General features: G+C 63.7%; 51 protein-coding genes (2 of these 51 running past the window's edge). 17 read left to right on the top strand and 34 right to left on the bottom strand.

From position 1 onward, the window contains the following. The 17 genes from JL474_RS11740 to JL474_RS11660 all read right to left on the bottom strand — a co-directional run. Positions 1-1,624: the 5' portion of a type VI secretion system Vgr family protein gene (locus tag JL474_RS11740; protein WP_203142195.1), read on the bottom strand. Its footprint begins 488 nt before the window's first position; 1,624 of the gene's 2,112 nt are visible here — the first part of the coding sequence; the start codon lies at positions 1,622-1,624; its stop codon lies beyond the left edge, outside the window. A gap of 89 nt (positions 1,625-1,713) precedes the next feature. Further along, complete coding sequence (locus tag JL474_RS11735; protein WP_123636571.1) at positions 1,714-2,001, bottom strand: type VI secretion system PAAR protein; 288 nt, start codon at positions 1,999-2,001, stop codon at positions 1,714-1,716. Positions 2,002-2,108: 107 nt separating this feature from the next. Further along, positions 2,109-5,705 carry a type VI secretion system membrane subunit TssM gene (gene tssM / locus JL474_RS11730; protein ID WP_203142194.1) on the bottom strand — a complete coding sequence of 1,199 codons (3,597 nt, stop codon included), beginning with the start codon at positions 5,703-5,705 and terminating at the stop codon, positions 2,109-2,111. 81 nt (positions 5,706-5,786) lie between these two features. Beyond that, the gene (gene tssA, locus JL474_RS11725; RefSeq protein ID WP_203142193.1) at positions 5,787-7,220 is read right to left on the bottom strand and encodes a type VI secretion system protein TssA; all 1,434 of its coding nucleotides are present in this window, start codon (positions 7,218-7,220) and stop codon (positions 5,787-5,789) included. A 32-nt stretch (positions 7,221-7,252) separates the two neighbouring features. Further along, the gene (gene vasI / locus JL474_RS11720) at positions 7,253-7,897 is read right to left on the bottom strand and encodes a type VI secretion system-associated protein VasI (RefSeq protein ID WP_203142192.1); all 645 of its coding nucleotides are present in this window, start codon (positions 7,895-7,897) and stop codon (positions 7,253-7,255) included. Between the two features lie 2 nt (positions 7,898-7,899). Beyond that, positions 7,900-9,480, bottom strand: a complete 1,581-nt coding sequence (locus JL474_RS11715) for a sigma-54 interaction domain-containing protein (protein ID WP_236012199.1) — start codon at positions 9,478-9,480, stop codon at positions 7,900-7,902. Positions 9,481-9,489: 9 nt separating this feature from the next. Further along, positions 9,490-12,141 carry a type VI secretion system ATPase TssH gene (tssH, locus tag JL474_RS11710; protein ID WP_203142191.1) on the bottom strand — a complete coding sequence of 884 codons (2,652 nt, stop codon included), beginning with the start codon at positions 12,139-12,141 and terminating at the stop codon, positions 9,490-9,492. 14 nt (positions 12,142-12,155) lie between these two features. Beyond that, positions 12,156-12,950: a type IVB secretion system protein IcmH/DotU gene (gene icmH, locus JL474_RS11705; RefSeq protein ID WP_123636576.1), complete on the bottom strand. Its 795-nt coding sequence runs from the start codon at positions 12,948-12,950 to the stop codon at positions 12,156-12,158. A gap of 3 nt (positions 12,951-12,953) precedes the next feature. Then, entirely contained in the window at positions 12,954-14,288 is a 1,335-nt protein-coding gene (tssK, locus tag JL474_RS11700) for a type VI secretion system baseplate subunit TssK (protein WP_123636577.1), read from the bottom strand. 2 nt (positions 14,289-14,290) lie between these two features. Then, the gene (gene tssJ / locus JL474_RS11695) at positions 14,291-14,821 is read right to left on the bottom strand and encodes a type VI secretion system lipoprotein TssJ (RefSeq protein WP_123636578.1); all 531 of its coding nucleotides are present in this window, start codon (positions 14,819-14,821) and stop codon (positions 14,291-14,293) included. Next, a complete protein-coding gene (tagH, locus tag JL474_RS11690; protein WP_203142190.1) occupies positions 14,818-16,131 on the bottom strand; it encodes a type VI secretion system-associated FHA domain protein TagH in 1,314 nt (437 codons plus the stop codon). Before tagH ends, tssJ begins: the two co-directional genes overlap by 4 nt. A 3-nt stretch (positions 16,132-16,134) precedes the next feature. Then, the gene (gene tssG / locus JL474_RS11685) at positions 16,135-17,151 is read right to left on the bottom strand and encodes a type VI secretion system baseplate subunit TssG (RefSeq protein ID WP_123636580.1); all 1,017 of its coding nucleotides are present in this window, start codon (positions 17,149-17,151) and stop codon (positions 16,135-16,137) included. Beyond that, a complete protein-coding gene (tssF, locus tag JL474_RS11680) occupies positions 17,115-18,893 on the bottom strand; it encodes a type VI secretion system baseplate subunit TssF (RefSeq protein WP_123636581.1) in 1,779 nt (592 codons plus the stop codon). The genes tssG and tssF overlap by 37 nt, the downstream gene beginning before the upstream one ends. Positions 18,894-18,897: 4 nt before the next feature. Continuing rightward, complete coding sequence (tssE, locus tag JL474_RS11675; RefSeq protein WP_123636582.1) at positions 18,898-19,338, bottom strand: type VI secretion system baseplate subunit TssE; 441 nt, start codon at positions 19,336-19,338, stop codon at positions 18,898-18,900. Between the two features lie 3 nt (positions 19,339-19,341). Beyond that, on the bottom strand, positions 19,342-20,820 hold the full coding sequence (gene tssC / locus JL474_RS11670; protein ID WP_123636583.1) for a type VI secretion system contractile sheath large subunit: 1,479 nt from the start codon (positions 20,818-20,820) through the stop codon (positions 19,342-19,344). Between the two features lie 120 nt (positions 20,821-20,940). Then, entirely contained in the window at positions 20,941-21,447 is a 507-nt protein-coding gene (gene tssB / locus JL474_RS11665; RefSeq protein ID WP_123636584.1) for a type VI secretion system contractile sheath small subunit, read from the bottom strand. 231 nt (positions 21,448-21,678) lie between these two features. Further along, positions 21,679-22,173 carry a DUF4442 domain-containing protein gene (locus JL474_RS11660; RefSeq protein WP_203142189.1) on the bottom strand — a complete coding sequence of 165 codons (495 nt, stop codon included), beginning with the start codon at positions 22,171-22,173 and terminating at the stop codon, positions 21,679-21,681. Between the two features lie 205 nt (positions 22,174-22,378). Between JL474_RS11660 and JL474_RS11655 the strand changes: the two genes are divergently transcribed. Together JL474_RS11655 and JL474_RS11650 are read left to right on the top strand one after the other, a co-directional pair. Further along, entirely contained in the window at positions 22,379-22,645 is a 267-nt protein-coding gene (locus JL474_RS11655) for an acyl-CoA-binding protein (RefSeq protein WP_123636586.1), read from the top strand. A 146-nt stretch (positions 22,646-22,791) separates the two neighbouring features. Further along, positions 22,792-23,100, top strand: a complete 309-nt coding sequence (locus JL474_RS11650; protein ID WP_203142188.1) for a site-specific integrase — start codon at positions 22,792-22,794, stop codon at positions 23,098-23,100. A gap of 12 nt (positions 23,101-23,112) precedes the next feature. On the opposite strand, the gene JL474_RS11645 is transcribed toward JL474_RS11650, so the two are convergent. Then, entirely contained in the window at positions 23,113-23,565 is a 453-nt protein-coding gene (locus tag JL474_RS11645) for a hypothetical protein (protein ID WP_223808053.1), read from the bottom strand. Positions 23,566-23,803: 238 nt separating this feature from the next. Between JL474_RS11645 and JL474_RS11640 the strand changes: the two genes are divergently transcribed. The 7 genes from JL474_RS11640 to JL474_RS11610 all read left to right on the top strand — a co-directional run bounded on the left by JL474_RS11640 (position 23,804) and on the right by JL474_RS11610 (position 33,050). Then, a complete protein-coding gene (locus JL474_RS11640) occupies positions 23,804-25,165 on the top strand; it encodes a TolC family protein (RefSeq protein ID WP_328797816.1) in 1,362 nt (453 codons plus the stop codon). Beyond that, positions 25,162-26,334 carry an efflux RND transporter periplasmic adaptor subunit gene (locus tag JL474_RS11635; RefSeq protein ID WP_203142187.1) on the top strand — a complete coding sequence of 391 codons (1,173 nt, stop codon included), beginning with the start codon at positions 25,162-25,164 and terminating at the stop codon, positions 26,332-26,334. The genes JL474_RS11640 and JL474_RS11635 overlap by 4 nt, the downstream gene beginning before the upstream one ends. Further along, positions 26,327-29,473 carry an efflux RND transporter permease subunit gene (locus JL474_RS11630; protein ID WP_203142186.1) on the top strand — a complete coding sequence of 1,049 codons (3,147 nt, stop codon included), beginning with the start codon at positions 26,327-26,329 and terminating at the stop codon, positions 29,471-29,473. The genes JL474_RS11635 and JL474_RS11630 overlap by 8 nt, the downstream gene beginning before the upstream one ends. Continuing rightward, complete coding sequence (locus JL474_RS11625) at positions 29,473-30,165, top strand: response regulator transcription factor (protein WP_236012198.1); 693 nt, start codon at positions 29,473-29,475, stop codon at positions 30,163-30,165. Before JL474_RS11630 ends, JL474_RS11625 begins: the two co-directional genes overlap by 1 nt. Then, positions 30,143-31,429: a sensor histidine kinase gene (locus JL474_RS11620; RefSeq protein ID WP_203142185.1), complete on the top strand. Its 1,287-nt coding sequence runs from the start codon at positions 30,143-30,145 to the stop codon at positions 31,427-31,429. Before JL474_RS11625 ends, JL474_RS11620 begins: the two co-directional genes overlap by 23 nt. 47 nt (positions 31,430-31,476) lie before the next feature. Continuing rightward, positions 31,477-31,959, top strand: a complete 483-nt coding sequence (gene greB / locus JL474_RS11615) for a transcription elongation factor GreB (RefSeq protein ID WP_123636592.1) — start codon at positions 31,477-31,479, stop codon at positions 31,957-31,959. An 857-nt stretch (positions 31,960-32,816) separates the two neighbouring features. Continuing rightward, a complete protein-coding gene (locus tag JL474_RS11610) occupies positions 32,817-33,050 on the top strand; it encodes a hypothetical protein (protein ID WP_203142184.1) in 234 nt (77 codons plus the stop codon). A gap of 24 nt (positions 33,051-33,074) precedes the next feature. Here the strand turns inward: JL474_RS11610 and JL474_RS11605 are convergent, their stop codons facing one another. From JL474_RS11605 to ftsY, 8 genes are all read right to left on the bottom strand, one after another. After that, positions 33,075-34,568, bottom strand: a complete 1,494-nt coding sequence (locus JL474_RS11605; RefSeq protein ID WP_203142183.1) for a HAMP domain-containing sensor histidine kinase — start codon at positions 34,566-34,568, stop codon at positions 33,075-33,077. Next, positions 34,555-35,235, bottom strand: coding sequence for a winged helix-turn-helix domain-containing protein (locus JL474_RS11600; protein WP_123633755.1), 681 nt, complete (start codon positions 35,233-35,235; stop codon positions 34,555-34,557). The genes JL474_RS11605 and JL474_RS11600 overlap by 14 nt, the downstream gene beginning before the upstream one ends. A gap of 110 nt (positions 35,236-35,345) precedes the next feature. Further along, on the bottom strand, positions 35,346-36,125 hold the full coding sequence (gene hyi / locus JL474_RS11595; protein ID WP_203142182.1) for a hydroxypyruvate isomerase: 780 nt from the start codon (positions 36,123-36,125) through the stop codon (positions 35,346-35,348). Between the two features lie 3 nt (positions 36,126-36,128). Further along, entirely contained in the window at positions 36,129-37,049 is a 921-nt protein-coding gene (locus JL474_RS11590) for an NAD(P)-dependent oxidoreductase (RefSeq protein ID WP_203142181.1), read from the bottom strand. A gap of 145 nt (positions 37,050-37,194) precedes the next feature. Next, on the bottom strand, positions 37,195-38,061 hold the full coding sequence (rpoH, locus tag JL474_RS11585) for an RNA polymerase sigma factor RpoH (RefSeq protein WP_123633758.1): 867 nt from the start codon (positions 38,059-38,061) through the stop codon (positions 37,195-37,197). Positions 38,062-38,290: 229 nt separating this feature from the next. Further along, a complete protein-coding gene (ftsX, locus tag JL474_RS11580; RefSeq protein WP_123633759.1) occupies positions 38,291-39,292 on the bottom strand; it encodes a permease-like cell division protein FtsX in 1,002 nt (333 codons plus the stop codon). Continuing rightward, entirely contained in the window at positions 39,282-39,974 is a 693-nt protein-coding gene (gene ftsE, locus JL474_RS11575; RefSeq protein WP_203142180.1) for a cell division ATP-binding protein FtsE, read from the bottom strand. Before ftsE ends, ftsX begins: the two co-directional genes overlap by 11 nt. Before the next feature lie 74 nt (positions 39,975-40,048). Then, positions 40,049-41,239, bottom strand: coding sequence for a signal recognition particle-docking protein FtsY (ftsY, locus tag JL474_RS11570; protein WP_203142179.1), 1,191 nt, complete (start codon positions 41,237-41,239; stop codon positions 40,049-40,051). A 180-nt stretch (positions 41,240-41,419) separates the two neighbouring features. Here ftsY and rsmD point away from each other — a divergent pair, with 180 nt between their 5' ends. After that, the gene (gene rsmD, locus JL474_RS11565; RefSeq protein WP_203142178.1) at positions 41,420-42,049 is read left to right on the top strand and encodes a 16S rRNA (guanine(966)-N(2))-methyltransferase RsmD; all 630 of its coding nucleotides are present in this window, start codon (positions 41,420-41,422) and stop codon (positions 42,047-42,049) included. Between the two features lie 47 nt (positions 42,050-42,096). On the opposite strand, the gene JL474_RS11560 is transcribed toward rsmD, so the two are convergent. Then, positions 42,097-43,275: a DesA family fatty acid desaturase gene (locus JL474_RS11560; RefSeq protein ID WP_123633763.1), complete on the bottom strand. Its 1,179-nt coding sequence runs from the start codon at positions 43,273-43,275 to the stop codon at positions 42,097-42,099. 371 nt (positions 43,276-43,646) lie between these two features. On the opposite strand from JL474_RS11560, the gene mutM reads away from it, so the two are divergent. The 6 genes from mutM (at position 43,647) to JL474_RS11530 (ending at position 48,871) form a co-directional block, all read left to right on the top strand. Further along, positions 43,647-44,462 (top strand): bifunctional DNA-formamidopyrimidine glycosylase/DNA-(apurinic or apyrimidinic site) lyase, encoded by an 816-nt coding sequence (mutM, locus tag JL474_RS11555; protein ID WP_203142177.1) that lies wholly within the window; start codon positions 43,647-43,649, stop codon positions 44,460-44,462. Positions 44,463-44,610: 148 nt separating this feature from the next. After that, positions 44,611-44,937 (top strand): hypothetical protein, encoded by a 327-nt coding sequence (locus JL474_RS11550; protein WP_203142176.1) that lies wholly within the window; start codon positions 44,611-44,613, stop codon positions 44,935-44,937. Between the two features lie 79 nt (positions 44,938-45,016). Then, positions 45,017-45,697, top strand: a complete 681-nt coding sequence (yrfG, locus tag JL474_RS11545; RefSeq protein ID WP_203142175.1) for a GMP/IMP nucleotidase — start codon at positions 45,017-45,019, stop codon at positions 45,695-45,697. A gap of 69 nt (positions 45,698-45,766) precedes the next feature. After that, positions 45,767-46,171, top strand: coding sequence for a ribosome-associated heat shock protein Hsp15 (gene hslR / locus JL474_RS11540; protein WP_123633767.1), 405 nt, complete (start codon positions 45,767-45,769; stop codon positions 46,169-46,171). A 52-nt stretch (positions 46,172-46,223) separates the two neighbouring features. Continuing rightward, a complete protein-coding gene (hslO, locus tag JL474_RS11535) occupies positions 46,224-47,075 on the top strand; it encodes an Hsp33 family molecular chaperone HslO (protein WP_203142174.1) in 852 nt (283 codons plus the stop codon). A gap of 263 nt (positions 47,076-47,338) precedes the next feature. Beyond that, positions 47,339-48,871, top strand: a complete 1,533-nt coding sequence (locus JL474_RS11530; protein WP_203142173.1) for a phosphoenolpyruvate carboxykinase — start codon at positions 47,339-47,341, stop codon at positions 48,869-48,871. Between the two features lie 556 nt (positions 48,872-49,427). Here JL474_RS11530 and JL474_RS11525 read toward each other — a convergent pair. From JL474_RS11525 to JL474_RS11515, 3 genes are all read right to left on the bottom strand, one after another. Further along, entirely contained in the window at positions 49,428-51,509 is a 2,082-nt protein-coding gene (locus tag JL474_RS11525; protein ID WP_236012197.1) for a TRAP transporter large permease subunit, read from the bottom strand. A 37-nt stretch (positions 51,510-51,546) separates the two neighbouring features. Continuing rightward, a complete protein-coding gene (locus JL474_RS11520) occupies positions 51,547-52,566 on the bottom strand; it encodes a putative solute-binding protein (RefSeq protein ID WP_203142172.1) in 1,020 nt (339 codons plus the stop codon). Positions 52,567-52,726: 160 nt separating this feature from the next. After that, the gene (locus tag JL474_RS11515) at positions 52,727-53,797 is read right to left on the bottom strand and encodes a hypothetical protein (RefSeq protein ID WP_328797815.1); all 1,071 of its coding nucleotides are present in this window, start codon (positions 53,795-53,797) and stop codon (positions 52,727-52,729) included. A 389-nt stretch (positions 53,798-54,186) separates the two neighbouring features. Here JL474_RS11515 and JL474_RS11510 point away from each other — a divergent pair, with 389 nt between their 5' ends. Further along, positions 54,187-54,462 carry an HU family DNA-binding protein gene (locus JL474_RS11510; protein ID WP_123633771.1) on the top strand — a complete coding sequence of 92 codons (276 nt, stop codon included), beginning with the start codon at positions 54,187-54,189 and terminating at the stop codon, positions 54,460-54,462. Positions 54,463-54,506: 44 nt separating this feature from the next. Here the strand turns inward: JL474_RS11510 and JL474_RS11505 are convergent, their stop codons facing one another. The 4 genes from JL474_RS11505 to JL474_RS11490 form a co-directional block, all read right to left on the bottom strand. Next, the gene (locus JL474_RS11505) at positions 54,507-55,475 is read right to left on the bottom strand and encodes a putative solute-binding protein (RefSeq protein ID WP_223807832.1); all 969 of its coding nucleotides are present in this window, start codon (positions 55,473-55,475) and stop codon (positions 54,507-54,509) included. A 262-nt stretch (positions 55,476-55,737) separates the two neighbouring features. Next, complete coding sequence (locus tag JL474_RS11500) at positions 55,738-56,025, bottom strand: hypothetical protein (protein ID WP_123633773.1); 288 nt, start codon at positions 56,023-56,025, stop codon at positions 55,738-55,740. A 115-nt stretch (positions 56,026-56,140) separates the two neighbouring features. Beyond that, positions 56,141-57,433: a dihydroorotase gene (locus JL474_RS11495; RefSeq protein WP_203142171.1), complete on the bottom strand. Its 1,293-nt coding sequence runs from the start codon at positions 57,431-57,433 to the stop codon at positions 56,141-56,143. Further along, a protein-coding gene (locus JL474_RS11490; RefSeq protein WP_203142170.1) for an aspartate carbamoyltransferase catalytic subunit crosses the window boundary here: on the bottom strand, positions 57,430-57,671 show its end. The gene runs 766 nt beyond the window's last position; the window shows 242 of its 1,008 coding nt (coding positions 767-1,008); its start codon lies off the right edge, out of view; its stop codon occupies positions 57,430-57,432. Before JL474_RS11490 ends, JL474_RS11495 begins: the two co-directional genes overlap by 4 nt.

Below are 57,671 nucleotides of genomic sequence, written 5' to 3'. Positions count from 1 at the left end.
TCTCCCCATCGATGGTGCTGTGGTCGTTGGCCTGGATGTGGGCGTAGCGGTCGTTGTCGACGGTCAGGTGGCTGTTGTTGTGGACCACCTCGGTGCGGTCGTTCTCGGTCAGCAGGTCCAGGTCCTTCTGGGCGTGGACGTAGATCTGTTCCTTGTCCGCCTCGTCCTCGAAGCGCAGTTCGTTGCTGCCCTCGCCCTTGTGGGTCTGGGTCTTTAAGGTCGTGCGGGTCTTGTGCTCCGGCAGCGCATACGGCGGCGTGTTGGTGGCGTGGTAGGTGCGCCCGGTGATGATCGGCTGGTCCGGATCGCCATCGAGGAAGGAGACGATGACCTCGTGGCCGATGCGGGGTAACGCCATGAAGCCGTAGCTGCCCCCGGCCCAGCCCTGGCTGACCCGCAGCCAGGCGCTGCTGTGTTCGTCGTTCTGGCTGTAACGGTCCCAGGGGAACCGGACCTTGACCCGGCCGTGCTCGTCGCAGTGGATTTCTTCACCTTGGGGTCCGGTGACGATGGCGATCTGCGGGCCGTCCATGATCGGTCTGGCGGGCGGCTCCGGCCGCCAGGCGGTATCCCCCGGCACACTCTTGAAGGTGTTGCTGTAGGTGGTGGGCTCGGAACCGCCTTCCTCTTCCAGCGCCTGGGGCTGCTTGCCGGTGTGTTTGACGGTGGTGATCAGCCAGTCCCGGTTGAGGCTGTCGGTGCTGTGGCCGGAGAGGGTGACCTTGGCCCCGGCGCTGAAGTCCGGGCGGTTGCTCTCGCCACTTCCGAGGCTGGCGTCCTTGCGCAGGCTGTCCAGTCTCGCTTCGGTGTAGGGCTGGCCGGAGGCATCGCCCTTGAAGCGGCCCGGGTAGTCGTAGTGTTCGTAGTCGCTGCGCTGGCTGTCCAGGTCGGCCGCATTGGCTTCGTGCATCAACGCGTAGGCGGGGTTCTTGAAGGTGTAGTCCTTCAGGGCCACGCCGGCGACGGAGACGGTCTCGGTGTAGCTGAATTTAAAGACGCAGGGGGTCTTGTGGGAACCGCCTGAGGTGGCGTTGTAGCCCACTTCCGGCAGCTGCGGGGCGTCCCGATGATGATCCGCAATGACAATGGGCTGACCCGCCGTCGCCTGATCGAACCGGTAGTGCCAGCCTTCCTCGGCGGCGATCCGGGACAGGAACGCCAGATCCGTTTCCCGGTGCTGGACGCAGTATTCCCGTTCCTGGGGCGTGCGCTTGAGATCAAAGGTCTTGTCCACCAGCCCCCGCTCGTCCAGCAGGGTGCCGAGAATCACATCCGGGGTCTGCTGCTGGAAGATGCGGCTGTTGTGCATCAGCCCCAGGCGCCACAGGGCGGGTCGCACTTCCACTTCGTAGCGGGTGCGACGATGGCCGCTGTCGCCCCGGCTGAAGGCGGTGACGATCCCCTGGACGTTGCGCAGGGCCTGGCCGTCCTGCCAGACCACCAGCTCCATGCCTTTGTCCAGCACATCGCTGGCGGCAATGTCCGCAAAGGCGCTGGCCAGCTTCAGGGTCAGGGTAAAGGGCCGGGACAGGTGCTCTTCGAGTTCAAACTCGACCACCGCAAAGGTGTCGTCCGGCAGGGTGCCGAGGCGGGCCGTGAACTGAAGGCCGGTTGGCTGAGACATGTGATTCGTCCTTGATCAGTACTGCGTTGCTTCCTGCAACCCGGCGCGGTCCTACGCCGGGCGACTACCCAAACACGAGCGCGACGGCGTTATCCGCCGGAACCGGACCCACTGCCAATCACGATACCGCCGCAGGTGACCGCATCGCCGGTCAGGGCAATGGGCTTGCCTTCCACCAGCACGGTCGGATTGCCGCCGGCAATGGCGCGGGGATGGGTGCCGCTGTTGGGCTTGGTGTGGGGTGCCAGTGGATCGCCCTGGCGGGCCACCGGCTTGCCGTCCATCAGTACGGTGCTGCTCGCAGCGATCACCGGCGTGGGCGGGTAGCCTTCATGATCGGTGCCGATATCGCCCAGCAGTACAACTTTCTTACCCATGTTGTCTCTCCCTGATGCGGCATTCCACACGGAATGCCGGTTCCTTCGTGCAGTGTGGCCCGGTCACGCCGGGCCCACAATACGACCTGTTGCCAAGCGCCCGCGCCTCAGTAGAGGCTGCGCGGGATCTGGTAACCCGCCAGAAGCTGCTGGGTGAACGGGTTGACGTTGCCGGCGGCGTGCAGCCGGTACTGGACGCTGCCGTCATCGATGCGGAATTTCACGTCGATGGCGCTGGGGCTGACACCGGTGATGTCGGCCTTGTCCAGCAGCCGGAAGAACGCCCAGGGTCCGCGCGCAATGCGGCTGCGGGGTGAGCGGTTCACTTCCACCGGCACCAGGGTCACTTCGCTCTCGACGGTGTCGCGCAGCGTGTTCGGCCAGATCAGCGGAATACTCTGCCGCGGCCCGTGGCTGAATTCAACCAGTTGGCCATCGATGTTCATGACACTGCGCCGTTTGTTGGCGGACAGGTTCACCGGCTCCAGCGCGAACTCCACGTCCAGGCTGCCGTTGCGGGTGAAGAACGCCTGCCGGATCTGTTTGGCCTGGTCCAGCGCGGTCATGACGTCGCGACGAATCAGCGTGGCCCGTTTGCTGAGGGCGATGTGCTCCGGATGATCTTCCAGGAACAGCTTCAGCTTGTTCTTGTAGAAGGTATCCAGGATGCCGTCCGGCGCGAAGAAGCGCTCGAAGTCCTGCAGGGCCGCGTCACGACCGGCGTTGCTGTTGAACGGGTAGTTGCGCGCCAGGCTCTGCTGGAACGGCTGGTAGACCTCGTCGTACCACTGCCGCTCGAGCTGGGCGATGGCCTTGTCCAGCACCACGCGCCAGCTTTCCGCGGCGACCTTGTTGAGCATGCGGTCGACCGGCGTCGGCATGGTGCGGGCCATACGCTGCAGGGTGAAGATCGGGTCGGCGCCTTCCAGGGTCAGCCGGTCGCGGGCTGCGGCCAGGGCCGCCTTGCCGCTGTCCGGGGATTCCTGGATGCCGCGCAGGTAGTCGTGCAGCGAGCGCAACACCGTCTGGATCTCCTCGATCTGCGAGGGCGTGTCGCCTTCCTTCTGGAACAGGCCGTTGATGCCGCCGAACTGCTGCTCGATGTCCTGAGCCATACGATACGCCGGCGATTTTTCCAACGCCTCGCGGGCCTCTTCCGGCTGGTCGGCCTGGGAGGGATACAGCTGGGTGTTGGCCTTGACCGATTCCAGCAGTTCCACCAGCGGCTCGCGGGTGCCGGTCAGGCTTTCCAGCACGCGGACGCCGTCGTTGAGGTCCTGGAAGTCGCGGATCGCCAGATGGTTCAGGGCACCGCGCCAGGTCTTCGCGTAATCCTCGGCGTAGTGGCTGCGCAGCTCGGATTGCAGGCGCTGTTCGTCCGCCTTGCTGAAGTCCACGTCATTGCGGCGACCAAGGACCCAGGCGTCCACCAGGGCCAGTTCGGTGACCTGCTCGGACTCCCGTACGAAGTAGTGCTTCATGCCGTCGCTGGTCAGCATGCGCGGGATCTGCAGCGGATCGTCATCGGCGTTCATGACGTTATCCACCGGCTTGTCGTGGTCGTCGATTTCAGTGAACACCAGCTGGAACGCGGGACCACCCTTGCCTTTCAGGTCCAGCGGCGCCGCCAGGTCACGCCGGCCACGATGACGCAGCTGGTCGTACACGCGATCCGGCGTGGCCATCTGGCCCAGTTCCTTCTGCGCCCACTTCACGCTGTTCTGGAACGGCGCCAACGCGGTATCGGCGGCGATGTCGCCCCGGGCCTGACGGTCCGCCAGGTCGGTGTAGTTCATGGCGTATTCCAGGTGCTGCAGCAGGCGCTCCTGCACGGCACGCTGGCCGGGATACTGGGACTGCCAGTAGCGGGACATGTAATCCATGACGATGTCGTTGCGACGGCCGCTGGCGTCGTACAGCATGCGCAGCACCCGCAGGTGGGCGAGGCGATCGGCACTGCCTTCGGGCAGTTGGTTCATCTCGTCCATGACGCCTTCCATCAGTGCCGGCAGGAACTGGTAGGAGAGCATGTCGAGATAGGACTTATCGACTTCCGGGCCCACCTTGTCACCCTGGTAGAGCCCCATGTCGCTGACCGCCGGCCACTTGTTGCGGTAGTCGCCGAACGCCAACGTGGCGTCCCGCAGCTGGTTCAGCGGCGCCAGCAGGTTACGGCCGGTGGGATCCAGGGTCTGGCCGATGCCGGTGGGCTGCCAGTCGTCCAGGAAGCCGTGCACCCGGTTCTCTACCTGCTGGGCGGCGGTGGCGTTCTTGATGAAGTAATGGTGCCAGCCAGCGGTCATGCCCAGACCGGCAGCAACCGCAAGCACGGCCGCGGTGGCCATGGCGCGACGGCGCTGTTTGGTGACGCGCACGTTGTCCCCTGCCAGCCCGGCTTCCGGATAGATGATTTCCGGGAACAGCCGCTCGCTGAAGAAGGTCATGGACTGGCCGCTGCGCTGGGCCGGCTGGATGGCGTCCGCCAGCCCGTAGTGGCGAGCGGTCGCGGAGATGAACGCGTCTTCCGGCACCCCTTCCTGATAGACGGAGGTGAAGTAGACCCCGCGCACCAGGGCCGGTGTGGAGAAGGCGTCCGCCGCCAGCATTTCCGTCAGGAACTGCTGGGTGACCGGCATCAGGCCCGCCACCTGGCGGCTGAAGGAATAGATCGCAGCCCGCTCTTCCGGATCACGGCTCTCGGACAACAGCTGCGGGACCCGCACATTGATCTGGTCCACCAGCTTGTGGAACGCCGCCTCGAACTGGTCCAGCCACTGATCCGGGTCCTGCAGGGATTCCAGCTCGAAGGTGAAGCCCAGCGGCTGTTCCCGCTCGGCCTTGTTCAGCTTGCGGAAGAACGCGGTGAAGCCGTGCAGCAGGTCCATTTTGGTGAAGCTGACATACACCGGCAGGCGCGAGCCGATCTGCTCCATCAGCTCCCGCAGGCGAGTGCGCAGCAGCACCGCCTGGGTCCGGCGTTCGGCCTCGCCCAGCGAGCTCAGGTAGGCCAGGTCGATGGTCAGGATCACGCCGTTCAGCGGCCGGCGCGGGCGGTGCTCTTCGAGCCAGGCGATGAAGTGCTTCCACAGGCGTTCCTGCAGGCTGGCGCCGTTGGCGGAACCGCTGTCCTGACTGAGCAGCTCACCGTCCGGGTCGATCACGACGGCGTCGTCGCTGATCCACCACTCGAAGCCCAGCGGGTTGCGCTCGGTCTGGCGGTTGCGGGTAACGTTGGTCAGGGTAAAGGTCTGGCCGGAGCGCTGTACCAGGCTGGTCTTGCCGGCGCCTTCCAGGCCCATGGCCAGGTACCAGGGTAGCCGGTAAATGCCGTTGCGCCCGCGGATGTTGTTGCGCAGGGACGACAGGTTGCGGTTAAGCAGCCGGGTCTGGCGCCGCTCGTAGACCAGGATCGGGTCTTCCTCCTCCTGGCGCGCCTCGGCCTGGGCCTTGTCTACTTTCTTCAGGCGACGGGACAGGATCCAGCCCCAGAATACGGCCACCAGCAGGACGAGCCCCAGGGTCACCATGGCACGGGTCTGCCAGTTGGCCAGCGGCACCTCGCCGCGCCATTCCCAGGTCGGCCCCAGCCACCATATGGCGGCCACCAGCAAACCAAACCCCAGGGCGAGCACAATGGGGCCACCGGTACGGATAAACGGCCAGAGCTTCTTGCCGATCTTGATTAGCGTGCTTCGGATTTCCATGCCTTTACTTCCTGCTTTCCCTGAAGGGTGGCGTTGCGATGCCCCCGGTTAAAACGGTGTCCAGCTTGCGTGTCGGTGCCGTCACGACAGGCGCTCCAAATGCGCCACCAGCGACGGTTCCCAGTCTTCCAGCGTGCGGCCGACGGTCTGGTCCCGCAGGTCGCCCACCTGTTGTTTGGCGAGGGTTTTCAGACCGCTGTCCCGCAACAGCTCGGCGCTCATCAGGCGCCAGTAGAACTGGGCCCGTGGTTCCTTGGCCTTGGCCAGGCCGTCTTCCAGCAATTTCATCGCCGGCGCCAGACCGTCCTGTTTGAGGACGTCCTGGGCGGTTTCGTAGGCCTTCTGCCAATCGGCACCCCGTGCCTGCTTGCCCGCGCCACCGGGGCTGCTGGTGAGCAACCACTCACGTACCGGCTTGGGCAGGAACGGCGAGCCGTCCGAGAAGGTCATGTCGGCCAGGGCCGGAAGCCGTTCGACGAAATCCTTGAGGGCCGTGCGGATCGCCTCGGCGCACTTGGGATGACCGGTCTGCTCCGCCGCCTGGGCGCTTAAATAATGGCCTTCCAGCCAAAACGGGCTGACCGACAGGCTTTGTTCGATGCGGCCCCAGAGCGTCATATCCGCGCCCCGGCCCAGACTCTCGCGGTAATCGGACACCCGGTCCGAACTGACCGCCGCCAGATCGCTACGCCCGCCCTTGCGGGCCGGCGGCGTGGTGGTGATGCTGTGCCAGATGGCGAAGCGACGGATCTGGTAGCCCAGCGGCGAGCCGGGATCCAGATCGGTCAGCAGATCGGCGACCCGCAGCAGGCTCTGGCGGGTGGCGCGTTCGTCCTTGGGGTCCAGGGTCAGGTGACCCAGGCCGCCCGACGAGGCGCTGCTGGACGTGGTCGTCGTCGACCGCTGCGCGGGCACTTCGGCCGACTTGGCCGCCGGGGCCGATTCCTCGCGCACCTGCCCCACTTCCGGCAGGTTATTAACCGCGTGGCGCAGGTCCGTAACGGCCTCGGTGGGCAGCGACTCATCCTCGGCCAGGGCCAGCAGGCGGTCCAGCTGGTCCAGGCAGAACTGACGGCCGTCGCCGAGGCCGCTGTCAAAACTGAGCCGGGTGACTTCGGCGCCGGCGCGCTGCATCATCTGGCCGAACAGCATACGGCGCGGGCGGGCGCCCTTGGATCCCGGGTAGGGCCAGGCGTCCTGCCACCAGCCCTGCATCACCTCGCACAGCAGGTGGATCGACAGGGCAAAGCGTTCGCCGCTGCCGCCGCGCTGCAGCGCCAGCAGCAGGAAACCCAGCACCTTGAGGTCCTTGGTGATGTCCGCCAGCAGGCGCAGGGCCTCCTGCTCCACCTTGCCCCAATCGATGTCGCCATGGGCCAGCGAGCCCATTTTCATGATTTCGTTGTCGAGGAATTCCAGCGTCGGATCTTCCTCCAGCTTGCTGCCCTGGGGCGATTCACCCGCCAGTGGCGAGAGCACCTGTTCAACGTATGGATGTTGTTCGACTGCCTGCATGCTCGCCTACGTCCTGTGTCGTCCTTGATCGATTACCAGCCGCACTCGTCGCGCAGCGGTTCCAGCGCCTTGCGGAAGCCGCTGAGGTCAAACATCAGCCCGTCCAGGGCGCCTTCATCCGCCTGCAGACTCAGCTGGTTCGCATTGACCAGTCCGCGCAGGGTGCGGATGGCTGGCAGGCCGCGCCCGCCGCTCACCACATAACCGTCGTCCCGCACGCGCCAGGTCTGGGACTGGGTGCGGCCGTCGGTATCGAGCTGAAGGGCCACCCGCTCGGCGGAGGTGGCCTTCGGCAGCATCACGGCGAACCGGGTGATGTCGTTGTCACAGCGCACGGTCAGCAGCGGCCGGGGCGGCACCGCCCCCAGCGCGGGCACGGTCACCAGGTAACCGGCATCCCCCTGCCCTTCCAGCGCACCGTCTTCCGGGGTACGCCGGGCTTCCTGTTCGTAGGCCGCCTGCCAGGCCAGCGGCTTGGCCGCCGGTTCCGCGGCGGCCTGTTCTGCCAGGGTGCGGACCGGCGTACCGAAGACCGCATCGAAGCAGGCCAGGCGCTCCAGACGGGCCACTTTCTGGGTGCAGGCTTCCGCTGCCGCCAGCGTCTCTCCGCTATTGGCGTGAACCTGTGCAGACCACGCGACCAGCGCGATTACGGCCCATGAAAAACGCTGACGCATGATTATCCTGTCTCCGTTACATTGAACTTCTGGCACTTGTGCGCCAGCGTGCGCTTGGGCAGGCCCAGGCTTTCGGCGGCCTGGGCCCGGTTGCCGCCGTATTGGCGCAGTCGCGCACTGATCACCGCGGCTTCGAACGCCTGGGCCGCCGCGCGCAGGTCGTCGATGTCGTTCAACACCGGCACGCCCGGCTGCGGGACAGCCGCCTCGTCAGCCTCGTCCACCGGGGCTTCCTCCCAACTGGCCAGGGTGTCCAGCCGCAGGTCCTCGGCCTGGATGTCTTCCTGCTCCGGAGTCTGCACGCAGGCGAACTCGATGACATTGCGGAGTTCGCGCACGTTGCCCGGAAAGGCGTACTGCTTGAGGTATTCCAGCGCGTGGCTGCTGATCCCCAGCGGGCCCCGGCCCTCGCGTTCGCGGTAACCCTGGATGAAATGGCGGCAAAGCTGTTCCAGGTCCTCGGTGCGCTCCCGCAGCGGCGTGACCCGCACCGGGAACTGGCTGAGGCGGTAGAACAGGTCGCGCCGGAAGTCGCCATCCTTGATGCGGGTCTGCAGCGGCTGGTGCGTGGCGGCGACCAGCCGGAAATCCGAATGCACCTCATCTCGAGCGCCGAGCGGACGGAACTGGCGGGTCTCCAGCACGCGCAGCAGTTTGGACTGCAACGCCATGGGCATGTCGCCGATTTCGTCCAGGAACAGGGTGCCACCGTCCGCCTGGGCCAGGAGTCCCTGCTTGGCGGCATCCGCGCCGGAAAACGCGCCCTTGGTGTGACCGAACAGCTCGTTTTCCAGCAGGCTGTCGGGAATGGCAGCGCAGTTGACCACGATGAAAGGCCCGTCGCTGCGTGCCGAGAAATCGTGGATGCCGCGGGCCACCAGGTCCTTGCCGCAGCCGGTCTCGCCCTGCACCAGAACCGACAGTTGGCTGCCGGCGGCACGGATCACCTGGGCGCGCAGGTCGGCCATGGGTCGGGACTGGCCGACCAGACTCCGGGCCAGCAGATCGCTTTTCTGGCGTTCGGTCTCGGTGTCGCGCAGGGAGCTTAGAGAGCGGCTCAGCAGGCGCTGCTGCCAGAGCCGGTCGTCCCGATCCCGATGCGCTGCCCACTGCAGGCCGATCAAGGACAGCAAGCCGTCGTACAGCGGCTGGCCGACGATGTCGTCCCAGGCGGGATCCGCGCCGCACAACACCAGCATGCCGAGGGTCCGTTTGTTGTCCGCCTTCAGCGGCTGGATCCAGATGGAATCCGCGCCCCGGCTGGCATCGAACAGGCGGCTCAGGCCGGCGTGATCGAGCCGGGCGCAGGCCACGGACGACAGCGCGCGGGCCTTGCCCTCGCGCAGGACGTGGGCGAACGGGTGCGAGAAGTCATCGCACTCGAAACGCAGGTCCGCGTCCAGCGCCGGGCAGATCAGCGTGCGGCCGCTGGCGTCCAGTTCCAGTACCCAGCTCCGGCTCAGGCCAAACGCCCGTTCCAGCTGGGCGGTGGCGCAACCCAGCAGCGCCGCCCGATCCGGCTGACGCATCAGCTCCACCGCCAGGTCGATCCCGGTGTGCAGTTCCATCTGCATCCGTCCCATAGTGCGTCCTTAGCTTACGGTGCCGGTGAAGCGGCCGTCGGCGATGCCCAGCCGCACCTCGCTGACCGTTTCCCGGGCCGCGAGTTTTTCCAGCAGCGCCAGTGAGACCGGCGGCAGCAGCTCGCCCTCGATGATCGATTCCAGCATGCGCGCGCCGTTCTCGCTGCGGGTGGCGCGGCTGCGGATGGCGGCCACCAGGCCGTCTTCCAGCACCACCTCGGTGCGGTAGCGATCGCGGATCTGGTCCGCCAGACGCGCCAGCTTGTCGCCGACGATGCGGTCCAGCGTGCCCTCGCCCAGCGGCAGGTAGGGCACCACTTCCATGCGGGCCAACAGCGCGGGCTTGAAGAAGTCCGCCAGCACCGGGTAGAGGTCGTCGTCCAGGGCCGAGGCGTCAAACTCGCCGTCACGTTCGGCGTGTTGGACGATGGTCTCGTAGCCCAGGTTGGAGGTGAGGAAGAACACCACGTTCTGGCAATTGATCAGCCGGCCTTCGCCGTCCGCCAGCTCGCCTTTGTCGAACGCCTGGTAGAACAGGTTGAGCACTTCCGGATGGGCTTTTTCCACCTCGTCCAGCAGCACCACCGAATAGGGCTTCTGGCGGATCGCCTCGGTCAGGATGCCACCCTCGCCGAAGCCCACGTAGCCCGGCGGTGAACCGATCAGGCGCGAAACGGTGTGCTTCTCCTGGTATTCGGACATGTTGATGGTGGTCAGGAACTGACGACCGCCGTAGAGCAGATCGGCCAGTTGCACCACGGTCTCGGTCTTGCCCACGCCGGACGGGCCCACCAGCAGGAAGGCGCCCATCGGCCGGCCCGGACGGCGCAGGTCGGCCCGCGCGGTCAGCAGGTGCTGGTGCAGCGCGGCAATCGCCGGATCCTGGCCCTTGATGTGAGCTTCCAGGTGCTGCGGCAGATGAGTGATCTTCTGCAGCTCATCAGCGGTCATGCGGTTGACGGGAATGCCCGTCCAGTCGGCGATGACTTCCGCAATCTGGCGAGTGTCCACCAGGGCGTGTACCAGCGGCTCGTCCGCCTGGAGCTGGTCCAGTTCCTGTTGCAGGGCCGCGGCTTCCTGGCGCAGCGTGTCCGCATCCACCGTTTTGGTTTCAGCCTCTTCTGCCGTCTCGCCTTCTGATTTCGGCGCTTCCGGGGTCAGCAAACGCTCACGCACGTCGATCAGCTGGGCGACCAGCGCGCGCTGGTTTTCCCAGCGTTCCTGCAGTTCGGCGGCTTCCGCTTCCAGCGCGGCCACCTGTGTGGTGACGTCGCTCGTGCGTTCGGCATCGGTGTCCTGCCCCAGGTGAGTCTGGCGCTCGAGCAGTTCGTGTTCCATCTGCAGCTGGTGCAGTTCGCTACGCACGTGGCTGAGCCGGCGCGGCGGGGTGCTCAGGTTGAGACTGACGCGGGCCGCGGCGGTGTCCAGCACGTCGATCGCCTTGTCCGGCAGCTGGCGTCCGGCCAGGTAGCGGGCGGACAGGGACGCGGCGGCGGTCAGCGCGGAATCGTCGATCAGCACCTGATGGGCTTTCTCGTAGACCGGCCGCAGGCCCCGCAGGATGTGCACCGCCTGTTCGGTGGTCGGTTCGCCCAGCGCCACCGGCTGGAAGCGCCGGCTCAGGGCCGGATCCTTCTCGAAATACTTCTTGTACTCGCGCCAGGTGGTGGCGGCGACGGTGCAGAGCTCGCCGCGGGCCAGTGCCGGCTTGAGCAGGTTGGCGGCGTCGGAACCGCCTTCGCTGTTGCCCGCCCCGATCAGGGTGTGGGCCTCGTCGATGAACAGGATGATGGGCGTCGGTGAGGCTTTCACCGCTTCGATCACGCCTTTCAGCCGCTTCTCGAATTCACCCTTTACCGAGGCACCGGCCTGCATGGCGCCCAGGTCCAGCGCCCACAGCGCCACGTCTTTCAGACGATCCGGCACTTCCCCGGCCACGATGCGCAGAGCCAGGCCTTCCACCACGGCGCTTTTGCCCACGCCGGCGTCACCCACCACGATCGGGTTGTTCTTGCGACGACGGCAGAGGATGTCGATCATCTGGTCGATTTCGGCGTCCCGGCACAGCACCGGATCCAGCTCGTCGTTGCGGGCCCGCTCGGTGAAGTCCGACGCGTAGCGGCTGAGCATGGACTCGTCGGCCGCCACCGCAGCTGGCTTGCCGCCGTCACTCTCCGCGACAGGCTCTTCGATGGAGCCGCGGGTGATGGTGGCGAACTGGCGTTTGAGGTGTTCCCGGTTGAGGCCATCCAGCTCCCGGGCCACGCGCGGCATCAGGTAGCGGTCGGCGTTGAGCAGCAGCGCCAGGAAGATCGCGCCGGAGCGCAGCTGGCCGTGCTCCAGTTCCGTGGAGGCCAGCAGCCAGGCGTCCTGGATCAGCTCGATCAGCAGCGGCGAGAACGACGGATAGGCGTCGGCGGTCTGCGGGCCGCCTTCCAGGCTCTCGCCCACCAGCGGCTGCAGGACCATGTGATCGATTCCGGCCTGGTCAAGCATCAGGCGGATGTCGGAATACGGGGTTTCCAGCAGCTTGAACAGCAGGTGCGCCGGCATGATCTCGGCGCCCTGACGGGCAATGCACAGGGCCGCGGAGGCTTCCAGGCCTTCACGGCAAATCTCGTTAAGGCGCCCGATCAGCGCCGGTAATTCAACCCGAAGCATGTGCTCTCCTTGTCCTAATTCGGGAGTTGCGCCAGCACACTGAGCACGTCCTTGATGCGCTTATCCAGTGCGATGTCGTAGAGGGTGTAGACGGTGACCATGGCAGCCACGAACACGCCGAAGATGCTCCACAGCGGCAGGCCGGTGCGGAAGCGGTTGCGCGACGGCGTAACGTGCTCGAGCGCGTTACCCAGGGTTTCCGGGGTTTCCTCGTCGTGCAGGTCGGCAATCTGGCGATGCAGGCCGGCTATGATGCGCTCGTATTCGTCGCGACCGTTTTCCATCACCTTGTAGCGGCCCTCGAAGCCGAGGCACAGCGCCACATAGATGAACTCGAGCATGTCCCGGTAGCGGTCCGGCTCCTGCTCCATCCGCGAGAGGATGGCGAAGACCTTTTCCCCGCCCCAGGTCTCGTTATGGAACCGGGACAGGAGCGACTGCTGAGACCAGGCGCTGTGGGCGCCCCAGTCCGTGCCCAACACCGCCTCGTCGATGAAGGCGCAGAGCACGTAGCGGTAGGCCACCACCGTCGGGCGTTCGTAGCCCTGCTCGATCAGCTCCCGATCGATGTCGGTGATTTCGTCCACCACCTGCTGGTAGAGCTGGGGCACGCGATTGAAATCCGCCAGCCGGCGCACCCGGATCACCAGGCCCAGCAGCGGGATGGCGGCGTCCACCAGGCGATTGTTCTCGTAGCCCCGCAGGCGGAAGGTCTCGTCGGCGGTGACTTCGCTGTTGGGGTTGTCGTCAAACAGCAGCTTGCCGAAGGAATCCTCCTGCGGGGCTGCCACTGCGCTGGAATCGTCCATGATCTAGCTCCTGATGGCCCAGAACTGCATCTCGATGCCGGGGAAATCGCCCGCCACGTGGAAGGCGAAGCCGCTGGCGTTGTCCAGCATCTGCCACGCCTGACTGCGGGCATCGAGCTGGAAGTAGGTAAAGCCGGCGTGGTACGGCAGCTGGCGCGGTGCCACCGGCAGCGGGACCAGCGGCACACCCGGCAATTGCAGACTGATGAGGTCGCGGATCTTCTCCACCGAACCCACCTTGCACTGCTGGATGAACTGCTTGCGCAGGTCGTCGGTGGGCATGTCCGCGCGCACCGCCAGGATGAATTCCGCCTGGCCCATGAGCTGGCTGTCCTGGATCGGCGCCACGGTCAGACCGTACTGGCGCTGCTGCAGCTGGATCGCCATGGCGCGCGGCTCAAGCACCGTGCTCAGGGACTGGCGCAGCACCTGCATCAGCGGCGCAAACGAGGCCTCCGGCAGGTCGTGATCGTAGGGCGTGTACTCGCTGGGCAGCCGGTTTTCGTCGGTGAAGGTCACCAGTTCGCCGCACAGCTCCAGCAGGGCCTCATAGAGCCGCTCGGGATGCAGCTGACGCACCCGCGCCAGGTGCATGAAGCGGGGATGGGCCCGGTTGAGCATCTGCAGCAGCATGAAATCGGACACGTCGGCGACGCCGCCCTGGTTGGGCGACCCCACCCGTTCGGCGATGTTCTTGGCGCGTTCGCGCATCAGGCCGGCCATTTCGCCGACGAAGCGCTGCAGCTTGGGCGCCGCCCGCACGCTCAGCATGGTCGGCATGAAGCTGGCGTCCATCACCAGGCTGCCGTCCGGGCGCTTTTCCAGGATGCGGCCGATGGCGAGCGCGGCGTAGGCGCTACGGTCATCGCGCTCCAGCATCAGGCAGGGCTTCACCTTGGCCATGTCGATCGAGTGCTGGTCGCCGTCGATGGAGTGCAGGTCGCGAATGTCCTGGGTGGCCGCCAGGAAGCGTGCCGACACGCCGGATTCCGGCCACTCGATTTCCGGCAGGCTGTCCGAGCCCAGTGGCAGAGCCAGGTACACCACCTGGTTGGCCACCGAGGAGTCGGTGATTTCCAGCGGCTCGGGCATGGCGTCTTCCATCGGCAGGTTAAAGCTGGTGCCGTCCGGGAAAATGCCGTTGGCCCGCACCAGGCCGATGCGGCCGAAGCTCAGGTATTCGTCATTGAGCTGCAGGTCGCCGAACCCATAGAGGTAGTCGGACACGGCGAACGCCCGCTCGTTGATCTGCTGCTCGAGGTACCGTTGTTGCTGCTGGAAGTGCTGCGGCTTGATGAACAGCCCGTCACTCCAGACCACGCGATTTTGTCCCGACATACTTACTTGTCCGCCTTCTGCATCATGACTTCGCGTTCCCGCAGGTTCACCAGGATGTGGTACTGGCCGCCCTCGGGCTCCACCTTGACCACCTTTTTCCACTGGGACTCGTTGGGAAAGGCGTAGAACGCCACCACGCCGATGTACCGGGTGTCCGAATCAATCTCGAACGGTTCGATGTACTTGAACTGGCCTGGCACCATCGAATAGTCGCTGTGGTCGATGTAGTTGGCGCCCAGCGCGTCTTCGAGATCTTCGGTGATCTGGTCGAAATCCGCGGCCAACATCATGGAACTGTCTTCCATCTGGATGATCTGGAAGTTCATGGGGGCCGGCTGCATGGCGTCGTTCGGGTTCATGTCCGGCTCGGCCAGCATCGCCAGGTCCACCGTCGAGGGCCGGTCCTCCGGTTCACCGACCGGGATGTCCGGATCCCAGACCACCTGGGCGGTCTTGGACACGGCCTTGAACGGGCCGCTGCAGCCGGTCAGGCCGATCAGGGCCAGTAACAGGAGTGAGTGGGCGATTTTCACAGGGTGGCCTCCCGCTGCAGTTTTCTCAGGTGGTGGTCGTAGGCCTGCTCGAACACTTCAGCGAACAGACGCTCAAAGCCGCGCTGACGGCTGGAGCTCAGCTCCTCGTAATAGTGGGTGTACATTTCCCAGGCCCAGGCCGGCTCGCTCTCGCCGGGTTTCAGGGACCGGCGATAGCCGTGGAAGCGCTTCAGCAGGTTGTCCGGCGAGAAAGCATGCAGGATGGCGTCCAGCGCTTCGCTGATGGCCGCCTGGGTGGCCAGCTGGTGATGACGCAGGCCGGTCAGGCTCTCGGTGACCGCGGCCGGGGCCGACAGATGCACGGGGCTGCGTTCGCCCGCGAACAGGGTATCCATCACCTGCCCGTAGTCCTGGCCCAGCCGCAGCGGGTTGTCCTCGATCGGCTGCAGGCGGGTGCGCAGCGCCTGGTGGCGACTGTCTTCCCGCTGGTGCAGTTCCAGCAGCCCCTGGATCGTGGCCTTGATGGTGCGGCCGGCTTCTTCCAGGAAGCCCTGCATGGCGTCGCTGTTGTCGAAGCGGATGTCGCTGTCGAGTCCGCGCATCAGCGGCGCGCCACTGATGTGCTGTCGGCTCTGCTCCGTGGCGTCGCCACGGCTGATATCGGTGCGGTCGTCGTCCATGCGCCGCTGTCCTCCGTTAATGACGGGCAGGCGCAGGGCCCGCTCCCGTTCGTCCATGTAGGGGTCGCTGGCTTCCGGGGGTGTTCCGTACCACTCCGGATCGTCGTCGAGCAGCTTGCGTTCCTGCTCGGCGGCCAGGTCCCGGTCCTGATAGCGGAAGCCGTCCATCGGATCGCGCTGTTCCCGCTCGGTCGGAGTCGGGTCCAGGTGATCCAGAGGGTTGGCCCGCTGGGGTTTTTCCGGCTCGTATTCCGCCAGTTCGCCTTCCGGCGCGTTCACCAGGGTGGGATCGTCCGCCGCCTGGTCGAGGGGAATCGAGGTAGGCTCGTCGCCTTCGATCAGATCCACCAGCAGCAGGTAGTTGCCCACCCGCAGCCGGTCGCCGTCCATCAGCCTTGCCCGGCGCCCGCGTCCCACCGGCATGCTGCCGCTGTTGACGTAGGTGCGGCCGGAGCGGTCAATGACGCAGTAGTGGCCGTCGATCCAGCGGATTTCGGTGTGGCCGGGCAACACGCCGGTACGGTGCGGCGACAAGCGCCAGGTGTCGCTGTCGGCCGAGCCGATGGAACCGCCGCGTTCGCCGAAGTCGCAGCCCAGGTCAGAGCTGACGCCGACGTCCGCGGGGTTGGAAATGCTCAGTCTGAGGCGTGTCTTGGTTGCTGTGTCCATAATTCACCGCCGGATCTGGAGACGGACGGCCTGCTGTGGCACGCCCGGCGTTGGGTTAACGAAAGTGGTCCAACCCAGCCGGACATCCTTGCCCAGTTGCATGGGTTCGACGTCGTCGGACCGGATTTCCAGTTCAAGGTCGAAGGCCAGCTGCTCGCGCATGCTGAACTCGACCAGCTTGACCAGGCTCTGGTGGTCCTGGCCGTTGGGCAGGAAGTCCATGAAACGCTCGCGGCTCAGGCTCTTGAGTCGCAGGATGAACTTGCCGCTGCGGTCACGGATGCGGTCGCCCACCAGGGTCTCCTGCCCCAGGCAGCCGTTGGCCCGGCCCAGTTGGGTCTGCTGGTCGGCGGGGATGGCGACTTTGCGCAGCACCCAGGGCTCGATCTCCACATCCGGCAGATCGAAGCAGTGCGCCACGATGCCGCTGACGACCTCCGGCGAACGACTGCGCCCGGCCATCAGGCCGGCGTAGGAGAGCATCTTCGACCAGTTGATCGGGGTATCGCCGCGCAGGTCGCTGTCGCCCAGGCCCACCAGCGAGAACACGTGCTCGGAGAAGGCGTCGCTGGCGCCCGGCTGGAAGCGCACGTAGTAGCGGTACTTGCGCCAGACCCGGTGGAACAGGGTCACCAGCCGGTGGTTGAAGAAATCCAGGAAGTAACGCCGCAGTCCCGACTGCTGACCGTATTCCCAGGCCAGCTCTTCCAGGTAGTAGCCCGGCAGCGGCGACTGGGAGCCATGCAGGCCCAGGAAGCTGACTTCCATCTGGTACGGCGCGTACTCGTGCTCCGGCAGCCCGGCCGACAGCACGTCGCTGGCCGGGAAACCCAGGCCGGCGGCCGACGAGAAGCGGATCCGCTCATGCTGCGGCGCGTCGTCGGTGGCCCGCTCCAGATCGTCGCCGTGCAGGCGATGGATCAGGTCGACCAGTTGAAAGAAGTTGTAGCGGCGCGCGTTCCCCAGGACGGGCTGCAGGCCGGCTACATCAGGGGCTGCTGCCCGGTCCGTAACGTCCATGTGTACCGCTCCCGGTTTTCGGAATTCACCACATCCAGTAGGTGAAACGCATTAATACTCGCGTAAAGCGCAAAGAAATGGCTGAGAACTGTGCCGAACAGGTAAAGATCGCCTTCCGAGGCGAAAGACTGCTGGTCCAGCGTCAGGGTCGACTGAATACCCCGCACCGGCAGGCCGCGATACATGCGATCCACCGGCTGGGTGTCGATCTTCTGGATGCCCGCCAACCGCTGCTGCGACACCCGCTCCGCCTGGCGATCCACCAGGGCGCGGAAGTCATAGACCCGCAGCACCGAACGCAGGGCGTCCACGTCCAGCAGCGACAGGTAGTTCAGCGACAGGTTGGACACCAGGGTCCACAGCAGGCTGCCATCCAGCGTCGGCCGCAGCGTCGCCGTCGGCCGGGTGATGTTGCGGAAAGTGGCGAACGCCGGCGTGCTCTGGGTCGCCTCGCAGATATCCCCGATCGCCAGCTGGTTCGGCAGCTGACGGTTGGTGCAGGTGACGGTCACCGAAATGGCCTCGTGTTGATTGAGGCACAGTTGTTCGTCACCGCGCACGAATGAGATGTAGTGATCGAAGCCGTCACCGCGCACGCTCTCGCGCACACGGACCCGGTAATACAGGGCCGTCCGGTTGCGATCGCGCTCGATCTGGTGCTGAAAACTCTCGAACGCACTGTAAATGCGCGGCTCACCCCGCTCCCGCCCGACCGGATTGTCGAGCCAGCCTTCCACCTGGTCCACACTGAAAATCTCGTAGTGGGACACGAAGCGGCTGGACGGCTGCATGCGGTATTCGGTCTGCCGGCCGTTGAGGTCGATGGGCTCGGCCTCGTGGCTGAACAGGTTGATCGCCGGAGTGCAGTAGAGCTGGAAGTTCTCGGCTCGGACCTTGGCGTCCGGCGGCAGCGTCCGGTTGAAATGGAAACGCAGCTTGAACTCATCCGCCTGGATCGCCGGCAGGTACTTCTGCAGTCCGACCAGATCCATGAAATGGAAGGATTCGGGAAAACTCAGGTACTCCTGCAGGATGCGATAGCCCGGGTACGCGTTCTTCGGATAGGGCAGCATCGCGTCCTCGGCCGCGAACCCGACCTGGCGCAGGCTGTCCTTGGGCAGGCGGATCACCTTGCCATCCACCTCCATCTCAACGGCCTCGAGACAGTGGTTCATCCACAGGTAAAGCGTCTGCGCGGTAAACGTATCGCCGCCCAGGTAGAAACGCAGGCTGTCCATACCCAGCTCCGACAGGGGCTGGTCGGTGTGCATCGCCAGGCTCAGCTCCACCGCCGACACCTCACGTGACAGCTCGGCATGGGCGTCCGCCAGGGTCATCGGGTACATGGCAATGTCCCGGCAGGTGCGGAAGCGGCACTGGGTCTGGCCCCGCCGATCACCCACCATGCCACTGCGCACTTCCGTGTGGCTGGGAATCGTCTGCTTCTCGCTGATGGCGTGCAGCAGCGGATCGAAGCGCATGATGGTGGCACTGGGGACCGGGCGCAGGTAGTTCGGCCAGAGCATGTTCAGCAGCGAGTGCGTCAGCTCCGGGAACTCGTCCTCCACCTTTTCCCGCAGTTTCCCGGTCAGGAATGCGAAGCCTTCCAGCAGGCGCTCCACATCCGGATCGGTACTCTGTTCCGACAGGAAGCGGGTCAGCTGAGGATGGGCCTCGGCAAACTCGCGCCCCTGCAGGCGCAGGAAATTCAGTTCATCCCGATAGAATCTGTTTAACTTCACGACGTTACACCACGCGGTAATAGCGTTTGTCGTCCAACAGAAGATCGATCGTGGCTCGCTCTTCGACGTCATCCACGCGCAGGTGGACGGTGACCTGGAAGCGTAGTTGCAACGGGTCCGAGTCGTCCGGCAAAGTCGCCACATCGACGCGCTTCACGCGCGGTTCGTAGTGCTCGATACAATGCCGGATCGCGCTGCGGATCCGGATGTTCAGGTCCTGGGTGCCGAGGGTGGCATCGTTGAAGTCCACCAGCCCGAGGGCCGGTGCACTGGCGCTGTTGCCCGGATGGGCGTTGAGCAGCCGAACCAGATGCCGTTTGATGGAGTCCACCACACCGGTGGATTCGCCCATTGCAGTCCCTGCGGGCTGGGCAGCCTGATCAAGTCGTTCGAACAGGCTGCCCCGAGAGGCCTGAACACCGTGGTCACCGGTGTCCCAGCTCACGACTTACTCCTTGTCGAGGCGTCCCACCAGAGACAGCTCGAAGTTGGCACCCATGTACTTGAAGTGCGGACGGACCGCCAGGGAAACCTGGTACCAGCCCGGATCGCCTTCGACGTCGGCCACGGTCACCTGGGCGGCGCGCAGCGGACGGCGGCTGCGAACTTCCGCCGGCGGGTTTTCCTGGTCGGCCACGTACTGCTTGATCCAGGTGTTCAGCTCGCGCTCGAGATCCTGACGTTCTTTCCAGGAACCGATCTGCTCGCGCTGCAGCACCTTGATGTAGTGGGCCAGGCGATTGATGATGAACATGTACGGCAGCTGGGTGCCCAGCTTGTAGTTGGTCTCGGCTTCCTTGCCTTCCTTGGTGTTGGGGAACACCTTCGGTTTCTGCACGGAGTTGGCCGAGAAGAAGGCCGCGTTGTCACTGCCTTTGCGCATGGTCAGGGCGATGAAACCTTCGTCCGCCAGTTCGTATTCACGACGGTCGGTGATCAGCACCTCGGTCGGGATCTTGGCTTCCAGCTGGCCGAAGGACTCGTACAGGTGCACCGGCAGGTCTTCCACCGCACCACCGCTCTGCGGGCCGATGATGTTCGGGCACCAGCGGTACTTGGCGAAGCTGTCGGTCAGACGGGTCGCCAGCAGGTAGGCGGTGTTGCCCCACAGGTAATGCTCGTGGTCGCCGCTGACGTCTTCGGTGTAGTTGAAGCTGCGGATCGGGTTCTCTTCCGGGTCGTACGGCGTGCGCAGCAGGAAGCGCGGCGCGGTCAGACCCAGGTAGCGGGCGTCTTCGGACTCACGCAGGGAACGCCACTTGGCGTAGCGCGGACCTTCGAAGACGTCGGCCAGCTCCTTGATCGCCGGCAGTTCCTGGAAGCTGTCCACACCGAAGAAGGTCGGTGCCACGGACGACAGGAACGGGGCGTGCGCCATGGCGCCGACGGAGGAGACAAACTGCAGCAGTTTCATGTCCGGTGAGGACGGGGTGAAGGCATAGTTGCCCACCACGGCGCCGACCGGCTCACCGCCGAACTGGCCGTAGCCGTTGGCGTAGATGTGCTTGTAGAAACCGGTCTGGGTGACGTCCGGCGCGAACTCGAAGTCTTCCAGCAGTTCCGCCTTGGTGGCGTGCAGGATATCGACCTTGATGTTCTCGCGGAAATCGGTGCGGTCGACCATCAGCTTCAGGCCGCGCCAGGAGGATTCCAGCTCCTGCAGCTCCGGGGCGTGCAGGACTTCGTCCATCTGCGCGCTGATCTTGCGGTCGAGTTCGACGACCATCTGGTCTACCAGCGCCTTGTTGACCGGCTGGCCTTTCTCATCGCTTTTCAGCAGGTTGGCAATAAACGTCGCGACGCCTCGGCGCGCCACATCGTACCCTTCATCCGCCGGTTGCATCCGGCTGTTGGCCATGACCTGATCGAGGAGGGAACCCTCGGCGGCTTCGGTCGCGGCGGACTGCTGTACAGCTGTATCAGACATACCACATCCCTTCAGTACGTATTGGGTCTTCGGATAAAGGCGAGCCGGCCTGCCCGCATCCTGCGGTCAGCGATTGGGGGATTCAGTCCGGTCGCCGGTTCAGTGAGACGTCGGCTCGAATCAGCCGGCTTCCGGCTCGCTTTCGCCCGTGGCCAGCTCCAGCTCGGCCAGCAGCTTCTCGCGGGCTTCATCGTTGTCGAGCAGTTCCTGCAGCTTGGTGCGGAACGCCGGCACGTTACCCAGCGGGCCTTTCAGCGCCATCAGCGCTTCACGCAGCTCGATCAGCTTGCGCAGCTCAGGCACCTGGCGGGCGATGCTGTCGGGGGAAAAATCGGAAAGACTGCCGATTTCGAGGTTGACCGGCAGGTCGTCGGCGTCGTCTTCGAGGCGATTGGATACCGTCGTGGACAGCTTCAGACCGGCTTCTTTCATCACGGACTGGAAGTTGTTCTTGTCGACGGAAATGCTCTGACGTTCTTCGAGCGAGGTTTCTTCGGGGTGTCCCTTGAAGTCACCGACCACAAACATTTTCAGCGGTAATTCCATTTCCGCCTGTTGGTCGCCAGTTGCAGGGATATACTTGATGTTGATGCGCTCTTTTGGCGCAACGGAACCTTCCTTAGCCATGAGGACTCCTAACTCCGTTTAGCGTTGTACACTCCATGTGCGTACCGTCCCGGCACGCTGTACGGTCGGAACTCTACACACCAACCCAGCCCCTCTCAAGCAAAAATTCGCCATTTTTTGGTTAATTTATGTACGGCGGGCAACTTGTTGCCAGAGAGGGACATGAAAAAAACGTAAGAATCAGTGCGTTGGCGACATGTAAGTAGTTGCCGCATGCGCCAAAAGTGGGACTTACTTCCGTCTCTTAGGGGTCCAGGCCCAGATCATCTCGATGGTGATGGGCTCCTTGCCCTCCGCATCGTGGATGGCGACCTGAATCGGCGCCTCGCCCTTGTCGTCCTCGCGCATTCGCTGTTGCTGCTCCGGCGACACGCTGGCCTCCACCCGCATGTCGCCACTGGCGCGCTTGGTGTAGTCGGCACGGACGGTCTTGATGACCGGCACCTTGTCGTCCGGCACGTTAAGTCCGACCAGGAAGCCGGTCGCCGACTCCGCCAACAGCAGAGACGCCACGGCATGGACACCGCCAATGTGATTCTGCACCCGACGCTTGTTGGCCAGGCTGATCACGCAGCGGTTTTCATCCAGGGTTTCGATGCGGATGCCGACGGTGCCGGTAAACGGGACCGCCTTGCCGAAAAACAGCGACAGGGCGCGGGATCGGGCGAACCCCGGCAGCTGGTTGATACGATTGACGATGCCGTGCAATCGGTTGCTTGCTTTCATGGGTGGATCTCCAGTGTCTGAAAACGCCTCTGTGGGCGTTTGTTTTCGGGCTCTTCACGGAGCCTCTGTGTGGTAGGTTTGAAAACCAGATGCGACATTAGCCCATCCGGCGTTGGAGGGGAACAAAACGGCCATAGAACGGGCCGATTCGGGGCGGTTATACTCGTTCTTCAACGGTATGCCATTTGAAAACCAAGGGACAAGCATGAGTGATCTGAAGACACAATTCGACGAAGCCGTGAACTACATCCAGACCGCCGAGGGCGACTTCAAGCCGTCCAACGAGCTTAAACTGGAGTTCTACGCACTCTACAAGCAGGCCACCGAAGGTGACGTGAGCGGCAAGAAGCCCGGCATGCTGGACGTGGTAGGTCGCGCCAAGTACAACGCCTGGGAAGAGGTGAAGGGCATGTCCAGCGAACAGGCCATGCAAAAATATATTGATCGTCTGGAATCCCTGAAAAACGGCTGATTCCAGTCACATAGCCAGCGTCACAGAGCCTTGAGGCGCTGGCTCCCCGCATTTTGGCCTTTCCGCACGTGAATCTTTCAAACGCCTGTCATAGAATGCGCGCACTCTAACAACAAGAACACACGTCGTACTGCGAGTAATCTTTCATGAGCATGACTGAAGCGCTGGACCAGAGTCAGTCCGGCCTGCTGTCGCGCGTTCGTCGCGCCATCCAGACCCACAAACTCAACCTCCGCACCGAGCAGACCTACCTGCACTGGATCACCCGGTACATGATGTTCCACGATCTGCGCGATCCCGCCGAACTGGGCGAGAGTGAACAACAGCTTTTCCTGGGGTATCTGCAGGAGCGCATGCGCGTGTCCCAGGCCCGCCTCAACCAGGCTCGCCAGGCACTGGCGTTCTTCTACGAGGAAGTGGTGGGACAGAATGCCGTCAGTGCCGCCGCCAGCTGACCCGGCGTTGCATTACCGCCCCTGAACGTTGGTGTTGAAGCTGTCGTAGGTGCGGTTTTCCGGCGGGCGGATCACGTAGTTGTTACCGAACGTTTGCCCGGGGACTTCCTTGGGCGCACTGAAGCGGATTTCGGCAGGAATTTCGTGGCGCCCCAGATCCGTGCGGTCGTCGCGCGGTTGCAGCGCCAGGGGATCCAGGTAGTAATCGTCGTCCGGACTGCTGACCGGCCGGGCCGGAACACCGGCGGCGGGGGCCGCCAGACCGCCCTCGATGGCGGTGTTGGACAGGGTCTCGGAATCCAGCGATTCAAACGGGATGGTCTTGACCGTGGACCGCTCCTCATAGCCAAAATCCTCGCGGGCCTGCTGGTCGGCGCCTTCCTGCTGCGCATGGGCCAAGCCCGTCACAAGAAGCGACAGCATGAAGGCGCGGGCAAGCAATTTGTGACAGCGGGCGGATAACATGGCCAAATCCCTGGAACCGATGTTGACTGGGGGTCGCGTGGCGACTGTCTCCTATGGCGTCACGACGACAATAATTGGACAGTTTATCGCCAATTAAAGCAACAGTTTTAATTATTCGCCCATTTTGTGACGGTTATCACCGATGCCGATCACCCCCCGCCTTAACCCGGCGTTAACCCCCGCTTCGATACGCTCACCCTATCCGAAACCGCCCGATAGCCCGAGGAGTCCCGTTACCGTGGCGCACCCCACACACCCTTGCCTGATGGCGATCATCCTGGCCACCACCCTGACCGGTTGCGCCATCCGCGGCGATCACCCCGACTACACCGACCAGTCCCGAACCCTGGTTGAGCAGGTGCCGGATTGGTCCCAGCCCGCCGACGGCCAAAAGGTCACCGCACTGACCGACCTGATCCAGTCCGATGCGCTCGACACGCTGGTGCAGCAGGCGCTGGCTGCCAACCCGAGCCTGCAGCAGACCCTGCTCACCCTGCGCATCCGGGAAGCCGAGCTCAAGCAAACCGGCGCCGATCGCCTGCCGGACCTGGAAGCTGGCTTCTCTGCCAGCGATGAAGAAGGCAGCGACGCCAGCTACACGGGCTCGCTGACGGTCAGCTGGGAAGCCGACCTGTGGCAGAAAATCGCCGACCGCACTGCCGCCGCCGGCAAGGACGTGGAAGAACAGGCCGCGCTCTACCAATCGGCCCGCGACAGCCTGGCGGCGGATGTGATGAGCCGTTGGCTGGCGCTGATTGCCCAGAAACACGCCATCCGCATCCAGCAGGAACGCCTGGCCACCCTGGAAAACAACGAAACCCTGATCAAACAACGCTACCGGAACGGCCTGGGCACGCTGGAAGACCTGGACAGTGCCCGCAGCTCCTCCGCCAGCGCCCGCGCCACGCTCGAAAACGATCGGGAAACGCTGGCCCAGCAGGAGCGGGCCCTGAAGACCCTGCTCGGCCAGATTCCGTCCACCGGCAGTGACGTCCCCGGCGACTACCCCGCCGTGCTCACGCCCCTGGCGGATCTGCCCGCCCAGACGCTGCAACGCCGACCTGACCTGATCGCGGCTTACCGCGCCATCGAGGCCCAGGATTACCGGGTCAGCGCCGCCTACAAGGACCTGCTGCCCAGCATCAGCCTGGAAGCGGCCCTGAAAGACGTGGCGGATTCACCGGCCCAGGCCCTGCTGACCGATCCGGCCTGGAGTCTGCTGGGCCAGTTGACCGCACCGCTGTTCCAGGGTGGCGAATTGCGGGCCGCCGCCGATTCCGCCGAGTACGAGCGCGCGCAGCTGTTCCAGGCCTACCGCGAGACCCTGCTGGACGCGGTCAACGAAGTGGAAGACTACCTCGGGCTGGAGCAGTCCCTGAGCCGCCGCCAGCAGCACATTGCCGATGCCCTCGCGCGCCAGGAAAGCACCCTGAAGCAATACCGCGCCAGTTACCGCGCCGGCCTGGTGGACATTCTCGACCTGCTCTCGGTGCAGCAGCAGACCTACGACCTCAAGGCCCAACTCGACGATCTGATCTATCAACGCCTGGCCAACCGGATTGACCTGGGACTGGCACTGGGACTGGGAGTGAATTCATGAAACGCAAACTCATCCGCAGCCTGCCCCTGACCGCGGCCCTGGTGGTCGTCGCGGGCGTCATCTTCTACATCCACGACCAGGCCCAGGCCTTCGCCGACCGGCCCTTTACCAAACCGGAAACGCCGGTCCAGCGGGCGGACGTGTCTGTGGTATCGGTGGAACCGGGCACCTACGCCGCCCAGATCTCCGCCTTTGGCGCGGCCAGCGCCCATTACCAGCTCACCCTGAATGCCCAGGTGTCCGGCCAGATCGACGACATCACCGGCGATTTCGAAGGGGGCAACCGTGTGGCCAAGGGCGATCTCCTGGCCGAAGTGGAGGCCAGCAGTTACCGGGAAGCGTTGGCGAGCGCCCAGAGCACCCTGGCCAGCGCGAAAGTTGACCTGCTGGAGGAAGAACGCCAGGGCGAGCAGGCGGTGGCGGAATGGAAGGCCTCCGGCCTGTCCGGGGAACCCGACTCCCCGCTGGTGCTGCGCCAACCACAGCTGGCGTCCGCAAAGGCCGCCGTTGCTGAAGCCCAGGCGGCGGTGGACACCGCCCGCTACAACCTCAACCAGACCCGCATCGTGGCGCCGTTCGATGCGCTGATCACCGATCGCAGCGTGGCGCCGGGCAGCTACGTGCAGGCCGGCACCGAAGTGGCGACCCTGGTCAGCACCGACCGGGTGGAGATCAGCGTCAGCCTGTCCGCCGTGGAATGGGCACAGCTGCCGGATCAGGCGTTGCTGACCGGCGGCCAGTGGCCCGCCACCCTGACCAACATTGAAACCGGCCAGCACTGGAGCGGCCATGTCATCCGCGCCCGCCAGCATCTGGACGACACCAGCCGCCAGCGGTCGCTGGTGATTGCCGTCGACGCCCCGTTCGACCAATCCCCGGCCCTGTTGCCCGGCACCTTCCTGCAGGCCACCGTGGCCGGCCGCGATGTCGACGGCCTGTGGAAACTGCCCGCCACCGCACTCAGTCAAAGCGGCGAGATCTGGTACGTCACCGACGACAACACCCTGGCCAGCTTCGCGGTCGAACCCCGATTCGCCAGCGACGGGTCCATCTACATCGTCCCGCCGAAAGCGCTGGCCGGCGACAAGGCGCGGGTGGTGCGCCAGCCGCTCAGCAGTTACGTCGAAGGCATGGCCGTGAATCCGGTCGAGGAGAACAGCCATGTCTGATCCGTCGCTCGACCGGGGCATCATCCCCTGGTTCGCCCGCAACCCGGTTGCTGCCAACCTGTTGATGGTGCTGGTGATCGCCCTCGGTGCCATCGCCCTGGGATCGCTGCAGAAAGAAGCCTTCCCGAGCATGGAGCCGGACAGCCTGTCCATCTCCGTCAGCTACAACAGCGGCTCGGCGCAACAGTCCGAAGAAGGCCTGGCGATCAAGATCGAGGACGCGCTGGAAGACGTCACCGGCATCGACTCGATCACCAGTTCGTCCACGTCCAGCGGCACCACGGTCACGGTGGAGAAAACATCCGACTACGATCTGGATACGCTGCTGCGGGACGTTAAGGCGAAGGTGGACGCCATCAACAACTTCCCGTCGGAAGCCGACAAACCCGTCATCAGCAAAGACGAGCGGGAAGAGCACGCCCTCTGGATCCAGCTCTACGGCGACGCCAGCCGGCGCACCCTGCAGCACCTGGCGGACAGTCTGAAGAGCGACCTGCTCGCCAACAACTACGTCAGCCGGGTGTCCATCTCCGGCTGGCTGGACCCGATGATGGCCATCGAGATCGACGAAGGCCGTCTGCAGGCTTACGGGCTGACCCTGTCCGACGTGGAAGATGCGGTCAATTCAGGGTCCAGCAGCGCCATGACCGCCGTGTTGCGTGACAAGGACCTGTACCTCCAGCTCAAGGCGTCCGAGCAGGCCTACCTCAAGGAAGACTTCGCCAACATTCCATTGATCACCACCGCCAGCGGCGACCGCATCCTGCTGGGAGACGTGGCGCAGATCCGCGATACGTTCGACGACACGACCTCGACCCTGTCCCGTTTCGACGGCCAGGACAGCATCGCCCTGCAGATCATCACCACCGGCACCGACGATATCTCCGACTCGGTCAACGGCGCGCGTGACGTGGTCCAGCAATGGCGGGACGAGGGCAAGCTGCCGGAGAGCGTCAAACTCGCCACCTGGTACGATCGCAGCACCTCCATCAACGAGCGGCTGCAGCTGCTGATCGACAACGCCCTGTTCGGCATCGCGCTGGTGTTCGGCCTGCTGGCGCTGTTCCTCAACCTGCGGGTCGCCTTCTGGGTCGCCATGGGCCTGCCGTTCGTGTTCTTCGGCACCCTCTACTTCATGGGCGACAGCTTCCTCGGGCTCACGCTCAACGAATTCACCACCTTCGGCTTCATCATGGCCCTGGGGATCGTAGTGGACGACGCCGTGGTGGTCGGGGAAAGCGTCTACTCGGTGCGGCAGGCCGAAGGGGATACCCTGCGCAATACCATCAAAGGCACCCTGCGCGTCGCGGTGCCGACCCTGTTCGGCGTGTTCACCACCGTGGTGGCGTTCTTTGCCCTGTCGCAGATCCAGGGCGGGCTGGGCAAGCTGTATGCGCAATTCGCGGCCGTGGTCAGCCTGTGCCTGGTGCTGTCGATTATCGAATCCAAGCTGATCCTGCCCGCTCACCTGGCCCACCTGAAAACCCGGGGCGAGCCGTCGAAGGCCTTGCCAGCGCGCATCTGGGGCGGCATCCAGGGCGCCGCTTCCGGTGGCCTCACCCTCTTCACCGAGCGGTTCTACCGGCCGCTGATCCGGCTCGCCCTCACATTCCGCTACACCACCGTGGTGCTGTTCATGGCGGTACTGATCCTGGTGATGGCGATGCCGTTCGACGGCACCATCCGCATGAGCTTTTTCCCGGACATTTCCGGCGATACCGCCCGGGCCCAGATCACGCTGTACAACGACGCCAGCTACGGGCTGACCCACCAGGCCCTGACCGAACTGGAGGACTCCGCGTACCAGGCGGATCGGGAGCTGCGCCACAATGAGGGTGACAGCGCCCTGGAACACGTTCAGGTGACCTCCTCCGGCGACCAGTCCGGCAAGGTGACGGTCAAACTGATCGCCGACGCGCCCTACGATCTCAAGCAGTTCACCCGGGAATGGACCACCCTGGCCGGCAACCCGGAAGGTGTGCGCACGCTGAGCATCCAGAGCCACCGCAACAGCGTCGATGCCCTGCGGGTGGAGCTGCGCGCCAACGACGACAGCCTGCTGACCCGTGCCGGCGCCCTGTTCCGCACCAAACTGGCGGACATTCCCGCGGTCAGCGGCATCGAGGACAACATGCAGCCCGGCCAGCCGCAGCTGCGCCTGTCGCTCACGCCCCAGGGCCGGGCGCTGGGCATGACCACGGACGATCTGGCCCAGCAGGTGATGCAGGGTTTCCAGGGCCAGGTGGTCCAACGCTACCAGCGCAACAACGACGAGATCGAAGTGAAGGTGCGCTTCCCGGCTGCCGACCGCCAGTCCATCACCAACGTCCTGCAGTCCAATGTGCGGGCGCCGGACGGCACGGTGCTGGCGCTGTCCAGCGTCGCGAACGTGTCATTGGGCTATACCCGCGACACCATCACCCGCATCGACGGCAAACGGGCGGTGTACCTGACGGCCGACGTGAACAAGGATGCCCTCTCCTCCACAGAGCTGGTCGCCCTGCTGAAGCGCGATGTGGTGCCGGAGATCAAGAGCCAGTACCCCGGGGTCGATGTCTACTTCGCCGGTGAGGCGGAGCAGCAGCAGGAAACCCAATCGTCCATGACGGAAGTGTTCCTGGTGGCCATGCTGGTGATTTACATGCTGCTGGCGATTCCACTGAAATCCTACGTCCAGCCGCTGCTGATCATGACCGCGATTCCGTTCGGTATCGTCGGCGCGCTGCTGGGCCACTGGATCAATGACCTGTCACTGGGCATCCTGTCCCTCAACGGCATCATCGCGCTCAGCGGCGTGGTGGTGAATGACAGCCTGCTGCTGGTGTCACGCTACAATGACTTACGTCGCGAGGGAATGGACCGCAAAGAGGCGATTGTCGAGTCGGCCACCAGCCGGATGCGGGCAGTGCTGCTGACCTCGGCCACCACCTTTGCCGGGCTGATGCCGCTGCTGGGGGAAACCTCGCGCCAGGCGCAGTTCCTGATTCCGGCCGCGGTGTCGCTGGCGTACGGTATCCTGTTCGCGACATTCATCACCCTGATCCTGATACCGGTCCTGCTGCGCATCCAGACGGACCTCCAGGAGCGGATGGTAGGCTGGTTCGGCAACCGGCAACCGACGGACGAGGCCCCGGCATAATGCTCAGCGTACTTTTGGTGGAGGATGATCAGGACCTGGCGATGACCATCGTCCAGTACCTGGAGATTCAGCAAATCCGCTGTGACCACGCCAGCAATGGCGCGTCCGGCCTCCAGCTGATCCGCGACAACCGCTACGACGTGATCCTGCTGGACCTGAACCTCCCGCGCATGGACGGGCTGTCGGTCTGCCGCGAAGTACGCCGCAGCGGGGACGACACCAGCATCCTGATGCTCACCGCCCGGGACCAGTTGGCGGACAAGGTGGAAGGTTTCGAGTCCGGCACCGACGACTACCTGGTCAAGCCGTTCGAATTGCAGGAACTGCTGGTCCGCATCCGCGCCCTCGCCCATCGCCGCAGCGGTCAAGTGCAGCGCCTGCGCTGCGGGGATCTGGAGATGGATCTGACCGCCCAGCAGGCGACCCGTAGCGGACAACCCCTCAAGCTGTCCCCCACCGGCTGGCGTCTGCTGGAAACCCTGCTGCGCGCCGCGCCGTCGGTGGTCGCTCGCCAGACGCTGGAAGAGGCCGTCTGGGGCGACGAGCCGCCGGACAGCAACAGCCTCAAGGTGCACATGCATCACCTGCGCAAGACGGTGGATCACGGCCACGCAACGCCACTGATCCATACGGTTGCCGGGCGCGGCTTCATGATCCGGGAGGGCGGTGATGATCCGGAAAATCCGGCTTAAATGGCAGTTGGCGGCGATTTTCCTGGCTCTGGGCGTCCTGCTGGTGGTGGGCTATTCCATGCTGGCAGCGCACTACTTCATGCTGGGGATGGACAGCTTCCTGGTAGGCTCCATGGAACACGCCGTCCAGCGCCACGAGACCGACGCGAAGCGGGGCCTGACACGGCCTGAAATCGACGGATTCACCATCACCAAGCGCTGGGCCGATCAGCCCTCCGCCGTCCAGTCGGCGTTCGGCCAACCTCCCGAACCGGCACGCACGCTGCTCAAAGCCCGCGTGGAGCATATCGAGGGCAAGCAGCACGGCCGGCTCTACTTCGCCATGCGCTTTCCCGAGGCCGACGGTGATCTGTTCATCACCCACGAAATTTCCCGAAAATCCGCTTCGGATCTGGTGGTGGGCATCGTCCAAGACAACCTGAACAGCCTGCTGACCATCAGCATTGGATCGGCGCTGGCCCTGCTGCTGATTCTCTGGCTGGTGCTGCGCCGCGTGTCCAAACCGGTCGGGCAATTGGGGCAATGGGCGCGGGACCTGGACACCACGACCCTGCGCGAGCCGGTGCCCGATTTTCGCTACCCGGAACTGAACGAACTCGCCGGTCTGGTCCGCTCCAGCCTGTCGTCCCTGGAAGAAAGCCTGGAACGCGAGCACCGCTTCCTGCGCCACACCAGCCATGAACTGCGCACGCCGATCAGCGTGATCCGCAACAACGTGGAGCTGATCCGTTCCCTGCCGCCCGAGACAGGGCCGGCCAGTGACTCGGCTCTGGGCCCGATCATCGACCGGGTCGACCGCGCCAGCCTGACCATGAAGCACCTGACCGAGACGCTGCTGTGGCTGAGTCGGGATGAGCCGGAAAACCTGCCGACCCGCACCCTGTCCCTGGACACCCTGATCCGCGAACTGGTGAGCGAACACCGTTACCTGCTGCGGGACAAGGACGTGACGCTGACGGTGGAGACCGAGCCAGCCGCTCTCGACCTGCCGCACGTGGCGGCCCGGGTCGTCCTTGGCAACCTGATCCGCAACGCTTTCCAGCACACCTGGGCTGGCGAGGTCAGTATCCGCCAGCAGGGCGACACGGTGCACATCGATAACCACCAGGCCAGCGACGAGGACGCCAACGACGATCTCGGTTTCGGTCTGGGACTGCAGCTGACGGCGCAACTCACGGAGCGCCTGGGCTGGTCCTACCGGAATGACCCGGCACCGGGCGGTCATCGGGTCACCCTGCGGCTGGGCGCTGTCGGCACGGGCTGATCTGGTAGACTGGAGCGCATCGTCACAGCTCCGGGATACGAGAGGGTATGCGCGCAAAACTGATCACCCGCGAAGGCTTCAACGCCCTGCAGAAAGAACTGGATTACCTCTGGCGCGAGCACCGGCCCGAGATCACCCGCAAGGTGCAGTGGGCCGCCAGTCTGGGGGATCGCAGCGAAAACGCCGACTACCAGTACAACAAGAAACTGCTGCGGGAAATCGACCGCCGGGTGCGCTACCTGCGCCGGTCACTGGCCGAGCTGAACGTCGTCGACTATGCCCCGGAACAGGAAGGCCGGGTGTTTTTCGGCGCCTGGGTCAGCGTCGAGAACGAAGACGGCGAGACCCGCCGCTTCCGCATCGTCGGCTACGACGAGATCTTCGATCGCAAGGACTACATCTCCATCGACACGCCCATGGCTCGCGCTCTTCTCAAGAAAGAGGTGGACGACGAGGTGGAGGTGCGCACGCCCAAGGGGCCGGCGTACTGGGTGATTACGGAGATCGAGTATGTGCGGGATGTGGAGTGATTGAGGGGCTCGCTTCCTTATAAAAAACCGCCTTGGAGCCTGAAACCAATGGATGCCAAGCCGGTTTTGGGGCCCCTTGCTGAAGGCATGTCTGCGATTATAGGAACGTTCGGAGCCCACGTGTTGTTGGGCTTCCTGCGTCAGCCCAACCTACGGTCCTGTCCTCGGCTCCAGCGATGGCATCCATTGGTTTCGATCTGGCCTTTAGGGAGGTCGCCTGGGTTTAGGGACTCATCGAGGTGACATTCCGAATCGTGGGCGTCAACAGCCATGTAGGTTGGGCTGACGCAGGAAGCCCAACAAGCCAGGTTTGCGGCCAATTCAATCGTCGCCAAGCCGGTTTTGAGACCCCTTGCTACAGGCATGTCTGCGATTACAGGAACGTTCGGAGCCCACGTGTTGTTGGGCTTCCTGCGTCAGCCCAACCTACGGCCCCAAAGCATCTGCTACCTGCTCGAGTCGGCACCGAAATGTAGCCGACGCTTCAGCTTCGGAGCAGCCGTCAGGCTGCCTTACTATTTCCCATCGGCCACGCACGCATTAACCTTTTCCCGGCCATAAAAAAACCCCGCAAATTGCGGGGTTAAGGCTAGCGCTGTGCTGGAGGGAACAATACCTGAAGCGCTTGGCGTCTCAGATATTGTCTTACTCGACACTTTCTATTCTGCACATCCGGGGTTACACCCAAGTGGCCCCGCAATTACACTTTTTTAAGGGGTCGGCCGGGAACTTTTTGTTCATTCTAGGTTGAGCATTCTAGAAACCCACCCTAGATTCTGCGCACAGGTATGAAAGCGCTGTCCGCCAGCCATTGAGGCTGATCGGCGACGACACACAGTAATACGAGGTGCACCCGGATGAATGTCAAAAAAGCGATCGATATGGCCCTGAACGGGCTGGATGCAGTGGGCTACCGACTGGATCAGTACGGTGTCACCAGCAAGGTGAACCGCCACACGCTGATTGCCCTGGCCATGGCCGAGCAGAAACACCTGGAAGGGGAATGGGACAGTCTACAGGCGCGCTACGGCAGTCAGATTCGCCGGGTCGAAGGCCTGGTTAACCGCGCGCGGGGCCTGGCGCGCATCTGATCCCCCGGGCGTGAGTCCGGCCGCTCACGACTGCGAGAGGCTGGACTCCTGCTGGGCTTCTTTCTCGTCGGGCTCCACCGCGCCGGCCTGCTGGGCCTGCTCCTGAACCCGCAGCGCCTTGCCGCGAATCGGACGATAGAGCGGCAGGAAAACCTGCACGCGCAGTCCGGGGTTTTCCTCGCCGGGCCGGCGGTCACTTAACTCGATGCGGCCCTGGTGAATCTCCGTCACCGCGCTGACCAGACTGAGACCAAGGCCGTTGCCGGGTAACGACCGACTCTTGCCGACCCGATAGAAGCGCTGGAAGACATTGTCCTTCTCGCTGTCCGGTATACCGATGCCGCTGTCGCTGACTTCCAGAACCGCTTCGCCTTCCAGCTCTTCCACCGCCACGCGGATATCGCCCTGCTCCGGCGTGTACTTGATGGCGTTGTCGATCAGGTTGCTGACCATCTGGAACAGCAGGTCGCGGTCCCCTTCGATCTTCACTTCCATGCTGATGGCCTGTTCGAAGGCCTGGTCCTTGTCCTCGGCCACCGCCTCGTAGAGCTCGCAGGCATCGGCCACCAGTTCGCCGAGTGAGATGACGGTTTTGTCGGCCGCATTACCGCGGGTTTCCAGGCGAGCAATCCGCAGCAGGGCGTTGAAGGTGGCCAGCAGCTGATCCGCCTCCGACACGGCCTTGGCCGCCTGATCGCGGGCCTCGTCGTTGTCCACCGCCATCAGCGTGTTCTCGAGCTGATTGCGCAGCCGGGTCAACGGCGTGCGCAGGTCATGGGCGATACTGTCGGAAACGTGGCGAATGCCTTCCATCAGGTAGACGATGCGGTCGAGCATCTGGTTGAGGTTGTCCGCCAGCTGGTCGAAATCGTCGTTGGTGCCGCGCGTGGGTATCCTCAAGGACAGGTGACCGTTCATGATCCGCCGGGAGATGGCGTTGATCACCTCGATCCGTTTGGTGGTGCTGCGGCTCATCATGAAACCGCCCAGCAGCGCGAGCGCCAGGGTGATGCCCATGCCCCAATTGATGGCGCGCTCGATCAGGCGCTTGAGAGTGGTGAGTTCCTGGACGTCGCGTCCGACCAGCAGGCGCAACCCGCCCTGCACCTCGAACACGCGGGCCCGGGCCAGGCGCTCGGAGCCTTTCCAGCCCACCTTGTCGTCCAGGGTGAAGTTGATCCAGCCGTTCTGGATCTGGGCTTCTTCCGGCCAGGTACTGAGGTTACCGGCCAGCTTGAGATAATCGTCGGTGGCCAGCAGGTAGAGGGATTTGGCGTTGGGATCCCGCGCCACCCGCTCGCGAATGATGGTGATGAGGCCGTTGACGCCACGGCCCCGGTACTGCTCGGCCAGACCGGCGATTTCCGCCTCGATGGTTTCATCCGTCTGTTCGGTCATGAAACCGGCGGTTCGCCAGTAGATAAACGCCAGCAACAGGAATACGGAGGTGGCGAAAACCACCATGTAAAGCAGGGCCAGCTGAAAGGTGGAGGTTTTGAGCTGACTAAGTATCTTCACGCAACATGTATCCTGCGCCCCGCACCGTTTGCAGCAACGGCGTATCGAATTCCTTGTCGATCTTTGCGCGCAGCCGGCTGATGTGGACGTCGATCACGTTGGTCTGGGGATCGAAGTGATAGTCCCACACCTTCTCCAGCAGCATGGTCCGGGTCACCACCTGGCCGGCGTTGCGCATCAGGTATTCCAGCAGTCGGAATTCCCGGGGCTGGACGTCGATGTTCTGGCCGGACCGCTTGACCGTACGGGCCAGCAAATCCATTTCCAGATCCGCCACGCGCAGCACGGTTTCTGTTTCCGGCGACTGGCGGTTACGGCGCACCAGGGCGTCGATCCGGGCCAGCAGCTCGGTGAACGAGAACGGCTTGGTCAGGTAGTCGTCACCGCCGCCGCGCAAACCTTCGACGCGGTCGTCCACGTCGCCCAGGGCGCTGAGGATCAGCACCGGCACGCTGTTACCGGTAGCCCGTACCGTCTTGATGATGTTCAGACCGTCCATGCCCGGCAGCATCCGGTCGACAATCATGATGTCGTAGTCTTCGCTCGCTGCCAGCATCAGCCCGTCTTTGCCGTCAGCCGCGTGATCGACGACGAAGTCGGACTCCTTCAGTCCCTTGACGAGGTAGGTTGCTACATCATGATCGTCTTCAATTACCAGCGCTCTCACCGGTCAGGCCTCCCGCAATGCGTGAATGGAATGACTACAGAGTACGAACCGCTACATTAAACAGCCAGTTAACATCTTGTAAGAGGGTGTCGCAAATGGCGACGGTCAGCTCATGACGACGCACCCAGCCAGGACAGGCTGGCCGATGTGGCACCGCTGGGGTGGTACTCCGCGCTGACCCACCCACTATAGCCTATTTCGTCCAGGGTACTGAAAATTCTGTCAAAATTTATCTCACCGGAGCCGGGCTCGTGGCGGCCGGGATTGTCGGCGAACTGGATATGGCCGATGTCGGGTAAATAGCGCTCCAGCGATCGGATCAGATCGCCGGACATGATCTGCATGTGGTACAGGTCATACTGCAAGGCAATGTTCGGTTCACCCGCCGCCTCAATCATGGCCAGGGTTTTCTCGGCCGTGTCCAGGAAGAAGCCGGGCATGTCCACCCGGGAGTTGATGGCTTCCACCGTCAGGGTGATCCCGGCCGGCGCCAGCTGTTGCGCCGCCCAGCGCAGGTTGGCCACCAGGGTATCCCGCGCCACCCCGTCATCCAGACCGACGGGTTTGATGCCCGCCAGGCAGTTCAGGCGCGTGCATTCCAGTGCCCCGGCGTAGTCGAGTGCCCGGGCTACGCCCTCACGGAACTCATCCACCCGGTCCGGCAGGCAGGCGATGCCCCGCTCCCCGGCGGCCCAGTCACCGGGGGGCAAGTTGAACAGCACCTGGGTCAACCGATGATCTTTCAGGCGGGCCTGCAATTCGTGGACGGGCCATTCGTAGGGAAACAGGTACTCGACGCCCCGGAAGCCATCCGATGCGGCCGCTTCAAAGCGATCCAGAAAAGGCAGCTCCGTATACAGCAGGGTCAGGTTGGCAGCGAAGCGCGGCATGGCTTACTCCCGGTTGGCTTTGGCCCGTGGCGGCAGGTCCGGATCGGACATCTGCACGCCGTTGAGATGCTCCAGCGCCAGCAACAGGCCGCTGTGGTCCGCTTCGCCCTGGCCATTGGCGATCAGGGACAGGTATTCGTCGTGGGTGCGCTGCGCCAGCGGCAGGGTCAGGTTCTCCGCGCGGGCCTCGTCGAGGATCATGCGCATGTCCTTGAGCTGGATGCGCGAAGGCGCGCCCGGGTCAAAACGGCGGTCGATCATGCGCTGGCCGTGCAGCTCCAGGATGCGGCTGCCGGCAAACCCGCCCATCAGGGCCTCGCGCACCGCCGCCGGATCCGCCCCACCCCGGGCGGCCAGCATCAGCGCCTCTGATACCGCGCCGATGGTGATGCCGACGATGGCCTGGTTGGCCAGCTTGGCCAGTTGCCCGCTGCCCGCCGGGCCGATGTGCGTCACCTTGCCCAAACGTTCAAGCACCGGGCGAGCCTGTTCCAGCGTTGACGCCTCGCCCCCGGCCATAATGCTCAGGCTGGCGGCTTCCGCCCCGACCGTACCCCCGGACACCGGTGCATCCAGGTAGCCCACATCGCAAGCCAGACAGCGTTCGGCGTGGTCGCGGGCCAGCGATGGTTGTACCGAACTCATGTCGATCACGATGCTGCCCGGCCGCAGCGCATCGATCACGCCCTGGTTCACCAGCACATCGTCCACCACCGGGCCGTTTTCCAGCATGGTGATGACAATGTCCGCTCCGGCGACAGCGTCTGTTGGGGAGTCTACGACGGCGGCGCGCTCGGCGAAGGGGGCGCACTTGCTGCGGGTGCGGTTCCACAGGGTCATGGGGTAGCCGGCCTGAAGCAGGTTCTCGGTCATGGGCGCCCCCATGAGGCCGATTCCGAGGAAGGCAATACGAGGTTGGGTCATAGCAACGGGCTTTCCGGGCAGTGGAAAAGTCCCGATGATAACGGATTGCGGGGGACTCTGCCGACGGGCACGGGTTACCCCCCCACAAACAAAAACGCCACGGACCATCACGGCCGTGGCGTTTTTCGGTTCAGATCACGTACGATCAGGCGACTTCAGGCTCGCCCATCTGCAACCGGATCTTCTTCATGGCGTTCTTCTCGAGCTGCCGAATCCGTTCGGCAGACACGCCGTACTTATCCGCCAGCTCATGCAACGTGGACTTGCTTTCGCTCAACCAACGCTCACGCAGGATGTCCTGGCTGCGCTCATCGAGGCCGGACAGCGCGCTCATCAGGCGACTGTTGGAATCCTCCGTCCAATCGGACTGCTCCAACTGCTTGGCCGGATCGCTGCGACGGTCTTCCAGATAATAGGCCGGCGCCTGATAGGCGTTATCGTCGTCATCGTCCATCGGACCGTCGAACGCCGTATCCTGTGAGGCCAGACGGCCTTCCATCTCGCGCACGACCTTGGGCTCGACACCCAGATCCTCGGCGACCCGGTTGAGTTCGTCGTGCGTCAACCACGCCAGGCGCTTCTTCTGACTGCGCAGGTTGAAGAACAGTTTGCGCTGCGCCTTGGTGGTCGCAACTTTCACGATGCGCCAGTTGCGCAGGATAAACTCGTGAATCTCGGCCTTGATCCAGTGCACGGCAAACGACACCAGACGCACCCCGTATTCCGGGTTGAAGCGTTTGACGGCCTTCATCAGGCCGACGTTGCCTTCCTGGATCAGATCCGACTGAGCCAGTCCGTAACCGGAGTAACTGCGGGCAATGTGCACGACAAAGCGCAGATGGGACATCACCAGACGACGCGCCGCTTCCAGGTCATTGTCCTGATGCAGGCGTTCGGCCAGTTCCTTTTCTTCAGCGGCGGACAGCATCGGGATGCTGCTTGCGGCCTGGATGTAGGCCTCAAGATTCGCACCCGGAACCATTCGATCTGTCAGCTGTAAGCTTGTACCCATGCTTTTCCTCCGCAACGTGGCGACCCACTAATATAGCAATCATCGTTATGACCGCCAAGTCGCCTGAAAGTTCCATGCCTTCAGGGATGAAACCTTCAATATCAATGTGTTGGCTCGAATTCGACGTGTCGGACCGGCAATAAAACGGTCACCACCAACACTTTCGTTATTCTGTTGTACCGGTCACCGGCAAAATCGACTATACGGTGAACCCGAAACGACCCCGGCATCAACCGGCCGTCGCACGGGCTTCAATCTGGTTGGGTTCGATCGCCTCAAGATGGCGCTTTACGGCCAGCCAGGCGCCCATCCACCCTAACAGCACTGACACCATCAGCAAGCCCAGCGTGCCATCCCAGGACAAGCCGCTCAGTTCAAATTCGCTGCGATACAGACTCGCCAGCCGCTGGACCGGGCCGCTCATCCACCACAGGGTGACCTGCAGCAGGATAAAGGCCACGATACCGCCACCCAGGCCATACCAAACGCCGGTATACAGGAACGGCCGACGCACGAACGCGTCGGTGCCCCCCACCAGCTTGGCCACCAGAATTTCATCGCGCCGGTTTTCGATAGCCAGTCGAATGGTGTTGCCGATCACCAGGATCACCGCCGCCGCCAGCAGCAGCCCCAACGCCCAGACCCCGCGCCCCAGCAGGTCGGTAATGGTGTTGAGCCGTTGCAGCCAGCCTAGATCCACCTGGACCCGGGCCACGTCTTTCAGATCTTCCAGTGCCACCATCAGCTTCTGCATGCCAATCTGGTTGCGGACGGACTCGTCCGGCGTCAGCAGCAGGGTGTGCGGCAGCGGATTTTCATCCAGGTAGTCCAGCGCATCGGCCAGACCCGACGACGCCCGGAATTCTTTCAGGGCCTCGTCCTTGGTGATCACCGTCACGTCGGTGACATCCGGCCGGCTGGCGACCTGGGCCCGCAGACGATCGAGATCATCCGTAGTGGCGGACTGGTCCAGATAGACGGTCACCCGGGCGGTGCTCTCCCAACCGGCGCTCACGCCCTGCAGACTGGTCAGCAACAACAACAACCCCACTGGCAAGGCCAGCGCGATGCCCATCACCAGCCAGGTCATCAGGCTGGCGACCGGTGCCCGCCACAGGCGCTCGGCGCTGTCGCGGGCGGTCTTGCGATGATGCAGCAGATAACTGCCCAGCAGTTCCTTCCAGGGAGAACGGGTGGAGGCGGCTCCGCGGGCCCGACGTTCAGTGGCCATACAGCGCCTCCTCGTCCGGCATGGCGTCGCCCGAGGTCATCTCGCCGTTGCGCAGGGTCAGTACGCGCCGGCGCATGTGCCGGATCAGGGCGATGTCGTGACTGGCAATCAGGACGGTGACACCCACCTGACTGAACTGTTCGAACAGGTGCATGATGTCCGCCGACAATTCCGGATCCAGGTTACCGGTGGGCTCATCCGCCAGCAGCAGTGGCGGCTTGTTGACCACGGCGCGGGCGATGCCCACCCGCTGCTGCTCCCCGCCGGAGAGCTGGATCGGGTTCATCTTCTCTTTGTTGAGCAGGCCCACCTTGTCCAGAGCCGCGCGCACCCGGCGACCGATTTCCCGGTGCGGCACACCGGTCACTTCCAGCGGCATGGCCACGTTGTCGAAAACCGTGCGGTCGAACAGCAGTTGGTGGTTCTGGAACACGACGCCGATGTGGCGGCGGATGAAGGGAATCTGGCGACGCGGCAACTGGTTCAGGCGTTGACCACCGACGATGACGTGACCGCCGGTGGGCCGTTCCATCAGCATGATGAGTTTGAGCAGGGTACTCTTGCCGGCGCCGGAATGGCCGGTCAGGAAAGCCAGCTCGCCCCGATCCATCGCGAAGCTCACCGCTTTCAGGGCCGTGTGCCCGCCTTCATAGCGTTTGCTGACTTTCTCGAACTCGATCAACTGCTTGTGCCCTGTCTGGAAATACGTGCCCGGCCCGGCCGCCCGGGGACGGCCTCATCGCCGGCCACTCCCGTTTATTCGTCGAAAAGCGCCTCGACAAAAGATTCGGCCTCAAACGGACGCAGGTCTTCCGCCTGTTCGCCCACGCCGATGTAGCGGATCGGCAGTTTCAGCTGGCGCGCCACGGCAAAGATAATACCGCCCTTGGCGGTGCCGTCGAGCTTGGTCAGGGTGATGCCGCTGACACCAACGGCCTGCTGGAACACCTGCGCCTGGCTCAGGGCATTCTGACCGGTTCCGGCATCCAGTACCAGCATCACTTCGTGGGGGGCGGAATCGTCCAGCTTCTTCATCACCCGGACGACCTTCTCCAGCTCGGACATCAGGTTGTCCTTGTTCTGCAGACGGCCCGCCGTATCGGCGATCACCACGTCGACACCGCGGGACTGGGCGGACTGCACCGCGTCGTAGATCACCGAGGCGCTATCGGCACCGGTGTGCTGGGCGACCACGGGCACGTCGTTTCGCTCGCCCCAGACCTGCAGCTGCTCCACCGCCGCCGCACGGAAGGTATCGCCGGCCGCCAGCATGACGGACTTACCCTCGGCCTTGAACTTGCGGGCCATCTTGCCAATCGTCGTGGTCTTGCCGACACCGTTGACGCCGACCACCAGCATGACGAACGGTTTCTTACCGGTGTCGATATTGAGCGGCTCGGTACTGTCCACCAGCAGATCCCGCAGATCGTTCTTCAAGGCCTCGCGCACCGCCTGACCATCCTTGAGCTGCTTGCGCTCCAGCTTGTCGGTCAGGGATTCGATGATCTCGGTGGTCGCGGTGATGCCCACATCCGCGGTCAGCAGCGTGGTTTCGATCTCTTCAAGCAGGTCCTCGTCCACCGATTTGCCGGTGCTGAACAGATCGGACAGGCCGGACGACAGGTTGGCGCGGGTCTTGCCCAGGCCGCTCTTGATGCGCTGGAAAACACTCGCGGACGATTCCGGTTCAGGGACGGGCTCAGGCGCCGGTGCCGGCTTTTCCGGCTCGACCGCCGGTTCCGGGGCGGGCGTTTCTGCTTCGGCTTCCGCTTCGACCGTTTCGGTAACCGCTGGCGTCTCGGCAGGCGTGGCGCCGGCCTGGGGCTGAGGTTCACGCTGCGGAACAGCCTTGGGACGCGGACGCGCCCGGCGGCGATTCACCAGTTCCACAACAAATACAAGCACCAGCAGGACCAGAAGTCCTGTCATAATCCACTCTGCCTTCATCTTTTGCAGTTCCGTCGGTCAAGAGGTGAGAAATCGAAGGTGTCACTACACCGGGCGCGGCGCCCGGGACACGCCGTCAGAGCCGCGTATTCTAGCGAGCTGACCAATGATCGTCCAAATTGATGGCGGTTTTGGTTAGACTGCGCGCGTCTAAACCCATCGGTGGAGCTCTTAACGACCATGCCACGCAAGCCGAACCGAAAAAACGGCCGACCTCTGGCCCGACGCCGTGCCATCCAGGCCACCGTCCAGGACACGGGCGAACTCCGCCTCATCGGCGGTGACTGGCGCAGCCGGCGCCTGACCTTTCCCGCCGTGGGCGGCGTCCGACCAACACCCTCACGGGTCCGCGAAACCCTGTTCAACTGGCTGATGCCCGTGGTCCCCGGCGCAAGTTGCCTGGACCTGTTCGCCGGTAGCGGCGTCCTGGGACTGGAAGCCCTGTCCCGCGGGGCCCGCGAAGCGGTGTTCGTGGATCACACCCGGGCCCTGTGCGACGCCCTGAAAGCCAACCTGGCCCGGCTTAAGTCCGATACCGGCCGGGTCGTCTGCCAGGATGTCGCCGGCTTTCTGGGGCAGACCGCGGACGCGCCATTCGACCTGCTCCTGATGGATCCGCCGTTTCGCGAGAACTGGCTGGACCGGCTGATCCCGCTGATTGTCGACAACGGCTGGGTCGCCGACGGCAGTTGGGTGTATATCGAGCATGAGAGCGAACGGAGCCAGGTGGTGGTGCCATCCAACTGGTCACTGCATCGAGAGAAAGTCGCCGGTCAGGTGTGCTACCGGCTGTACAAGGTAGGTGCTTGATCCGGTTCTGATCCGGCTGCGCGCAGCCGGATCAGACCGGGATTCAATCAGGATGCCGGGCGCAGGGCGTAGGACTTCAGGTGCGCGGCAAACTCTTCCAGGTAGCGAATACCGCTTTCTTCGGCGTCGCGGCACCATTCCGCCAGCGCGTGCAGCTTGTCCTGCGGTTTCAGGCCACGGCGGCGCCACAGCGCCTGCAGTTCGTGACTCTTGTCGTAGATCTGGCGCAGCACGGCGTTGCGTTCCAGCAGCGATTCCAGCTTTTTCTGGTCGTGCGGCTTGATCAGCGAGCTTTCCCGCGACAGCAGCTTGCGGGCTTTGCTGTACAGCGGCTTGATGTCTTCTTCCATCACCTGCTTCTGCTGGCGCAAGACCGGCTCCAGCACGCGCTTGCGGTACTGGCGCATGATGTCGAAGCGGTTGTTGGCGATCGCCTGCACGGTTTCCACATCCATATCCAGCTTGCCCGGTACGCGGTGCGCAATCGGACGATAGCCTTTTGGCTTGGCCAGGCGGAAGAACTGGAACAGGCGGATATAGCCCCAGCCAATATCCACTTCGTACCAGCGACGCGACAGCTTGGACGAGTTCGGATAGGTGTGGTGGTTGTTGTGCAGCTCCTCACCGCCGATGATCAGCCCCCAGGGCACGATATTGCGGGCGTTGTCGCTGCATTCGAAATTACGGTAGCCGAAATAGTGGCCAATGCCGTTGATCACGCCGGCCGCCCAGAGCGGGATCCACATCATCTGAATCGCCCAGATCCAGATGCCATTGACGCCAAACAACGCCAGATCAATCACCGCCATCAAGACGATGCCCATCAATTTATGCGGGGTGTAGACCTTGCGTTCAATCCAGTCTTCCGGGGTGCGCTGGCCATAGCGGGCCAGGGTTTCCGGCGTGGCGGCTTCCTGATACAGCTCGGCGCCTTCGGCCAGCACCTTTTTCAGACCCTTGACCACCGGACTGTGGGGATCGTCTTCGGTTTCACACGTAGCGTGGTGCTTGCGGTGGATGGCGGTCCATTCCTTGGTGTTCTGGCCGGTGGTCAGCCACAGCCAGAAGCGGAAGAAATGCGCCAGTGCCGGATGCAGGTCCAGCGAGTTGTGCGCCGAATGCCGGTGCAGGTAAAGGGTGACGCTGACGATGGTCACGTGAGTGAGTCCCAACACCACCAGCACCAGCTGCCAGGCCGGGAGGTCCAGGAGACCGTTGTACCACATAGGATGTTTCCTCGAAGAAATAACGCGGGCGAAAAGACGTTCCGTATCTCTCCGCGATGGAACCTGACAAATCAGAGACCGCGTGAAAGCGCGCCAAACGCCTTTGTATTCACGCCATCTCGCACTCAGGAGCCTTTCTTATACCGCCAATAGTTGAGGAACTCCTGGACGTTCGCAGTCTAGCGTACAGCTGTAAGCTACAACAAGCCTCGCAGCCCAATCCATGTCTATTTTGTGACCAGTCGCGAGTCTTTGTAAGTCTCGATTACAGTCGGTACGGAAAGCCGGCCATGGGGCACCCGGGCGTTTGACTTCCCGCCCCCGTAGGCGACAATCCGCATCCTGAACTGCCCGTGACCGAGGAGTCGACCTTGCCTGAACTGCCCGAAGTGGAAACCACCCGACGCGGTATTGCCCCTTTCCTGGAAAACCGGGTGATCCGCGGTGCCCGGGTGCACGAGCCACGCCTGCGCTGGCCGATTCCCGACGATCTGGCCCAGCGTCTGACCGGCGCTACACCGCGGCAGGTTGACCGGCGCGCCAAGTACCTGCTGGTGCGGTTCGACGACGGCACGCTGATGATCCACCTGGGCATGTCCGGCAGCCTGCGCATCGTGACCGACGGCACGCCCCGCCTGACCCATGACCACGTGGAACTGGAGCTGGGCGACAACCAGTGGCTGCGTTACAACGATCCGCGCCGGTTCGGGGCCTGGTTGTGGAGCGACGATCCCGACGCGCATCCCCTGATCAGCCACCTGGGCCCGGAACCGCTGGATCCGGTGGCGTTTACCGGCTATCAGCTCTACCGGCAGTCCCGCGGGCGCAGCACCGCCATCAAGTCCTTCATCATGGACAGTCGCATTGTGGTCGGGGTGGGGAACATTTACGCCAATGAAGCGCTCCACATGGCCGGCATTCATCCGGGCCGGGCCGCCGGCCGCGTTGGACGGGACCGCATGGTGCGCCTGGTGGAGGCCATCCGGGAAATTCTCACGGCCGCCATCCTGATGGGCGGCACCACCCTGCGGGATTTCGTCAACAGCGACGGCAAGCCGGGCTACTTCGCCCAGTCCCTGAACGTGTACGGCCGCGGTGGCGAACCCTGCCGCCAGTGCGGAACCACCCTGAAGGAAATCCGGCTGGGACAGCGCTCTACGGTGTATTGCCCTCGCTGCCAGCGCTAAAGCGAAGCGCGTAACGTGTCACACTGAGTGACAGAAAAACGTTTGAAATCACGGCACCATGAGCCATAGTTAACCCATCCGAACCAGAAAGCCGGCGTCCTGCCCCGGATGGCCGGACGGTATTCCGGAATTTCCAGGAGAATCAGCAATGTCCAAGTTTGCACGTGTTGTCGTCATGACCCTCGCCGTCAGCCTGATGGGCTTTTCCTCCCTGGGCTACGCCAACCCCGTCGAAGAAGAGCCGTCCGCCTTCGCCATGACCGCCGATGCCCTGTTCGCTCGCCCGGTCCTGCTGGCCACGACGATCGTTGGCGGTGCGGTGTATGTGGTGTCCCTGCCCTTCTCGCTGCTGGGCGGTAATGCCAAGGAAGCGGGCGAGACGCTGTTCCTGGGACCGGCAGAAGCCACGTTTGTCCGTTGCCTGGGCTGTACCCAGTCCGGCCGCAAGCAGGACACTGTCGCCAACACCCAGTAACGTCGCGGCAAGGCCCTATTGCCCCGACCCGGGATCTGCGGCAGGCTTGAATATCACTCTCTGATATCGGGCCTGCCCCATGATCGATTGGTCAGCGCTGGACACGGTGTTCCTGGATATGGACGGGACACTGCTGGACCTGCACTTCGACAGCCACTTCTGGCTCGACCACCTGCCCCGTCGTTACGCTGAACTCAAATCCGTGAGCCACGCGGCGGCGCGCGAGCACATCATCCCCCAGATCGAATCGGAAAAAGGCTCCCTGCAGTGGTACTGCGTGGACTACTGGAGCAATCGCCTGGATGTGGACATCACCGCCCTCAAGCGCGAAGTCGCCGATCGCATCAACTACCGCCCGCATGCGGAATCGTTCATGGGGAAACTGCGTGACAGCGGCCGCCGCAGCGTGATCGTCACCAACTGCCACCCCAAACCGCTGGCCCTGAAACTTGAAAAAACCGGCCTCGACCGCCATGTCGATCGAATCCTGTCGACCCACGACTTCGGACGCCCGAAAGAGGACATCCGGTTCTGGGCCGATCTGGCAGCGGTCGAGCCCTATCGGGCCGAACGCACGCTGATGGTGGACGACAATCTGTCGGTCCTGGCCAGCGCCCGGCAAGCCGGCATTGGCCAGCAGCTGGCCATCCTGGCGCCCGACAGCCGGGAACCGGTGCGCGCGACCCAGGCCGGCACACCATCGATTGCTCACTTTGATGAAATCCTGGCGGATATTTCACCCGTCCCCATGCCGGGTTGATCGCGTTATAATCAAGTAAGGATCGTCGGCGGGCACACCGACACAGATACACCCGGCAACCGGAGCATCATGAGTTCAGCAGAAACCAATGACCGGGTGCGGCTCGACAAGTGGCTCTGGGCCGCACGCTTCTACAAGACCCGAACCATCGCCAAGGAAGCCATCGAAGGCGGCAAGGTTCATTACAACAGTCAGCGCACCAAGCCGGGTAAACCGGTGGAAGTGGGCGCGCGGCTGCGGCTGAGACTGGGTCATCAGGAAAAGGAAGTCATTGTCGACGACATCAGCGACCGTCGGCGCGCGGCTCCGGAAGCGCAGAAGCTCTACCACGAGACCGCGGAGAGCGAGAAGAAGCGCGAAGAGATCGCCTGGCAGCGCAAGACCATGCAGGCCGCCCAGTTGCCACCGGCACGGCGCCCGACCAAGAAAGATCGCCGGGACTTGCAGCGTTTCCGGGATCAGCACGGGCTCTGACAGCAATCATTTGACGCCTTTTACCCCCTACTCAAGATGAGGTCTTGATTCCATGGCATTGGACGACCAGTTCCAACGATTCCTTTTTGAAGACAGCCAGGTCCGCGGCGAGTGGGTCCGCCTGTCCGGCAGCTTCCAGGAGATCATCTCCCAGTCCGCCTACCCCGAGCGCATCCAGCACCTGCTGGGGGAAACCCTGGCGGCCAGCGTGCTGCTGTCCGGCACCCTCAAGTTTGAAGGGACCCTGTCCATCCAGGCCCAGGGCGAAGGTCCGGTCCGCATGCTGATGGCCGAATGCAGTCACGACCGCGCGATTCGCGGCATCGCCCGCTACGACACCCAGCCGTCCGGCGAAAGTCTCGACGAGCTGCTGGGCGAAGGCCGCATGGCGATCACCATCACCCCGGACCAGGGCCAGCGCTACCAGGGCGTGGTGCCGCGGGAGCACGACAACCTGTCCGCCTGTCTGGAAGAGTATTTCGAACGTTCGGAGCAGATCGACACTCGTTTGTTCCTGTTTGCCGACGGCGAACAGGCCGCCGGCCTCATGCTGCAGCGTCTGCCGGGCGACAAGTCGCTGGACGACGACCTGTGGCAACGCGTCGGCCATCTCGCCAGCACGGTCAAGGCGGATGAAATGCTCGGACTGGACAGCCAGACCGTCCTGAACCGCCTGTTCCACGAAGAAACCCTGCGTGTTTTCGATTCGGAAACGGTGCGTTTCCAGTGCAGCTGCTCCCGGGAGCGGACACTGGCGGCACTGGAATCCGTTGGTCAGGACGAGTGCTACAGCATTCTCGATGAGCAGGAAACCATCGAGATGGACTGCCAGTTCTGCCATACGCAGTACCGCTTTGACCGCAACGATATCGACCAACTGTTCCACGGTCATTCACTGCACTGATCGGGATGGTCTGGATACCATCGGATCCAAGCTTCCCGGAATGTAACAGAACAGTTGCAAACAGGCTCCCCAACGTTGTGCAAATTGGCCGTAAAGCCCTCAACCATGCACCTTTGCGGGCAGTCGTTTTTTAATCAGGTCTCTGGCATAATAGCGCGCCTGTGCGAACCCGATTGTTCATAAAACCGTCAGTTTCTGAGCCGGGCCGTTCCCGGGACGACGTCGGATCGAGCAATGCCGAAACCACCTAGGGCGAGGTTGAAGTGAGTAACACCTACACTGATTTGAGTGCAGCAAGACTGGTCGAACTGGCGCTGGAGCGCAACGAAGGCCGGCTGGCTGCGAACGGGTCTCTGGTCGTCAAGACCGGCAAACGGACGGGCCGTTCTCCGATGGACCGTTTTATCGTCGAAGAACCCAGCACCTCCGACGCCATCCACTGGGGCCCGATCAACCGCCCGTTCGATGCCGACAAGTTCGACGCGCTGTGGGATCGCGTGGAAGCTTACCTGGCGGACAAGACCCAGTTTGTCTCCAACGTCCACGTGGGCTCGGATCCGGAGCACTACCTGCCGGTCAAGATGACCACCGAAACCGCGTGGCAGAACCTGTTCGGCCGCACCCTGTTCATCCGTCCGGAGAGCTTCAACCCGGCGGACAAACAGGAATGGCAGATCCTCAACGCCGCCGGTTTTCAGTGCGACCCGGAGCGTGACGGCACCAACAGCGACGGCACCGTGATGATCAACTTTGCCAAGCGCAAGGTTCTGATCGCGGGCATGCACTACGCCGGTGAGATGAAGAAGGCCATGTTCTCCGTGCAGAACTTCCTGCTGCCGGAAAAAGACGTGCTGCCGATGCACTGCTCCGCCAACGTCGGCGAAGACGGCGAGACCTGCCTGTTCTTTGGCCTGTCCGGCACCGGCAAGACCACCCTGTCCGCCGATCCCGATCGCTACCTGATCGGTGACGACGAGCACGGCTGGGGTCCGGGCACGGTCTTCAACATTGAAGGCGGCTGCTACGCCAAGTGCATCGACCTGAGCCAGAAGAACGAACCGATCATCTGGGACGCCATCCGTTTTGGCGCCATCGTCGAGAACGTGGTGATCGACGACGAGACCCGCGAGCCGGACTACACCGACGTCTCCCTGACCGAAAACTCCCGCTGCGCCTACCCGCTGGAGCACGTGGAGAAGCGGGTCATCGAGAACCGCGCCGGTGAGCCGTCCGCGATCGTTTTCCTGACCTGCGACATGACCGGCGTCCTGCCCCCGGTGTCCCTGCTGAATAAAGAAGCGGCGGCCTATCACTTCCTGAGCGGCTACACCGCGCTGGTGGGCTCCACCGAAATGGGCTCCTCCTCCAAGCTGAAGTCCACCTTCTCCACCTGCTTCGGCGCGCCGTTCTTCCCGCGTCCGGCCGGCGTCTACGCCGAGCTGCTGATGAAGCGGATGGAAGAGTTCGGCAGCAAGGTCTATCTGGTCAACACCGGCTGGACCGGCGGCCCCTACGGTGTCGGCGAGCGTTTCAGCATCCCGACCACCCGCGCCATCATCAGCGCCATCCAGAACGGCGACCTGGAAGGTGCCGAAACCGAGCACCTGGACAAGCTGAACCTGGACGTGCCGAAAGTAGTCCCGGGCGTGGACAGCAAACTGCTGAACCCGCGCAACACCTGGAGCGACCCGGCCGAATACGACGCCAAGGCCCAGGAGCTGATCAACCAGTTCGTCGACAACTTCACCAAGTTCGACGTCTCCGACGCCATCGTGGCGGCAGGCCCCAAAGCCTGATCGGAAGCTGGTTTACGAGGCGCCCAATGGGCGCCTTTTTTGTGCCCAACGATGCATGAATACGCTCGCGGAGAGGTAGGTTGGCGCTGACGCAGGAAGCCCAACAATGAGCGGGCACCAGACGTTCCCGTTATCGCGAGACAGGCTTGGAGCATGGGTTCTCGAAAGCCGGCTTGGCGACCATTGGATTGGATGAGATTGGCCTCAAACCCGCCCTGTTGGGCTTCCTGCGTCAGCGCCAACCTATGAAGCTATCGCATTCATTGCCGACCATGATCGATGTATCCGGTGACGCTTGAAGCGCTAATTCCGAGGTTTATGGGAAGCGCATGAATACCCTTGCCGAAGGAGGGACAAGGACGTCCCGGTCGTATTAGCCGGCCAGGGAGGGCCGTCTAATACAGCGTGGGCAAGGGTATTCCTGCGGTTCCCTGGCACGAGCTGGCAACCCTGGAATTTGACTCACCGCATTTGAGAGAGGCATGTCGGGGCCCTTACGGGCCCTCCGAAGCTAAAGCGTCGGCTGCACAAGAGTCACTCCCGAGGGATCATTGAATCACGCATAAAACGCCAACGGCACAAACGCCACCAACAGCAACGCAATGCCCATGACAATCAACGGCATGATGATCCGTTCATGGCGTTGATAGAAGGTGCCGGTCTGGGCCATGGCCGCGGAGACTTCCGCTTCGCCCACCACCTGCCGGGTCAGCAGATGGTTGAGCGCCACCGGCGGGCTCAGGTAACCCAGTTCGAAGGCCACCAACGTGGTCATCCAGAAGTGGATCGGGTTGATGCCGCTGCTGTAGGCGATCGACGCCACGGTCGCACTGACCAGGATCACGGCACCAAACGCATCCATGATCATCCCAAGCACCACCAACACCAGCACCATCAGCACCATCGCCGCCCAGGGACTGGCGAAGGACTGCGGGAACAGGGACATGATCTCGGCCCGCTCGATCACCCCGCCAATACTGACCGACAGCCCCAGCAACAACAGCAACGCCCCGATTTCCGACGTCGTATCGTTGGTGGCCCCGCGGATACTGCGCTCGATGCCCTGATGATTCACGCGATCGCCGTCGGCGTGGCGGGCCCGTTTCAGGGTAATGTGCTCGTAAACCAGGATCGCCAGCATGATCACCGGCAGGATGCGCGGCGCCGAGAATTCGTCCATGCCCACGTCCAGCGCCCAACGGTAGAACAACACCACACCGGCGATGACCAGCACGTAGGGCACCAGCGGCACCAACTGGCGCAGCATGGCCGGCAGCGCCTCACCGGCCGGCGCCAGCTTGAGCGGGCTTTGCCGGTTAGCGCTCAGGGAAATGGCCAGGAACAGCACGGCGGTCAGCAGGAATACCCAGACGCCCCAGCCGAACAGATCGTCCGTGGTCACCTCCCGGTTCAGGTAGGCGATCACCACCACCAGCAGACAGGGCCGCAACACCACACCCAGCGAGCCGGACATGGCGGTGGCGGCCAGCGCCAGATGACGCCGGGCCCCGGCCGCCCGCAGCTCGCTGTAGATCACCGCGCCGGCCGCGATCACGAAGATCCCGGACGCCCCGGTGTAGGCCGTGGGCACCGCCGCCACGATCACCGCGACCACCGCCAGCATTTCAGGTGGCATGCGCCAGGGCCGGAACACATTGAACACCAGCGTCGCCAGCCGCGTCTGCTTGAGCATCATGCCCACCCAGACGTACAGCGCCACATTCAGGAACATGTCGGACAGTTCCATCATCTTGTCGAGATAAACCCCGATGCCCGCGGCGTGCCCCACCACAGCAAAATAGGTGCCCGAGATCAGGCACATGCCGGTATACAGCGGCACGGCGAGTCCCGCCTTGACCAGGTCACCGCCCGGTTTCAGGTCGGCGGGCGGCCGCGCCAGGCGATAGAGGCTGACCATCGTCAGGGCCAGGAAGCCGGCAATCCACAGGTCGTGCAGGATTTCCCGCTCCAAGGTGATGTCCGAGCCCGCATCATGGGAGGTCTGTCGGTACAACAGGCTGGAGCCCAGCAGCATGACGTTGGCCACGGTCTGCAGGAAATACGACAGGGTGTAGTCCAGACGGGTCTCGATGGCCCGCATGGCGATGTGATGACGGGTGAGCGTGGCGGTGGCGGCGCACAGCATCACCAGGACTACGAGGATGTAGCGCTGGGACGTCAGCCCCAGCGCAATGAGATCGGCGACAAACCCTTCCACCGCCCGATAGGCTTTCAGCCCCGGCGTCATCTGGCCCTGCAGGCTGGCATAGTCGGCGTGCTTCTCCCGGCACAGGGCGACGGCGTTCTCCACCGCCGCACGCACATCGGCCGGGTTCACCGTCTGTTCGCCGAGCAGGCCCATCAGCGGGTCATCCGCCGCCTTGCGGGAGTCAGCCAGTTTGCGCTCGACCTCGGTGTCGATGTCCCGGTTCGGATTGCAACCGGGTTCCACCGGATCCGACCGCAGCTTGTAGTACCCGCTCCAGAGCTGCTCGCCACCGCGCAGCATCTGGTTGTGGATATCGCTGCTGGTGGAGGAGATCACCACCAGCAACAACAGCAGGCACGCCGGCAGCGAGGAAAACCACTCCAATCCGGTTCGCGCGGCCGTTCGCTGGGTCATTACGGTTGCAGACATCGAGATCGAGCCTTATCGGTTTACGGTGTTGTTCGCCCTATTCGGCGGCGAGGGCGCATTCCGCCCGTGTCGCATCGTCCTTGCAGCGGATGGCCCGCATCAGCTTGAGAGCGCGCGCATCGTAGGTGCCGGCGTCGCGCAGGCTGACGCGGACCTCGCCCAGCATGCGGTCGTAGTCCGCCACCTGCTGCGGGGTCGGATGCATCCAGGTGGATGCCGGAATGTCCTTCTCTGCCTGCTGGATCAGGCCGTAAGCCTCGTCCACCCGGGACAGCGCGTAGGCCCGCATGCGATCGCCGTAGTTGTCGGGAAAGCGGTCACGATGGTCGATCATCTGGAACGTCATCTGCGCCAGGCGGTACTGGTAAATGCCACCGTCCGGATTGACGCCCTTGTAGAGTTCCAGCGGCTGGTAGGCTACTGCCGGCGCGTAGGCCAGGTCGACGCTGCCGTTATTGAACTTGCCGGCAAAGTTGGCGGAGTTGGCGCCCACCACCGAGGCGCCCACGTGACGCACCATGGTGACCGCGGCGTTGTCGTAGTCCAGTGTGGCGATCTTCTTGCCCTGCAGCTCTTCCACGGTGTCGACGTTGCGGTCCCGGATGAACAGGTAGATGGAGCCCGCCGGCAGGATACCCACGACCTCGTAATTGTCCTTCTGCAGGAGGCTGGCGGCGGACGGCTGGGCCAGGGTCTGCAGCAGGATGCGCATCTGGGCCTCGCTGGTCAGCGCACCAAGGGCCTCGATGCTGCCGGTGAAGTGGTTGTATTCCCGCGCCCGGGTGCCGGTGAGCAGCACCGAATCACACTGTCCGGCCTTGAAGTCTTCCGAGGCGATTTTCTCGTCGGTGTAGGCGCGCAGATCCAGGTCGACGCCCCAGCCCAGGGCCGTCGGGCGAACCGATTTCATCACGTTGAACAGGGGGCCATTGGAACCCACCGGATCAAAAACGCAGAAGGATCGCTTGATCACCTCCGCATTGGCTGCGTGAGCCAGGCCGGCGCCCAGCCAGAGTGTCAGGCCAAGGGCCGCCAGGGCCCGCTTTCCAAGTTGCATGTTGAGTGTCTCCGTCATTGTTATCGTTATGCGCTGTAGACGGGCTACAGCGGTGTCCCTACATCACGACCGCTCAACGTGATGCCGGCGGGCCTTACAGCACCGCCGCCAGTGCGGGCGCCAGTGTCCCGCAGACGGATTCCCCAACAGCCCGGTCGGCCTATAGCAGGGAATCCAGATCGATCACCTCACCCACCGGGGCCTCGTCATCCCAAAAGGTGCCGAGCCCGCCCATGGGCGTGCGGTGACCGGTGTTCTCCATCCACAACCGGTCGGAAATCGCCAGGATGTTGTGGGTGGCCAGTTCGTCGACCAGAGCCCACTTCGGGTCGGCCGGGCGTTTCTCGATGGCGTCGGCATGGCGGCGGATGACATCTTTCACCCGATCCATATCCCCCTTGTTCCAGGCGGCGATGGCGTGGAACACGTGGCTGATGCGAACACCCTCAGCCTCGCCGATGGCATCGGAGGCTTGCAGTCGTTCGAAGGCGTCTTCGCCATCCGGTTGGGCACCCGGGATCATCGCCCAGACGGTGGCCCGCAGGGCCATGGGCGCGCCCCACCATTTTTCGTTATCCAGGCAGCCGGAGGCGCGGGCCACGATCGAGCCGATATTCTTGGGCACACCGACCGGCGCGGTGGACTGGATTTCCGCGTTCAGAGCCTGCAACCCCGACAGCAGGCCGGCCAGGTAGATGAATTCGTCCATGTCCTCGTCGAAGTCGGGACATTCTTCAGTTTCCGGATCGCCGTAGAAGGCTTCAAAATGGCGCCAGCCCTTGAAATAACGCTGGGCGGCCAGGGCGTAATAGCGCTTCTGCAGGATAATGGCGTCCTCGGCCTGCTCCGGCTGACGGGCCCGCAGGGCGCCCATGCTTTCAAGCTCGGCTTCCCGCGCCCGGTCCTCGGCACAGCCACCGGCCTGCAGGCTCATCATCACCGCCAGCTGGTCCGGGTTGTCGGTGACCCGCCCGAACGACATCAACAGCGGCTGCACCGACTCGCTCATGGCGCAGGCCATCTCCAGATCGCGGGTCTCCAGCAGGTAAGGCATGGTGTGCTCTTTGGAGAAACCCTGCATCACGTCGCCGGTGGTGGAATAGATCATGTGGTTCACGACGCCACAGCCACTCAGCGAAGCGGCAGCCAGCGCCGACAACGCGACGGCGCGGGCGCGGCGTACCAGAGCTGGACGCCAGAATGAACGGGAAGCATCAGCACGTGTTGTCATACAGCCTGTCACCTTTTGGGTTCGCGGGAGCATCTGCTTACTCCCCTGTTTTTATTAGAAAGTTGCGGAACCGCTACGAGGTTGCTGCTGTCCGACGCATTCACGCTTTTTGTGCAGCACCGTCTAAAGGCACCCTGACATGGCACCACCTGTAACGATTTGTTACAGACCGGGATTATCCTCAAGTCCACAACGATTTTGTGAGACGGACGCCTCAAAGCCGCAATGACGGCGGCGGCTCTGCCCTGCTTCGGGATTGACAGCCTCCGCCGAAACGCTATACCTGTATGAAGCCTCAGGTAGGCTCACTATCGCCGGGCCGATACCCGGCAGCAGTCGGTGACGTCCCCGCAGGGCGCGTCACCTGTTCACCATCGAAGGAGAATTTCATGCGCAAACCCGAACTTGCCAGTGCCATTGCCGAGCAGACCGGTCTGACCAAGGAAAAAGCCGCCGAGGTCATCACCGCCTTTACCGATCAGGTGTCCGCCGCCGCCGCCAAAGGCGACGACATTTCACTGATCGGCTTTGGCACCTTCAGTGTCCGCAAGCGCGAAGCCCGGACCGGTCGCAACCCGCAGACCGGCGCTACCATGAAGATCGCCGCCAGCAAGACGGTGGGCTTCAAGGCCGGTAAAGCGCTGAAAGACGCCGTCGGCAAGTAAGCGCCAGCGGCCGGCTGCGTCCTGTAGCCGGCCCGGTTTCTCCCTTAACTGGACGCGCACTCCGCCCTGGAAGCATCCACGCGACAGCGAATCGCTTTCATCAGCTTGATCGCACGAGGGTCATAGACACCCTTGTCGAGCAGCGACAGGCGCACCTCCCGCAGCATCTGGTCATACTCCTGCACGTCCTCTTTCGGCGGGTACATCCACTCGTCCTCAGGAATCTCGGCTTCCGCCTGGGCAATGATCTGGTAGGCCTCGTTGATGCGCTTGGACGCTTCGTCACGCACCATTTGCCCGGCATCCTCGGGGAAGCGGTCGCGGTGCAGGATCACCTGGAAATTCATGTAGGCCACGGCGTACTTGAAGACGCCACCGTTGGGTTCAACGCCCTTGTAGAGTTCCAGCGGCGTGTAGGCCACCGCCGGCGCGTAGGCGATGTCGACGCTGCCGTTGTTGAACTTGCCGGCGAAGTTGGCGGAATTGGCCCCCACCACTGACGCGCCCACGTGGCGGACCATGGTCAGTGAAGCGGTATCGTAGTCGAGCGTGGCGATCTTCTTGCCCTGCAATTCCTCCACCGTGTCGATGTTGCGGTCGCGGGTGAACAGGTAGACCGCCCCACCCGGGAAGATACCGGCCACTTCGTAACGCTCGTTGGTGAGGAACGGCTTGGCCTTGGGCTGGCTCAGGGTGTTGAACAGCAGCCGCATTTCCTTCTCGCCGGGAATGGCACCCATGGCTTCGAGGCTGCCGGTGAACTTGTTGAACTCCCGGGCCCGGGTGCCGGTCAGCAGGACCGCATCGCACTGCCCGGCCTTGAAGTCTTCGGCGGCCACCTTTTCATCGGTGTAGGCGCGCAGGTCCAGTTCCACCCCTTCCCGCAGGGCGACCGGACGAAACGTCTTGGTGATGGCGAACAACGGGCCGTTGGCCCCGACGGGATCGAACACACAGAAACTGCGTTTGATGACCGCCTGCTCGTCCGCCTGAGCGGTTGCGGTCAGCAGCATACTGATAGACAAGGCCAGGCCACCGGTCAGGTGGCGCAGCCGGGATGGGCTGAACATGGGGCGCACTCCTGCTTATTCTTGTCATGCCTTGTGTCCGGCCTGGTTCATGGGTTGACCAGAAGGAACACCGGTGGCATCAGAATAGGAAGGCCCCGGAAGGGTTGCGTTGGCAGGAGCGCCCGGGCCGGTGGGGCATTGTTGCCACCAGCCATCGGCGACAGATCACAGCAGCCCGGACGGGCCGGCCTGCTGCGCCATCGGGCTATTCGGCGTTCTTGGCAGCGCTGGCGTCGGTGCCGCCGGCTTTTGTGCCGGTCTTTGAACCAGTTCCGCTTTTGCGGGCCGTGGAGCGCCGGTTGGGCGAGCTCTTGCTGGTTGTTTTCTTCTGCTGCTCGGCCAGCTGCTCCAGCAGCGTATCCACCCGCTTCTCCAGCGCCACCAACTGATGCTGCAGCGCCGTCTGCTTGTCGAGGGAATCAGTGGAGTTGCGGGAAATGGTCCAGAGCAGCCAGACAATCGCCAGCAACAGCAGGAAAGACAGGAATCCCATGGTGATCTCCGCCAGTTTGGGTCAGGAACCGCCGGCTCCGGTGAGCCGGCCCATAAGCCAGTCAGAGGCCCATTAAGTGTAGCAGGCCCGGACGGAACGGCAGCCTGCCAAGGATTCAGTCCTGCCGGGTGTACGCCACGTCGCCGTCGACCCAGACCTGGTTCACCACGCCCGGCAACGGTGTCCCCAGCAGCGGGGCGTGTTTGCCAACGGACAACAGCGAATCCGCAGACGCGGTCCAGTGTGCCTGTGGATCGATCCAGCAGAGATCGGCCACCTGCCCCACCGACAGCGACGGCGGCGTCAGTCCCAGCGCCTGGGCCGGGCCTGTAGTGAGGGCGCGGATCAGGGCCGGCAGCTCCAGCTCGCCCCGCTCCACCAGCATCAGGCCCATGGAAAGGACGCTTTCGATGCTGGACAGTCCGGCCTCGGTATCCCCCAGCGGCGCGTTCTTGGCCGCCGGATCGTGGGGCTGATGCTGACTGACGATGGCGCTGATGGCACCGCTGCGCACGCCTTCAATCAGCCCCTGGCGATCTTCCTCGGAACGCAACGGCGGTTGCAGATGGTAGCGGCTGTCGAAATCGGCCAACGCCTGTTCGGTGAACAGCAGATGATGCATGGCCACATCCGCCGTGACCGCGACGCCACGGCTGCGGGCCTGAGCCACCATATCCACACTGCGGGCGCAGGACAGCTGGCTCAGGTGCAGGCGCACGCCGGTTTCCTCGGCCAACAGGATCATTTCCATCACCGCGGCGGTCTCCGCCACCTCGGGAATGCCCAGCAGACCCAGGCGCGCCGTCACCAGCCCATCGTGGGCAAACCCATCCGCCGCCAGGGCGTGATTCTGCGGGTGCAGCATCAGGGTGATGCCGAAGGTGCGGGCGTAAGCCATGCAACGACGCAACACCCGGGCGTTGACCAGGGTTTCCGAACCGTTGCTCAGGGCCACGCAGCCGGCGCCGGTCAGGCCCACCATGTCACTCAGCAGCTCGCCGGACAGCCCCTTGGTCGCGGCGCCCAGCGGCAGCACCCGAATCGGCGCGTCGCGCTCGGCGACATCGCGAATGAGGTGGGTGATCGCACTGGAATCGTTGACCGGCGAGGAATCCGGAGCCGCGCAGACGGTGGTGAAGCCGCCACGCGCCGCCGCCCGGCTCTCGCTGGCAATCGAGCCCTTCTGGCCGTTGCCGGGCTCGCGCAGGTTGCAATAGAGGTCGATAAAGCCAGGGGTCAGCAGGCCGCCCGCGGCGTCCAGAACCGAATCCGCCGCGGCGGCATCCGCCTCGCTGCCGGTGGCGGCTATGAGCCCATCCCGGATCAGTAGCGACTGCTGTTCGTCCCGACCGGTATGAGGATCAATCACGCGGCCGTTTTCTATGCGCAGTGCCGGTGTGCTGTTCATGCCTGTCCCTCCGCATCCTGACCACGCTGGGCCCGCTGCCCGCCCATCGCCATGGACATCACCGCCATGCGGATGGCAATACCGTTGGTGACCTGGTTGAGGATCACCGAGCGCGGCCCGTCGGCCACGGCGGATTCGATTTCCACGCCCCGGTTGATCGGGCCGGGGTGCATGACGATGGCATCCGGCTTGGCGTAGGCCAGCTTTTCGGTGTTCAGGCCGTACACTTTGTAGAACT

It is taken from the genome of Marinobacter mangrovi (genome assembly GCF_016798325.1).
In the GTDB taxonomy this organism is placed as follows: Bacteria; Pseudomonadota; Gammaproteobacteria; order Pseudomonadales; family Oleiphilaceae; genus Marinobacter_A; species Marinobacter_A mangrovi.
This window is presented reverse-complemented; position numbering and strand designations above follow the sequence as displayed.

Coding starts and splice junctions, on each gene's coding strand:
- JL474_RS11735 (WP_123636571.1), bottom strand. CDS start 2,001: ATGGGTAAGAAAGTTGTACTGCTGGGCGATATCGGCACCGATCATGAA.
- JL474_RS11660 (WP_203142189.1), bottom strand. CDS start 22,173: ATGAAAGCAAGCAACCGATTGCACGGCATCGTCAATCGTATCAACCAG.
- tssG (WP_123636580.1), bottom strand. CDS start 17,151: ATGGACGTTACGGACCGGGCAGCAGCCCCTGATGTAGCCGGCCTGCAG.
- icmH (WP_123636576.1), bottom strand. CDS start 12,950: ATGGACGATTCCAGCGCAGTGGCAGCCCCGCAGGAGGATTCCTTCGGC.
- tssM (WP_203142194.1), bottom strand. CDS start 5,705: ATGGAAATCCGAAGCACGCTAATCAAGATCGGCAAGAAGCTCTGGCCG.
- tssB (WP_123636584.1), bottom strand. CDS start 21,447: ATGGCTAAGGAAGGTTCCGTTGCGCCAAAAGAGCGCATCAACATCAAG.
- JL474_RS11655 (WP_123636586.1), top strand. CDS start 22,379: ATGAGTGATCTGAAGACACAATTCGACGAAGCCGTGAACTACATCCAG.
- yrfG (WP_203142175.1), top strand. CDS start 45,017: ATGATCGATTGGTCAGCGCTGGACACGGTGTTCCTGGATATGGACGGG.
- JL474_RS11635 (WP_203142187.1), top strand. CDS start 25,162: ATGAAACGCAAACTCATCCGCAGCCTGCCCCTGACCGCGGCCCTGGTG.
- hslO (WP_203142174.1), top strand. CDS start 46,224: ATGGCATTGGACGACCAGTTCCAACGATTCCTTTTTGAAGACAGCCAG.
- tssA (WP_203142193.1), bottom strand. CDS start 7,220: ATGCAGGCAGTCGAACAACATCCATACGTTGAACAGGTGCTCTCGCCA.
- tagH (WP_203142190.1), bottom strand. CDS start 16,131: ATGGACACAGCAACCAAGACACGCCTCAGACTGAGCATTTCCAACCCC.
- hyi (WP_203142182.1), bottom strand. CDS start 36,125: ATGCCGCGCTTCGCTGCCAACCTGACCCTGCTGTATACGGAGCTGCCT.
- greB (WP_123636592.1), top strand. CDS start 31,477: ATGCGCGCAAAACTGATCACCCGCGAAGGCTTCAACGCCCTGCAGAAA.
- JL474_RS11650 (WP_203142188.1), top strand. CDS start 22,792: ATGAGCATGACTGAAGCGCTGGACCAGAGTCAGTCCGGCCTGCTGTCG.
- JL474_RS11495 (WP_203142171.1), bottom strand. CDS start 57,433: ATGAACAGCACACCGGCACTGCGCATAGAAAACGGCCGCGTGATTGAT.
- vasI (WP_203142192.1), bottom strand. CDS start 7,897: ATGCGTCAGCGTTTTTCATGGGCCGTAATCGCGCTGGTCGCGTGGTCT.
- tssK (WP_123636577.1), bottom strand. CDS start 14,288: ATGTCGGGACAAAATCGCGTGGTCTGGAGTGACGGGCTGTTCATCAAG.
- JL474_RS11625 (WP_236012198.1), top strand. CDS start 29,473: ATGCTCAGCGTACTTTTGGTGGAGGATGATCAGGACCTGGCGATGACC.
- JL474_RS11525 (WP_236012197.1), bottom strand. CDS start 51,509: ATGTCTGCAACCGTAATGACCCAGCGAACGGCCGCGCGAACCGGATTG.
- ftsY (WP_203142179.1), bottom strand. CDS start 41,239: ATGAAGGCAGAGTGGATTATGACAGGACTTCTGGTCCTGCTGGTGCTT.
- tssC (WP_123636583.1), bottom strand. CDS start 20,820: ATGTCTGATACAGCTGTACAGCAGTCCGCCGCGACCGAAGCCGCCGAG.
- JL474_RS11560 (WP_123633763.1), bottom strand. CDS start 43,275: ATGTGGTACAACGGTCTCCTGGACCTCCCGGCCTGGCAGCTGGTGCTG.
- JL474_RS11510 (WP_123633771.1), top strand. CDS start 54,187: ATGCGCAAACCCGAACTTGCCAGTGCCATTGCCGAGCAGACCGGTCTG.
- JL474_RS11500 (WP_123633773.1), bottom strand. CDS start 56,025: ATGGGATTCCTGTCTTTCCTGCTGTTGCTGGCGATTGTCTGGCTGCTC.
- JL474_RS11610 (WP_203142184.1), top strand. CDS start 32,817: ATGAATGTCAAAAAAGCGATCGATATGGCCCTGAACGGGCTGGATGCA.
- JL474_RS11590 (WP_203142181.1), bottom strand. CDS start 37,049: ATGACCCAACCTCGTATTGCCTTCCTCGGAATCGGCCTCATGGGGGCG.
- JL474_RS11630 (WP_203142186.1), top strand. CDS start 26,327: ATGTCTGATCCGTCGCTCGACCGGGGCATCATCCCCTGGTTCGCCCGC.
- rsmD (WP_203142178.1), top strand. CDS start 41,420: ATGCCACGCAAGCCGAACCGAAAAAACGGCCGACCTCTGGCCCGACGC.
- JL474_RS11715 (WP_236012199.1), bottom strand. CDS start 9,480: ATGGGACGGATGCAGATGGAACTGCACACCGGGATCGACCTGGCGGTG.
- JL474_RS11515 (WP_328797815.1), bottom strand. CDS start 53,797: ATGACAACACGTGCTGATGCTTCCCGTTCATTCTGGCGTCCAGCTCTG.
- JL474_RS11620 (WP_203142185.1), top strand. CDS start 30,143: ATGATCCGGAAAATCCGGCTTAAATGGCAGTTGGCGGCGATTTTCCTG.
- rpoH (WP_123633758.1), bottom strand. CDS start 38,061: ATGGGTACAAGCTTACAGCTGACAGATCGAATGGTTCCGGGTGCGAAT.
- JL474_RS11645 (WP_223808053.1), bottom strand. CDS start 23,565: ATGTTATCCGCCCGCTGTCACAAATTGCTTGCCCGCGCCTTCATGCTG.
- JL474_RS11520 (WP_203142172.1), bottom strand. CDS start 52,566: ATGCAACTTGGAAAGCGGGCCCTGGCGGCCCTTGGCCTGACACTCTGG.
- JL474_RS11550 (WP_203142176.1), top strand. CDS start 44,611: ATGTCCAAGTTTGCACGTGTTGTCGTCATGACCCTCGCCGTCAGCCTG.
- hslR (WP_123633767.1), top strand. CDS start 45,767: ATGAGTTCAGCAGAAACCAATGACCGGGTGCGGCTCGACAAGTGGCTC.
- tssH (WP_203142191.1), bottom strand. CDS start 12,141: ATGCTTCGGGTTGAATTACCGGCGCTGATCGGGCGCCTTAACGAGATT.
- JL474_RS11505 (WP_223807832.1), bottom strand. CDS start 55,475: ATGCTGCTGACCGCAACCGCTCAGGCGGACGAGCAGGCGGTCATCAAA.
- ftsX (WP_123633759.1), bottom strand. CDS start 39,292: ATGGCCACTGAACGTCGGGCCCGCGGAGCCGCCTCCACCCGTTCTCCC.